The organism is Streptomyces sp. NPDC003016, from assembly GCF_053591455.1.
The window spans coordinates 115,343-158,322 of record NZ_JBSFTV010000008.1 but is presented as its reverse complement, the minus strand read 5'-3'; the positions used below and the strand labels follow the sequence as shown (position 1 = coordinate 158,322).

40 protein-coding genes, 5 tRNA genes and 1 pseudogene (1 of these 46 cut by a window edge) are annotated in these 42,980 nt (G+C 70.9%); 14 read left to right on the top strand and 32 right to left on the bottom strand.

Features of this window, described 5'->3' with window-relative positions:
• The 4 genes from ACWDZ4_RS09375 to leuC all read right to left on the bottom strand — a co-directional run.
• Positions 1-569 (bottom strand): HU family DNA-binding protein (locus ACWDZ4_RS09375; protein WP_451507810.1); only part of this gene is annotated, 569 nt, incomplete at its 3' end.
• 143 nt (positions 570-712) lie between these two features.
• On the bottom strand, positions 713-940 hold the full coding sequence (locus ACWDZ4_RS09370) for an SCO5555 family protein (RefSeq protein ID WP_451507809.1): 228 nt from the start codon (positions 938-940) through the stop codon (positions 713-715).
• Between the two features lie 192 nt (positions 941-1,132).
• Entirely contained in the window at positions 1,133-1,726 is a 594-nt protein-coding gene (leuD, locus tag ACWDZ4_RS09365; RefSeq protein ID WP_451507863.1) for a 3-isopropylmalate dehydratase small subunit, read from the bottom strand.
• Positions 1,727-1,737: 11 nt separating this feature from the next.
• Positions 1,738-3,162 carry a 3-isopropylmalate dehydratase large subunit gene (gene leuC, locus ACWDZ4_RS09360; RefSeq protein ID WP_451507808.1) on the bottom strand — a complete coding sequence of 475 codons (1,425 nt, stop codon included), beginning with the start codon at positions 3,160-3,162 and terminating at the stop codon, positions 1,738-1,740.
• Between the two features lie 173 nt (positions 3,163-3,335).
• Between leuC and ndgR the strand changes: the two genes are divergently transcribed.
• Positions 3,336-4,055 carry an IclR family transcriptional regulator NdgR gene (gene ndgR, locus ACWDZ4_RS09355; RefSeq protein WP_028813744.1) on the top strand — a complete coding sequence of 240 codons (720 nt, stop codon included), beginning with the start codon at positions 3,336-3,338 and terminating at the stop codon, positions 4,053-4,055.
• Between the two features lie 78 nt (positions 4,056-4,133).
• On the opposite strand, the gene ACWDZ4_RS09350 is transcribed toward ndgR, so the two are convergent.
• The 11 genes from ACWDZ4_RS09350 to ACWDZ4_RS09300 form a co-directional block, all read right to left on the bottom strand.
• Positions 4,134-5,105, bottom strand: a complete 972-nt coding sequence (locus ACWDZ4_RS09350) for an anti-sigma factor RsbA family regulatory protein (RefSeq protein ID WP_451507807.1) — start codon at positions 5,103-5,105, stop codon at positions 4,134-4,136.
• Positions 5,095-5,433, bottom strand: coding sequence for an STAS domain-containing protein (locus ACWDZ4_RS09345; RefSeq protein WP_451507806.1), 339 nt, complete (start codon positions 5,431-5,433; stop codon positions 5,095-5,097). The genes ACWDZ4_RS09350 and ACWDZ4_RS09345 overlap by 11 nt, the downstream gene beginning before the upstream one ends.
• A gap of 141 nt (positions 5,434-5,574) precedes the next feature.
• Positions 5,575-5,647 (bottom strand) — tRNA-Glu (locus tag ACWDZ4_RS09340).
• A gap of 23 nt (positions 5,648-5,670) precedes the next feature.
• A tRNA-Gln gene (locus tag ACWDZ4_RS09335) sits at positions 5,671-5,742 on the bottom strand.
• Between the two features lie 30 nt (positions 5,743-5,772).
• Positions 5,773-5,845, bottom strand: a tRNA-Glu gene (locus ACWDZ4_RS09330).
• Positions 5,846-5,908: 63 nt separating this feature from the next.
• A tRNA-Glu gene (locus ACWDZ4_RS09325) sits at positions 5,909-5,981 on the bottom strand.
• Positions 5,982-6,004: 23 nt separating this feature from the next.
• A tRNA-Gln gene (locus ACWDZ4_RS09320) sits at positions 6,005-6,076 on the bottom strand.
• An 89-nt stretch (positions 6,077-6,165) separates the two neighbouring features.
• Positions 6,166-6,885 (bottom strand): HAD family hydrolase, encoded by a 720-nt coding sequence (locus ACWDZ4_RS09315; RefSeq protein ID WP_451507805.1) that lies wholly within the window; start codon positions 6,883-6,885, stop codon positions 6,166-6,168.
• Positions 6,886-7,053: 168 nt separating this feature from the next.
• On the bottom strand, positions 7,054-8,529 hold the full coding sequence (gltX, locus tag ACWDZ4_RS09310) for a glutamate--tRNA ligase (protein WP_451507804.1): 1,476 nt from the start codon (positions 8,527-8,529) through the stop codon (positions 7,054-7,056).
• The gene (locus tag ACWDZ4_RS09305) at positions 8,522-9,328 is read right to left on the bottom strand and encodes a fumarylacetoacetate hydrolase family protein (RefSeq protein WP_451507803.1); all 807 of its coding nucleotides are present in this window, start codon (positions 9,326-9,328) and stop codon (positions 8,522-8,524) included. The genes gltX and ACWDZ4_RS09305 overlap by 8 nt, the downstream gene beginning before the upstream one ends.
• A gap of 98 nt (positions 9,329-9,426) precedes the next feature.
• Entirely contained in the window at positions 9,427-9,600 is a 174-nt protein-coding gene (locus tag ACWDZ4_RS09300) for a hypothetical protein (protein ID WP_451507802.1), read from the bottom strand.
• A 585-nt stretch (positions 9,601-10,185) separates the two neighbouring features.
• On the opposite strand from ACWDZ4_RS09300, the gene ACWDZ4_RS09295 reads away from it, so the two are divergent.
• The 8 genes from ACWDZ4_RS09295 (at position 10,186) to ACWDZ4_RS09260 (ending at position 20,546) form a co-directional block, all read left to right on the top strand.
• Entirely contained in the window at positions 10,186-13,887 is a 3,702-nt protein-coding gene (locus ACWDZ4_RS09295; protein WP_451507801.1) for a nitrate- and nitrite sensing domain-containing protein, read from the top strand.
• 9 nt (positions 13,888-13,896) lie between these two features.
• Positions 13,897-14,310, top strand: a complete 414-nt coding sequence (locus ACWDZ4_RS09290) for a roadblock/LC7 domain-containing protein (RefSeq protein WP_037649408.1) — start codon at positions 13,897-13,899, stop codon at positions 14,308-14,310.
• A gap of 120 nt (positions 14,311-14,430) precedes the next feature.
• Positions 14,431-14,838, top strand: a complete 408-nt coding sequence (locus ACWDZ4_RS09285) for a DUF742 domain-containing protein (RefSeq protein WP_344497308.1) — start codon at positions 14,431-14,433, stop codon at positions 14,836-14,838.
• Entirely contained in the window at positions 14,819-15,400 is a 582-nt protein-coding gene (locus ACWDZ4_RS09280) for a GTP-binding protein (protein ID WP_451507800.1), read from the top strand. Before ACWDZ4_RS09285 ends, ACWDZ4_RS09280 begins: the two co-directional genes overlap by 20 nt.
• Before the next feature lie 340 nt (positions 15,401-15,740).
• Entirely contained in the window at positions 15,741-18,902 is a 3,162-nt protein-coding gene (locus tag ACWDZ4_RS09275; protein ID WP_451507799.1) for a nitrate- and nitrite sensing domain-containing protein, read from the top strand.
• Positions 18,903-18,912: 10 nt separating this feature from the next.
• Positions 18,913-19,326: a roadblock/LC7 domain-containing protein gene (locus ACWDZ4_RS09270; RefSeq protein WP_037649449.1), complete on the top strand. Its 414-nt coding sequence runs from the start codon at positions 18,913-18,915 to the stop codon at positions 19,324-19,326.
• Between the two features lie 91 nt (positions 19,327-19,417).
• Positions 19,418-19,984 carry a DUF742 domain-containing protein gene (locus tag ACWDZ4_RS09265; protein WP_451507798.1) on the top strand — a complete coding sequence of 189 codons (567 nt, stop codon included), beginning with the start codon at positions 19,418-19,420 and terminating at the stop codon, positions 19,982-19,984.
• Positions 19,965-20,546 (top strand): GTP-binding protein, encoded by a 582-nt coding sequence (locus ACWDZ4_RS09260; RefSeq protein ID WP_028813754.1) that lies wholly within the window; start codon positions 19,965-19,967, stop codon positions 20,544-20,546. Before ACWDZ4_RS09265 ends, ACWDZ4_RS09260 begins: the two co-directional genes overlap by 20 nt.
• A 120-nt stretch (positions 20,547-20,666) precedes the next feature.
• Here the strand turns inward: ACWDZ4_RS09260 and ACWDZ4_RS09255 are convergent, their stop codons facing one another.
• The 5 genes from ACWDZ4_RS09255 to ACWDZ4_RS09235 form a co-directional block, all read right to left on the bottom strand.
• Entirely contained in the window at positions 20,667-20,861 is a 195-nt protein-coding gene (locus tag ACWDZ4_RS09255) for an acyl-CoA carboxylase subunit epsilon (RefSeq protein ID WP_093798852.1), read from the bottom strand.
• A gap of 35 nt (positions 20,862-20,896) precedes the next feature.
• Positions 20,897-22,480 (bottom strand): acyl-CoA carboxylase subunit beta, encoded by a 1,584-nt coding sequence (locus ACWDZ4_RS09250; RefSeq protein ID WP_344497313.1) that lies wholly within the window; start codon positions 22,478-22,480, stop codon positions 20,897-20,899.
• Between the two features lie 164 nt (positions 22,481-22,644).
• Positions 22,645-25,008, bottom strand: coding sequence for a polysaccharide lyase 8 family protein (locus tag ACWDZ4_RS09245; RefSeq protein WP_451507797.1), 2,364 nt, complete (start codon positions 25,006-25,008; stop codon positions 22,645-22,647).
• Between the two features lie 359 nt (positions 25,009-25,367).
• Positions 25,368-25,619: a hypothetical protein gene (locus tag ACWDZ4_RS09240; RefSeq protein WP_451507796.1), complete on the bottom strand. Its 252-nt coding sequence runs from the start codon at positions 25,617-25,619 to the stop codon at positions 25,368-25,370.
• 132 nt (positions 25,620-25,751) lie between these two features.
• Positions 25,752-26,261: a hypothetical protein gene (locus tag ACWDZ4_RS09235; RefSeq protein WP_451507795.1), complete on the bottom strand. Its 510-nt coding sequence runs from the start codon at positions 26,259-26,261 to the stop codon at positions 25,752-25,754.
• A gap of 109 nt (positions 26,262-26,370) precedes the next feature.
• Here ACWDZ4_RS09235 and ACWDZ4_RS09230 point away from each other — a divergent pair.
• Positions 26,371-26,589, top strand: a pseudogene (locus ACWDZ4_RS09230) (YceI family protein); the annotation flags it as partial.
• A 440-nt stretch (positions 26,590-27,029) separates the two neighbouring features.
• On the opposite strand, the gene ACWDZ4_RS09225 reads toward ACWDZ4_RS09230, so the two are convergent.
• The 6 genes from ACWDZ4_RS09225 to ureA all read right to left on the bottom strand — a co-directional run bounded on the left by ACWDZ4_RS09225 (position 27,030) and on the right by ureA (position 34,486).
• Positions 27,030-28,352 carry a hypothetical protein gene (locus ACWDZ4_RS09225; protein ID WP_451507794.1) on the bottom strand — a complete coding sequence of 441 codons (1,323 nt, stop codon included), beginning with the start codon at positions 28,350-28,352 and terminating at the stop codon, positions 27,030-27,032.
• A 107-nt stretch (positions 28,353-28,459) separates the two neighbouring features.
• A complete protein-coding gene (gene cimA / locus ACWDZ4_RS09220; RefSeq protein WP_451507793.1) occupies positions 28,460-30,061 on the bottom strand; it encodes a citramalate synthase in 1,602 nt (533 codons plus the stop codon).
• A gap of 288 nt (positions 30,062-30,349) precedes the next feature.
• Complete coding sequence (locus tag ACWDZ4_RS09215; protein ID WP_451507792.1) at positions 30,350-30,976, bottom strand: TetR/AcrR family transcriptional regulator; 627 nt, start codon at positions 30,974-30,976, stop codon at positions 30,350-30,352.
• A gap of 43 nt (positions 30,977-31,019) precedes the next feature.
• Positions 31,020-32,051, bottom strand: coding sequence for an agmatine deiminase family protein (locus ACWDZ4_RS09210; RefSeq protein WP_451507791.1), 1,032 nt, complete (start codon positions 32,049-32,051; stop codon positions 31,020-31,022).
• Between the two features lie 18 nt (positions 32,052-32,069).
• Positions 32,070-33,758 carry an urease subunit alpha gene (locus ACWDZ4_RS09205; RefSeq protein WP_451507790.1) on the bottom strand — a complete coding sequence of 563 codons (1,689 nt, stop codon included), beginning with the start codon at positions 33,756-33,758 and terminating at the stop codon, positions 32,070-32,072.
• Complete coding sequence (gene ureA / locus ACWDZ4_RS09200) at positions 33,755-34,486, bottom strand: urease subunit gamma (protein WP_451507789.1); 732 nt, start codon at positions 34,484-34,486, stop codon at positions 33,755-33,757. Before ureA ends, ACWDZ4_RS09205 begins: the two co-directional genes overlap by 4 nt.
• Positions 34,487-34,626: 140 nt before the next feature.
• Here ureA and ACWDZ4_RS09195 point away from each other — a divergent pair, with 140 nt between their 5' ends.
• The gene (locus ACWDZ4_RS09195) at positions 34,627-36,069 is read left to right on the top strand and encodes a cytosine permease (RefSeq protein ID WP_451507788.1); all 1,443 of its coding nucleotides are present in this window, start codon (positions 34,627-34,629) and stop codon (positions 36,067-36,069) included.
• 77 nt (positions 36,070-36,146) lie between these two features.
• Here ACWDZ4_RS09195 and ACWDZ4_RS09190 read toward each other — a convergent pair whose 3' ends face one another.
• Together ACWDZ4_RS09190 and ACWDZ4_RS09185 are read right to left on the bottom strand one after the other, a co-directional pair.
• On the bottom strand, positions 36,147-37,235 hold the full coding sequence (locus ACWDZ4_RS09190) for a branched-chain amino acid aminotransferase (protein WP_451507787.1): 1,089 nt from the start codon (positions 37,233-37,235) through the stop codon (positions 36,147-36,149).
• A gap of 225 nt (positions 37,236-37,460) precedes the next feature.
• Positions 37,461-38,537, bottom strand: a complete 1,077-nt coding sequence (locus ACWDZ4_RS09185) for a 3-isopropylmalate dehydrogenase (protein WP_451507786.1) — start codon at positions 38,535-38,537, stop codon at positions 37,461-37,463.
• A 127-nt stretch (positions 38,538-38,664) separates the two neighbouring features.
• On the opposite strand from ACWDZ4_RS09185, the gene ACWDZ4_RS09180 reads away from it, so the two are divergent.
• Complete coding sequence (locus ACWDZ4_RS09180; RefSeq protein ID WP_451507785.1) at positions 38,665-39,084, top strand: hypothetical protein; 420 nt, start codon at positions 38,665-38,667, stop codon at positions 39,082-39,084.
• Between the two features lie 30 nt (positions 39,085-39,114).
• On the opposite strand, the gene ACWDZ4_RS09175 is transcribed toward ACWDZ4_RS09180, so the two are convergent.
• Both ACWDZ4_RS09175 and ACWDZ4_RS09170 read right to left on the bottom strand, forming a co-directional pair.
• On the bottom strand, positions 39,115-39,240 hold the full coding sequence (locus ACWDZ4_RS09175; protein ID WP_093798864.1) for a hypothetical protein: 126 nt from the start codon (positions 39,238-39,240) through the stop codon (positions 39,115-39,117).
• Positions 39,241-39,515: 275 nt separating this feature from the next.
• Positions 39,516-40,088 (bottom strand): GNAT family N-acetyltransferase, encoded by a 573-nt coding sequence (locus tag ACWDZ4_RS09170; RefSeq protein WP_451507784.1) that lies wholly within the window; start codon positions 40,086-40,088, stop codon positions 39,516-39,518.
• Positions 40,089-40,363: 275 nt separating this feature from the next.
• On the opposite strand from ACWDZ4_RS09170, the gene ACWDZ4_RS09165 reads away from it, so the two are divergent.
• Positions 40,364-40,669, top strand: a complete 306-nt coding sequence (locus tag ACWDZ4_RS09165) for a hypothetical protein (RefSeq protein WP_451507783.1) — start codon at positions 40,364-40,366, stop codon at positions 40,667-40,669.
• Positions 40,670-40,675: 6 nt separating this feature from the next.
• Here the strand turns inward: ACWDZ4_RS09165 and ACWDZ4_RS09160 are convergent, their stop codons facing one another.
• Positions 40,676-41,731, bottom strand: a complete 1,056-nt coding sequence (locus ACWDZ4_RS09160) for a S1 family peptidase (protein WP_451507782.1) — start codon at positions 41,729-41,731, stop codon at positions 40,676-40,678.
• Positions 41,732-41,926: 195 nt separating this feature from the next.
• On the opposite strand from ACWDZ4_RS09160, the gene ACWDZ4_RS09155 reads away from it, so the two are divergent.
• A complete protein-coding gene (locus tag ACWDZ4_RS09155; protein ID WP_451507781.1) occupies positions 41,927-42,766 on the top strand; it encodes a DUF1206 domain-containing protein in 840 nt (279 codons plus the stop codon).
• Positions 42,767-42,874: 108 nt separating this feature from the next.
• Here the strand turns inward: ACWDZ4_RS09155 and pruA are convergent, their stop codons facing one another.
• Positions 42,875-42,980: the 3' portion of an L-glutamate gamma-semialdehyde dehydrogenase gene (pruA, locus tag ACWDZ4_RS09150; protein WP_451507780.1), read on the bottom strand. Its footprint extends 1,526 nt past the window's final position; only the last 106 of its 1,632 coding nucleotides appear in the window; the start codon falls outside the window, past its right edge; it ends in the stop codon at positions 42,875-42,877.

Genomic DNA, 42,980 nt, shown 5'->3' with positions numbered 1-42,980 from the left:
GTCTTCTTCGCGGCGCCGGTGGCCTTCTTCGCCGGGGTGGCCTTCTTCGCCGTCGCGGTGGTCTTCTTCGCGGCGCCGGTGGCCTTCTTCGCCGGGGTGGCCTTCTTCGCCGTCGCGGTGGTCTTCTTCGCGGCGCCGGTGGCCTTCTTCGCCGGGGTCGCCTTCTTCGCGGCGGCGGACGCCCTCTTGGTGGCGGCCTTCTTGGTCGCGGACTTGGCGATGGTGGGGGGAGGACCCGAGAGGCTGCCCTTGGGCGCCTTCTTGACGGCGACCTCGCCGCCCTTGGGGAGCTTCTTCGAACCGCTGACCAGGTCCTTGAAACCCTGACCTGCGCGGAAGCGCGGAACCGAGGTCTTCTTGACCCGCACCCGCTCACCCGTCTGCGGGTTGCGGGCGTAACGGGCCGGACGGTCGACCTTCTCGAACGATCCGAAGCCGGTGACCGAAACACGGTCGCCGGCGACCACTGCGCGGACGATCGCGTCGAGTACCGCGTCGACCGCGTCCGCGGCCTGCTGACGGCCGCCGACCTTGTCTGCAATCGCTTCTACGAGCTGCGCCTTGTTCACGTCTTCCCCTTCGGAGACATTGCCAGAACGAATGTGTTCAAGCTTTTTCGCACGTTAGGCAGATATATACCGCAAATCAAACACGAAACGGGCTAATCACCCTAGTGCCGCAACGAAGTAGACCTTGCGGAGTTCCGCAGGTCTCAGTCACCTTCAGGGAATCGACCCTCGTCGAGGTCCTTCATCAACCTGTCCAGGCGCCTTGCCGTACCGGCGAGATCGTGTTTCGCCGCGGCCGTTATGACCAGCAGCTTCCGGGTCAGCGCCATCCGTACGCCCTCCGGGACTTGCAGTGTGCGCACCGCTGTGTGTGCTTCTTTCAACCGGTCCGCGACCGCCTCGTAGAGCTCGAGTTGGCTGTCGCGTTCCATGCACCGATTGTGCCATCTGGGGCGAGTTGTCGCCTCCGGCGGGGGCAACTAGTGGAATCAGGGCCTCCAGAAGGCCCCGCAGCCGTGAGTCGAACCCATTCCATCTCCGGCGTCTACCACGGGAGTTGAGGCCGAAACATGCTGTTGCCCCCCGCCATGGACGGCGGGGGGCAACAGAGTGACGGGAAGGTGTCAGACCTGCACCGTGCTGGGCTTGAACGACGGCCTGCCTGCCTCGTAAGCCGCGATGTCGGGCTCGTTCTGGAGGGTGATGCTGATGTCGTCCAGACCGTTCAGCAACCTCCAGCGGGCGTTCTCGTCAAGCTCGAAATCAGCCGTAATGCCTTCGGCCCGCACCTGGCGGTCCTGAAGGTCCACGGTGATCTCGGCGGCGGGGTCCGCTTCGACGAGGTCCCAGAGCGCGTCGACGACCTTCTGGTCCAGTACGACGGTCAGCAGGCCGTTCTTGAGCGAGTTGCCGCGGAAGATGTCCGCGAACCGCGACGAGATCACGGTCTTGAAGCCGTAGTTCTGCAGGGCCCACACGGCGTGCTCGCGGGAGGAGCCGGTGCCGAAGTCGGGACCCGCCACCAGAACCGTGGCGCCTTCCCGCTCGGGGCGGTTGAGGACGAACTCCGGGTCCTTGCGCCAGGCCTCGAAGAGCCCGTCCTCGAAACCGTCGCGGGTCACCTTCTTCAGCCAGTGGGCCGGGATGATCTGGTCGGTGTCGACGTTGCTGCGGCGCAGCGGAACGGCCCGGCCGGTGTGTGCGGTGAAAGCTTCCATGGCCATGGTGATCAGGCCTCCACGAGCGTCGGAACGTCGGACAGGTCGACGGGTGCGGCCAGGTGGCCCAGCACGGCGGTGGCGGCGGCGACCTGCGGCGATACCAGGTGGGTGCGGCCGCCCTTGCCCTGCCTGCCCTCGAAGTTGCGGTTGGAGGTGGACGCGCAGCGCTCACCGGGGGCGAGCTGGTCGGGGTTCATGCCCAGGCACATGGAGCAGCCCGCGTGCCGCCATTCGGCGCCGGCGGCCGTGAACACCTTGTCCAGGCCCTCCTCGATCGCCTGGAGGGCGACCCGCACCGAGCCGGGGACGACCAGCATGCGCACGCCTTCCGCGACTTTGCGGCCGTCCATGAGCGCGGCCGCGGCCCGCAGGTCCTCGATGCGGCCGTTGGTGCACGAACCTACGAAGACGGTGTCGACCTTGATCTCGCGCAGCGGCTGCCCCGCGGTCAACCCCATGTACTCCAGGGCCTTTTCGGCGGCGAAGCGCTCCGAAGCGTCCTCGTACGAAGCAGGGTCGGGGACGCTGGCCGACAGCGGCGCGCCCTGGCCCGGGTTGGTGCCCCAGGTGACGAACGGCGCCAGTGCGGCGGCGTCGATGAAGACCTCCGCGTCGAAGACGGCGTCGTCGTCGGTGCGCAGCGTCCGCCAGTAGGCGAGGGCGGCGTCCCAGTCCTCGCCCTGCGGGGCGTGCACGCGGCCCTGCAGGTAGTCGAAGGTGGTCTGGTCGGGGGCGATCATGCCCGCCCGCGCGCCGGCCTCGATCGACATGTTGCAGATGGTCATCCGGGCTTCCATCGAGAGCTTCTCGATGGCGGAGCCGCGGTATTCGAGGACGTAGCCCTGGCCGCCACCGGTGCCGATCTTCGCGATGACGGCGAGGATCAGGTCCTTGGCGGTCACGTCGGCGGGCAGTTCGCCCTCGACCGTGATGGCCATGGTCTTCGGCGGGGCCATCGGCAGCGTCTGGGTGGCCAGCACGTGCTCGACCTGCGACGTACCGATGCCGAACGCCAGCGCGCCGAACGCGCCGTGCGTGGAGGTGTGGCTGTCGCCGCAGACCACGGTGGTGCCGGGCTGGGTCAGGCCCAGCTGCGGTCCCACCACGTGGACGACGCCCTGCTCGACGTCGCCGAGCGGGTGCAGTCGTACGCCGAACTCCGCGCAGTTCTTGCGCAGCGTCTCCAGCTGGACCCGGGAGACCGGGTCCGCGATCGGCTTGTCGATGTCGAGGGTCGGGGTGTTGTGATCCTCGGTGGCGATGGTGAGGTCGAGCCGCCGCACCCGGCGGCCGCTCTTGCGGAGGCCGTCGAAGGCCTGCGGGCTGGTCACCTCGTGCAGCAGGTGCAGATCGATGAAGAGGAGGTCCGGCTCGCCCTCGGCGTGCCTGACGACATGGTCGTCCCAGACCTTCTCCGCAAGTGTCCTACCCATCGCTTTCCCTTCGGCCGGCGTCTTCGCCGGCCCATCTAGAGATCGGATCGCCCTCGCCTCGACCCCCGTACGGGGCGGTGACTGCGGGCCGTTGTGCGGCCTCCCCCACAGATTCGCAAGTTCCCGGGAAAATTGAACTTGCGTTTCACAGAGTGAGACGCGAGTATCGACGCATGGACAACTCTAGCGGCGTCGGCGTTCTCGACAAGGCAGCTCTGGTACTGAGCGCTCTGGAGTCCGGTCCGGCCACCCTCGCCGGGCTGGTCGCGGCGACCGGGCTCGCACGACCCACGGCACACCGCCTTGCCGTGGCACTGGAACACCACCGGATGGTGGCGAGGGACATGCAGGGCCGGTTCATCCTGGGCCCGCGGCTGTCGGAACTGTCCGCCGCGGCGGGCGAGGACCGGCTGCTGGCCACGGCGGGACCCGTCCTCACGCACCTGCGCGACGTGACCGGCGAGAGCGCGCAGCTCTACCGCCGCCAGGGCGACATGCGCATCTGCGTCGCGGCGGCCGAGCGGCTGTCCGGACTGCGGGACACCGTCCCGGTGGGCTCCACACTCACCATGAAGGCGGGCTCGTCCGCCCAGATCCTGATGGCCTGGGAGGAGCCGGAGCGCCTGCACCGCGGCCTCCAGGGCGCCCGCTTCACGGCGACCGCCCTGTCCGGTGTACGCCGCCGGGGCTGGGCCCAGTCGATCGGCGAGCGCGAGCCGGGCGTGGCGTCGGTGTCGGCGCCGGTGCGCGGCCCGTCCAACCGCGTGGTCGCGGCCGTCTCGGTCTCCGGACCGATCGAGCGGCTGACCCGCCACCCGGGGCGGATGCACGCCCAGGCGGTCATCGACTCGGCGGCCCGCCTCTCGGAGGCGCTGCGCCGCTCGGGCGGCTGAGGGCGGAGAGCGGCCGGGGGCGGCCGGCGGAGACCGAGGGCGGTTCCGGCCTGTGAGCGGACCGGAGCGCCGCCCCGCTCAGATGCGCTCGGCGTTGTTCTTTCCGGAGTACCTGAGCCGCAGCCGCAGCCTGGCGTCCACCCTGCGGATCTCCACCGACTCGCAGAGGCTGCGCATCAGCCACAGCCCGTCGAACGGCCCGGCCCGCACACCGGGGGGCGCGAACCCCGCCCAGGCCGCCGGAACCGAGGTCGCCGGTCCGGTGGCGGACAGATCCCAGGCGACGATGCCGGGCTCCTCCCAGGCGCACACCTGCGCACCTGTCGCCCCGTGGTCGAACAGGCAGGCCAGCGCCTCGTTGGCGACGATCTCGGCCATCGCCAGACGCGCCCCCGCGAGGCCGGCCGCCGCGGCGCTGCCGCGCACGAAGGCGCGTACGGCGGCAGGTGTGGCCGGTCCGTCCAGCCGGTCCGCGCCCGGGGGCGGCGGGGGCAGCGGGGCGTCCGCCGCCGCCGCGTACGCGTCCGGATCGACGTACGCCGCACAGGGCAGGATCTCCGCCCCGGTCACGTGTCCCGGGTGGGTGGCGCGGGCGGCCGCCGCGACGTCCTCGGGGACCGTCCGGGTGTCGTACGGACAGATCATCCAGAGGTCGGCGTCCGCGAGCAGCACATTCAGTCCGGACTCCATGTGCTTCCACTCCGCGATCTGACGGGCGGACCTGCCCGCCCAGAGGGGCTCGGCGATGATCCGCGTCCGCCGGCCCGGCACCCCGCGTCGGTTGACGTAGCGCAGGAACGAGGAGACGCGCTCCACGAGTCTGCGGCCGAAGTAGGCCGTCTCCGCCGTGTCGAGGCCGTGGGCCCGCGCGCCGAGGGCGTCGCGGAGCAGTTCTATGTTGGCGGGCGTGGTCGCGGCGAGCACCGGCTCGCCCGCCTCCAGCCCCTCCTCGGCGAAGGGGAGGGCCGTCGCGAGGAACGCCTCGTCGCTGTCGTACAGGGAGGCGTGGTGGACGAAGCCCGCGCCGCTCGCACCACTGTCAGTTGCCATGGTCGCCTCCCAGGCGCAGGCCGGGGGTCTCGTCCCAGCCCACCAGCGAGATCACTTCACGCAGATGCGGAGCGAGACCCACCAGCTCCACCTGGCTTCCCGCAGCACGTGACCGGGCGAACGCCACCAGCAGCCGCAGCCCGCCGAGATCGAGGAACTCCAGCCGGGACAGGTCGAGTTGGATGTCTCCGTCGACCTGCTCGACCACCTCCAGGGCGGCACGGAGGTGCTGGTGGCCCTGTGCGTCCACGACACCTTCGACGCGGAGTCCGTCGGGCCGACGGGTCCGGACGACGCATAACTCCGCGGTGCGTACGAGGGGTTCCAACGCCGGCGCTCCTCGGGGGGGCGGGTGCGGAGACTGCGGTGCGCGGCACAGCGTAGTGCTGGGCACGGGCCCGGTCCGCCCGTGCGGGCAGCCGATATGCGAGAAGGCCCCCCGCGCAGTGCGGGAGGCCTTCTTCGTACGTACCCCCGACCGGATTCGAACCGGCGCTACCGCCTTGAGAGGGCGGCGTGCTAGGCCGCTACACAACGGGGGCCTTGCAGAAACGAGCTCTGCGAGCTGGGCTACCAGGACTCGAACCTAGACTAAGGGAACCAGAAACCCTCGTGCTGCCAATTACACCATAGCCCATGGTGGTTTAGACCAATGTGGTTTAAACAGTACCCCCGACCGGATTCGAACCGGCGCTACCGCCTTGAGAGGGCGGCGTGCTAGGCCGCTACACAACGGGGGCCCTAGCGATCCTTGCGTCATCGCATCCGGGAGCGACCCGAAGGCGATGGAAAGAAAGGATCTGTACCCCCGACCGGATTCGAACCGGCGCTACCGCCTTGAGAGGGCGGCGTGCTAGGCCGCTACACAACGGGGGCCTTGCAGAAACGAGCTCTGCGAGCTGGGCTACCAGGACTCGAACCTAGACTAAGGGAACCAGAAACCCTCGTGCTGCCAATTACACCATAGCCCACCAAAACTCAACCCCCTGGTGGGGGGTTTGTTTGGTCTGCGCTTCCCGTGCCGGACCTTTCGGCCCTCTCGGGCGGCGCAGAAAGAACATTACCCGAAGGTGGACGGCGCTCCAAAACGGGTATCGCCCCGCAACAGGCCAGGTAGCTGCTCAAGGCCGGTGATCCGGACGAGCTCCGGCCGGCCGCCGACTCCGCCGCGGTCGAGCCAGATGCCCGCCAGGCCGGCGGCGTCGGCGCCCCGGGCGTCGATGTCGGGCTGGTCGCCGACGTACGCCACCTCGTGCGGGGGCAGGCCGAGCGCGTCGCAGGCCGCGTGGAACGCCTCGGCCGCGGGCTTGGAAAAGCCCAGCTCCGCGGCGCACAGCAGCGCCTCGAAGCGGTCGCGCACACCGAGGATCCGCAGCTTGCGGTCCTGGTTGTGGACGCTGGAATTGGACAACACGGCGTGGCGGTAGTCCTCCGCCAGGACGTCCAGCGCCGGGACGGTGTCGGGGAACAGCTTCCAGGCGGCCTCGTAGTGGGCGACGTACCGCAGGAACCACTCGTCCGCCGCGTCGTCGCTCAGCGGCGTGCCGAGGAAGGACCGGACGCGGTCGCGCCGCTGCTCCTCGAAGCCGGCCTCGCCGGCGGCGAACCGCGCCCAGTGCACCTCGGTGAGCTCGCGCCAGCGGTCGAGGGCCTGGTCGACGGAGTCGTACCCGTTCAGCAGGCCCTCGGCCGCGAGGTGATCGCGCATGCCCGTGGTGTCGGCGCTCGCGTAGTCGAAGATCGTGTCGTCGATGTCCCAGACGACGGCGCGGATCGGCATGCTCCGACGGTACCCGCACCGCCCGCTCCCGGCTGGGGGCTCGGGGGTCACTCCCGAAGAACACCGTCTCGATGCCCCGGACCACGGCGCGGATCGGCACGCTCCGACGGTACGGGAAGGGCCCGGAAGCCGGTGCGGCTTCCGGGCCCTTCGTACGTACGGGCGTGACTAGGCGGTGAGCTTGGCCAGGGCCGCGTCGACACGGGCGAGCGTCTTCTCCTTGCCCAGGATCTCCAGGGACTCGAAGAGCGGCAGGCCCACCGTGCGGCCGGTGACCGCGACGCGGACCGGGGCCTGGGCCTTGCCGAGCTTCAGGCCGTGGGCCTCGCCGGCGGCCAGGACGGCCTCCTTGAGGGACTCGGGGCTGGTCCAGTCGGCCGCTTCGAGGTTGGCGCGGGCGGTGGTGAGGAGCGGGACCGGCTCGCCCTTCATCGCCTTCGCCCAGGACGCCTCGTCCTCGACCGGCTCGTCGAGGAAGAGGAAGTCGACGTTGGCCGTGATGTCGGACAGGACCGTCACGCGGGTCTGGGCGTGCGGGGCGATCCGCTCGAAGGCCGCGCGGTCGAAGGACTCGGGCTTCCAGTTGGCGTACGGCGCCTTCAGCCACGGCTCGCAGGCCGCGGTGAACTCCTCCACCGGGAGCTTGCGCAGGTGCTCGGCGTTGATGTGCTCGCACTTCTTCAGGTCGAAGCGCGCCGGGTTGGCGTTGACGTCCGCGATGTCGAAGGCGGCGACCATCTCCTCGATCGTGAAGATGTCGCGGTCCTCGGCGATGGACCAGCCGAGGAGGGAGAGGTAGTTCAGCAGGCCCGCGGGGAGGAAGCCGCGCTCGCGGTAGAGGTTGAGGGATGCCTCGGGGTCGCGCTTGGAGAGCTTCTTGTTGCCCTCGCCCATGACGTACGGGAGGTGCCCGAACCGCGGGATCTCCTTGGCGATGCCCAGCTCGATCAGCGCCTTGTACAGCGCGATCTGGCGCGGGGTGGAGGACAGCAGGTCCTCGCCGCGCAGGACGTGGGTGATCTCCATCAGCGCGTCGTCGACGGGGTTGACGAGCGTGTAGAGGGGGGCGCCGTTGGCGCGGACGATGCCGTAGTCCGGGACGTTGTCCGGGTTGAAGGTCAGCTCGCCGCGGACCAGGTCCGTGAAGGTGATCGGCTCGTCGGGCATGCGGAAGCGCACGATGGCCTCGCGGCCCTCGGCCTTGTAGCGGGCGATGCGGTCGGCGCTCAGGTTGCGGCAGGTGCCGTCGTAACCCGAGGGCTTGCCGGCGGCGCGGGCCGCGTCGCGGCGTACCTCCAGCTCCAGGGCGGTGCAGAAGCACTCGTACGCGTAACCGCCCGCCATCAGCTTCTGGGCGACGTCCTTGTAGAGGTCCATCCGCTGCGACTGGCGGTACGGGGCGTGCGGGCCGCCCACCTCGGGACCCTCGTCCCAGTCGAGGCCCAGCCAGCGCAGCGAGTCGAGCAGCTGGTGGTACGACTCCTCGGAGTCGCGGGCGGCGTCGGTGTCCTCGATGCGGAAGACCATCGTGCCGCCGTTGTGCCGGGCGAACGCCCAGTTGAACAGGGCGGTGCGGACCAGGCCCACGTGGGGGTTGCCGGTCGGCGAGGGACAGAAACGTACACGTACGGGTGCGCTAGCCACGCTTGATCACCTTGTTGGTGAGAGTGCCGATGCCTTCGATGGTGACGGCGACTTCGTCGCCGACGTTCAGGGGCCCGACTCCGGCCGGGGTCCCTGTGAGGATGACGTCGCCCGGGAGCAGCGTCATGGCCTCGGAGATGTGCACGATCAGGTCCTCGACGGAGCGGATCATGTCGCTCGTGCGCCCCAGCTGGCGCTGCTGCCCGTTGACCGTGCACTGGATGGCGAGGTCGGCGGGGTCGAGGTCGGTCTCCACCCAGGGGCCGAGCGGGCACGAGGTGTCGAAGCCCTTGGCCCTGGCCCACTGCTTCTCGCGCTGCTGGACGTCGCGTGCGGTGACGTCGTTGGCGCAGGTGTAGCCGAGGACGACGTCCTTGACGCGCTCGCGCGGGACCTCACGGCACATGCGGCCGATGACCACGGCCAGTTCGGCCTCGTGGTGCAGCTCGCTGGAGAAGGAGGGGTACGCGATGTCGTCACCCGGGCCGGTCACCGACGTGGACGGCTTGAAGAAGGTGAGGGGCGCGTCCGGACGGCCTTGATCGTCGAAGACGGTGTTGCCCAGCTCCGCCGCGTGCTCCGCGTAGTTGCGGCCGACGGCCACGACCTTGCTGGGGAGCACGGGCGGCAGGAGCCGGACCTTGCTCAGCGGGACCTTGACGCCGGAGAGCTCGAAGTCGGCGTACGGGATGCCCTTGATGATGTCGAGGACGAGGTCTGCCTCTGCGCCGGGGGCGCTGGGACCCTCAACCGCGCCGAAGGCGACATTGCCGTCGATGGAGAACCTGGCGATGCGCACGGGATGCTGCCGCCCCTTACTTGCTGGCTGGCCGGAGACTGACGCTCCAGGCTAACGCGGCCGAGGGGTCCCACCTCCCGTAACGCCGCCGCGTCCGCCTAGGCGGCGGGGGCTTCCATGAGGACGGTCCGGCGCGGGTTGGCGGTCTCGGCGGGGAGCTCGACGGGGTGTTCCGGCCGCTCGGCCGTCTGCAGGTCCGTGGCGTCCTCGAGGTGCGCCAGCGTGGTGCGGCGCGGGTTGGCGGTGCTGCGGAACATCGTCGTGGCGTTCATCTGTTGTTCAAGCCTTGTCGGTAGGGGCGCCCGTCGGCCGGGCGCGGTGATTGCCGGATTCGCCATCCCTGTAAAGCGTCAGGCTAAACACCCGTTTCCCCGTCAAAGATGTGAAGCAGACGGGAACAGTGTGTGAGTTTCCTCACGAGATGGCAGGCATATCGATCATTTCGGGCGGAGTTTGGTGGCCGGAGAAACGGACATTGCCCCACTGAAGCCATCATTCCGCTCCTGATCATCAGGACTGGGACACCCCCCACCCCTAAGCGACTCATTCGCTTTTGCCCCTTTTGCCCCTGAACTGTTTCTACAACTTGTCACACGCCCCTCACGCCGTGTCACGCCGGTCACGGCCCGACACGCGGGCCTTGTTGGAGATCCGGCACTGTGCTGGAATTCCCCGGACCGCCGCGAGATTCCAGCCGGCGCGCAGGGCGCAACGCAGCAACGCAGCGCCGAGTGGCGGCGGGAAGGGGAGAAGCGCCGGTCACTCACGACCACCCATGGGGCCGCTCGGTGCCCCACGACTCGACACCGTTCCGCCGTTCGCGCGGAGGAACGCCTGGTCCAGAGGTTGCGACGCTAGTGCAGGGACGTTTCAAGAGGGATGGCAGCGCTGCGGCGGAGCAGGAGCCGCGCGGGACCGACCGCGGATCCTCGCCCCAGCACGCCCAGAAGCACGCTCGGGCCGCGGTCGGCGACGGTGGCGGCGATCGTGCCGTGCGCACCGGGCCCAAGGGCGGCGGCGAGCAGGCGGCTCCCGTGAGAGCCGGCGAGCCCATTTCCACGGGCTCGCGAATAGCCCTGCGCAACTGGCGCATCAGCACCCGTCTGGTCTCCCTGCTGGCCCTGCCGGTGGTCGCGGCGACCACGCTCGGCGGTCTGCGTATCAACGAGTCCATGAACGACATGGAGCAGCTGGAGCACATGCAGCTGCTGACCGAGATGACCAAGCAGGCGACCGAGCTCGCCACCGCGCTCCAGGAGGAGCGCGACAAGTCGGCCGGTCCGCTCGCCAACGGCACCAGCCCCGCCGACTTCAAGGTGAAGGGCCCCCGGGACAGGACCGACCGGGCCAGGGACGCGTTCATCGCCGGTACGAACAGCGTCGAGACGGAAGGCGACGAGAGCCTCCGGAGCATCCGCGTCAGCCTCCGGGACATCGCCGGCCGGCTGAACTCCATCCGCCAGATCCGCGAGGACGCGTACCAGGAGACGTCCAACTCGCAGACGGTCAACAACTACAGCCAGCTGATCACCTCGCTGCTGAGCCTCTCCCAGGACATGGCGCAGGCCACCTCCAACCCGGAGATGATCAAGCGGACGCGCGCCCTGGCGGCCTTCTCCTCCGCCAAGGAGTACGCCTCCATCCAGCGCGCGATCATCGCCGCGGCGCTGCCGGCCAACAACCGGGAGACGGGCAAGCTCAACGAGAGCGACCGGCTCTTCGCCAAGTCCGCGATGGAGAACGAGGACGCGGCGCGCAATTCGTTCGCCTCCGTCTACGTGGGCGACGCCGAGAAGCTGACCGAGTCGCTGGACACCGGCAAGCCCGAGATCGAGGCCGCCGACAAGTACGCGCACCGGATTCTGCAGACGTCGGGCGGGCTCAGGCGTGAGCTCCCGCGTTCGTACATGGACTGGACGGACGCGGACTCCAACAAGATCCTGGCCATGAAGCGGATCGAGGCCACGCTCCTCAACGAGATGGAGCAGAAGGCTCGTGAGCTGCGCGAGGAGTCGCAGCAGGACGCCATCCTCAACGGTGCGCTGATCCTGCTCGTCCTCGGTGTCTCGCTCGTCGGCGCGTTCGTCGTGGCCCGCTCCATGATCCGCTCGCTGCGCCGGCTCCAGGACACCGCCACCCGGGTCGCCCAGGACCGTCTCCCCGAGCTCGTCAAGCAGCTCTCCGAGGCCGACCCGCAGGACGTCGACACGTCCGTGGAGTCCGTCGGTGTGCACTCGCGCGACGAGATCGGCAAGGTGGCCGCGGCCTTCGACGACGTGCACCGCGAGGCGGTCCGCCTCGCCGCCGAGCAGGCGCTGCTGCGAGGCAACGTCAACGCGATGTTCACCAACCTGTCGAGGCGTTCGCAGGGTCTCATCCAGCGTCAGCTCTCGCTCATCTCCGAGCTGGAGTCGCGCGAGGCCGACCCCGACCAGCTGTCCTCGCTCTTCAAGCTCGACCACCTCGCGACCCGCATGCGCCGCAACGGCGAGAACCTGCTCGTTCTCGCCGGTGAAGAGCCCGGCCGCCGCTGGACCCGGCCCGTGCCGCTCGTCGACGTCCTGCGTGCCGCCGCCTCCGAGGTGGAGCAGTACGAGCGCATCGAGCTGTCCTCGGTGCCGGGCACCGAGGTCGCGGGACGCGTCGTCAACGACCTCGTGCACCTCCTCGCCGAGCTGCTGGAGAACGCCACGTCGTTCTCCTCTCCGCAGACCAAGGTCCGCGTCACCGGTCACGCGCTGCCCGACGGGCGGGTGCTCGTCGAGATCCACGACACGGGTATCGGCCTGTCGCCGGAGGACCTCGCGGCGATCAACGAGCGGCTCGCCTCGCCGCCCACCGTGGACGTCTCGGTCTCGCGCCGCATGGGCCTGTTCGTGGTCGGCCGCCTGTCCCTGCGACACGGCATCCGCATCCAGCTGCGCCCCTCCGACTCCGGCGGCACGACCGCGCTGGTCATGCTGCCCGTCGATGTCGCCCAGGGCGGCAAGCAGGCTCCGGCCAAGACCGGCGCGGCGGCCCAGCCGCAGGTGCCCTCCGGCCCCGGCGGCCGCGGGCCGGCCGGCGGCGCCCCGGCGGGACGGCTGCCCGCCGGTTCCGGCGGCGCGCGCGGCCAGGTCGCGGGCTCCGGTCCGCGTGCGGCGCTGCCCGGGCGCGACGGGGGCCAGGGTCCCGGCCAGGGCCAGCAGCCCGGTTCCGCTCCGGGCCGGCCCGGCCAGGGCGGCCAGGCCGGCGGTCTTTCCGGTGCCTTCGGCGGCAGCCGGCAGGCCGGCAACCGTGAGCAGCGTCCCGGCGTACGCCAGAACGCCTTCCAGAAGAGCGACCCCGCCCAGGGCACCCAGGCCGGCCAGGGCGGCGGTGCGCAGCAGCAGCCCCGTGGCGGCCGGCGTGCCGAACTGCCCGGCTCCGCCGCCCCGCAGCGTCCGGCGCGTCCGCAGGCCACCAGCTGGGGCGCCGACCAGCCGCGCGGTCACGAAGAGGCCGCGGACCGGCAGGGCCCCGGCTCGACCGCCGAGTTCCAGCGGCCGGACTTCGACGGGCCGCCGCCCGCGTCCGCGGGCCTGTTCGAGCGTTCCGACGTGCGCGGTCCCGTGGACCAGCAGACGACCGGACCGTACGAGCGTCCCGGCGCCCGCGGTGCGCAGGACCCCGCGTCCACGGGCCAGTTCGCCGGGCCCGAGGCGCACGCCCCGCAGGGCAGCGGCTCGGCCGGCCCGTACCAGCGGCCCGAGCTCCAGGCTCCGCAGGATGCCGCGTCCACCGCGCAGTTCGCCGGGCCGGACTTCGGCGCCCCGCAGCAGGCCGGCCCGGTGGGCGCCTACGGCGGCCAGGCCCAGCCGCACGGGCAGGGGCAGCGCCCGGACCAGGGCCGTCCCCAGGGCGGGCCCCAGGACCTCGGTCCCGTGGCACCGCGCCGGCACGGCCGCGAGAACGCGGGGAACGCCGCGAACCCCGGCGCCGCGCCGCGTCCGCCCGTCGCGAGCCTGCCTCCGCAGCAGCCGCAGCACGAGCTGCCGCCCGCCCCCGGTCCCGGTGACGGGCGTACGCCGCTCTTCGACACGCTCGAGTCGAACTGGTTCCAGCAGGGCGAGCATCAGGTCCCCGGCGTACCCCAGCAGCCCCAGCAGCAGTCCGGGCGGCCGGTGCAGCAGTCCTCTGCCGCGCACGCCGCCACCCCTCCGATGCCGCAGCGCGCCCAGGCGCGCGACACGGGTGCCGCGAGCAGCACCACCCACGGTACGAACGCCACCAACGGCGCCGCCTGGCGCACCTCGCCGAACGACGAACTCGTAAAGCAGGCCGAGCGGGTCAAGAAGCCCGCAGCCGGCGGTGTCACGACCTCGGGTCTGCCGCGACGCGTCCCGCGCGCCAATCTGGTGCCGGGTACCGCGCAGCAGCAGAACCACCAGACCGGTCCGCAGGTCTCGCGTGCGCCTGACGACGTACGCGGCCGGCTGACCAATCTTCGTCGGGGTATCCAGCAGGGTCGCCAGGCCGGCAGCAACGGCTCGACGACCGGCAGCTTCACCATTGACCCCACTCACCAGCAGGAGCGTTAGTTGAGTCCGATGAGCCAGGCGGCCCAGAACCTGAACTGGTTGATCACCAACTTCGTGGACAACACCCCAGGGGTGTCCCACACCGTGGTGGTCTCCGCCGACGGACTCCTTCTGGCGATGTCCGAAGGCTTCCCTCGCGACCGTGCCGACCAGCTGGCGGCCGTGGCCTCCGGCCTGACCTCGCTGACCGCGGGGGCGTCCCGGATCTTCGAGGGCGGGGCTGTGACCCAGACCGTCGTCGAGATGGAGCGCGGCTTCCTCTTCCTCATGTCCGTGTCCGACGGCTCCTCGCTGGCCGTGCTCGCCCACCCCGACTGCGACATCGGCCTGGTCGGCTACGAGATGGCGCTGCTGGTCGACCGGGCCGGCAGCGTTCTCACCCCGGACCTCCGTGCGGAGCTTCAGGGCAGTCTTCTCCACTAGGCCGCGCACCGCACCGCAGGTATTGCCGAGAACAAACCGTAAAGGCCGCGCACAGCCCCCCACCCCGGCCCCGTCAGACGGCAGGCCCATCCCCTGTTGTCATGCCCGGAGGATCGATCCATGACCCCGCCCCCCGCTTCTCGTGATCCGTACGGGACGCGTTACGACGCGTCGTACGACCACGAGGGCGACCAGCCGCTGGTACGTCCGTACGCGATGACCGGCGGCCGGACCCGGCCGCGCTACCAACTCGCCATCGAGGCGCTGGTCAGCACCACCGCCGATCCCGCACACCTGTCCACGCTGCTCCCCGAGCACCAGCGGATCTGCCACCTGTGCCGCGAGGTCAAGTCGGTGGCGGAGGTGTCGGCGCTGCTGTCGATGCCGCTCGGTGTCGCACGGATCCTCGTCGCCGACCTGGCGGAGGCCGGCATGGTGGCCATCCACCAGCCGGGCAATGGAGAGGCCGGCGGCACGCCGGACGTCACGCTGCTGGAAAGGGTGCTCAGTGGACTTCGCCAGCTCTAGCGGCGGGACGGCCCGCTCCACGACCTCCGCGAAGATCGTGGTGGCGGGCGGCTTCGGCGTGGGCAAGACCACGTTCGTCGGAGCCGTCTCGGAGATCGACCCGCTGCGCACCGAGGCCGTGATGACCAGCGCGAGCGCCGGCATCGACGACCTCACGCACACCGGTGGCAAGACCACCACCACGGTGGCCATGGACTTCGGCCGCATCACCCTGGACCAGGACCTGATCCTGTACCTCTTCGGTACGCCCGGTCAGGACCGCTTCTGGTTCATGTGGGACGACCTGGTGCGCGGTGCGATCGGCGCCGTCGTCCTGGTCGACACCCGCCGTCTCGCCGACTGCTTCCCCGCGGTCGACTACTTCGAGAACAGCGGGCTGCCGTTCGTCATCGCCCTCAACGGCTTCGAGGGGCACCAGCCGTACACGCCCGACGAGGTGCGCGAGGCGCTCCAGATCGGTCCGGGCACCCCGATCCTCACCACCGACGCCCGTCACCGCGCGGACGCCAAGAGCGCGCTGATCACCCTCGTGGAGCACGCCCTGATGGCACGACTCAAGTAGTCCGTGCCACACGGCAGTTGTCATAACGGCGCCAGGGGCGGACTGTGTCCTTCGACACTCTCCGCCCCGGTGTTCATAACGTTTCGAAAGAGAATTGCTCCGCCACGGCCACCCCGCGCGTTCGTGCGGTGCCGCTGCGCTCACATTGCCCCCGCCATTTGACGCCGCTCGCTCTTTTTGACCGTTTTATCTGAGGCTTACACCACTCGGAATGGCCGGTTCCTGCTGTTTGGAAGGCAGCCGCTTGCCGTGCTGGAATTCGTCGAACTCCCGAGTAGTACGGCCCTGAACGAGAAAAACGGCACAGCGTAGGTGTCGGCGCCGAGAGGTTGTTGGTCGAGTGAGGCGTAGCAAGACGAGCTCCGCACAGCAGCAGGCGCGGGGCAACTTCACCCCGCCGCCGCGAACAGCGACGTCGCCCGCGACCTCGCCCACTGTCCCTGGCGCCCCCGCGAGCAGTGACAGCAGCGGCCGGTTTTCGCCGCGCAACTGGCGCGTGCCCACCAAGCTGAACGCGATCCTGCTCATACCCGTGCTGGTCGGTCTCGTCATGGGCGGTTTCCAGGTCAAGGGGTCGATCGACACCTGGCAGGAAGCCCAGGACGCCGAGAAGACCGCGCTCCTGGTACGCGCCGCCTCCGAGTACGGCCAGGCACTGCTCAACGAGCGCGACCTGACCGCGGCCCCGCTCCTCCAGGGCAAGCGCACCAGCTCCGAGGTCACCGAGATCCGCGCCGAGACCGACGCGGCCGCGAAGAAGTTCCACGCGGCCACCAAGGACCTTCCCGACGGGCAGGGCCTCGAACGCCGTCTCGACCTCTTCGCGAAGGAGGAGCCCAAGCTCCCCGCGCTGCGCAAGGCCGCGTACACCCAGGCCTTCGACCCGGTGAAGACCGAAGAGGGCTACACCGCCGTCCAGCACTCCCTGATGGAGCTGTCGAACGAGCTCGGCCTGGGCACCGGCAACATCACCGCCTACGGCCGTACGGTCTACGCCATCCAGCTCGCCAAGGCCGCCGAGTCGCTCCAGCGCTCCATCGGCATGCACCTCCTGGTCCGCCCGAGCGGCGACCCGGAGAAGTTCGCGCAGCAGACGGTCGCCTTCAACTCGTACAGCTACCTGGAGCAGATCGCCCTCGGCGAGTACGTCTCCGGCGGTACGCAGGAGGACACCGACAAGCTCAAGCAGGTCATGAAGGAGAAGGCGGAGGACGGCGCCAAGAAGCTCGCCGACGCCAAGCACCAGGCCGACCAGGCCGGTGTCCCCTTCAAGGCCCCGCCGAGCAAGGACGGTTCCGTCTTCGACGGCATGGTCGAGCAGATCGGCAAGGGCAAGCCGGCCGGTCTGCAGCAGAAGGGCGTCACGCCCGAGTTCTGGATGGCCGCCGCCACCGCCAAGTTCGAGGGCTACAGGGAGATCGAGACCGACCTCGTCGACAAGGCCGTGAACGAGGCCGCCACGATCTCGTCCGACGCCAGGACCGACGCCATCGTCAACGGTCTCGTCGTGATCATCGCGCTGCTCGCCTCGGTCCTCCTGGCCGGCATGATGGCCCGTCAGATGAGCAGTGCGATGAGCCGGCTGCGGACCGCCGCCTTCGGCATCGCCGAGCAGCGCCTGCCGTCGCTGGTCGACCAGCTCTCCCGTACGGAGCCCGGCCGCGTCGACACCCGCGTGGAGCCGATCCCGATCACCACGCGCGACGAGATCGGCGAGGTCGCCCGCGCCTTCGACCAGGTGCACCGCGAGGCCGTCCGGCTCGCCGCCGAGCAGGCCATGCTGCGGGGCAACGTCAACGCGATCTTCACCAACCTCTCGCAGCGCAACCAGTCCCTGATCGAGGGCCAGCTGACCCTGATCACGCACCTGGAGAACAACGAGGCCGACCCGGACCAGCTGGAGAACCTCTTCAAGCTGGACCACCTCGCGACCCGTATGCGCCGCAACGGCGAGAACCTCCTCATCCTCGCGGGCGAGGAGCCCGGCCGCCGCTGGAACCAGCCGGTCCCGCTGGTCGACGTGCTCCGCGCCGCCTCCTCCGAGGTGGAGATGTACGAGCGCATCGAGCTCAGCGGCGTACCGGACTCGGAGATCCACGGCCAGGCCGTGACCGACCTCGTGCACCTGCTCGCGGAGCTGCTGGAGAACGCCACCACCTTCTCGTCGCCGCAGACGAAGGTGCGCGTCACCGCGACCCGGCTGCCCGACGGCCGCGTCATGATCGAGATCCACGACAAGGGCATCGGCCTCACCGCCGAGGACTTCGCGGACATCAACCACAAGCTGGCGAACCCGCCGACCGTGGACGCCACCGTCTCGCAGCGCATGGGTCTGTTCGTGGTCGGCCGCCTCGCGGACCGGCACAGCATCCGCGTCCAGCTGCGCCCCTCGGGAGAGCAGGCCGGCACCACGTCGCTGGTCATGCTGCCGGACGCCATCACCCACGGTGGCGGTGGCGACGCGCTGCCGCAGGACGACTTCACGGTCTCCTCGATCATTCCCGAGCAGCAGCAGCCCGCTTTCGAGAGCGCCCCGCTGCGCACCGCGGCCGAACTCGGCTTCGACGACTCGCGCTACGGCTCCGAGGAGCCCGACGAGGCACAGCTGGACCCGGTGGGCCGCTCGCTGATCCGCGAGGAGCGGCGTGCCCAGCTGGGGGCGCAGGTCACCGGCGACCGTCCGCTCTTCCGTGACGAGGTACCGCAGCAGGCGTCGTACGAGGACCCGCAGCAGTACGAGCAGCAGCCCCAGCAGTCGGCGTACGACCAGCGGGGGTATGACGACTATCCGGCCTACCCGGCGTATCCGGAGGCCGGGCACCAGGAGCCCGCAGCACCGCAGGCAACGTACGAAAGTACATACGATTCTGCCCCCCACCAGGGGAACTGGCCGAATCAGGACTCCTACAACGGTACGTACGAGCAGGGGTTCGGGACGGAACCGGAATCTGCGCAGGACGTTCCCGCGAACGGCCCGGAACGCGTAGGCTTCGACCGTCCGGGTACCGCCCCGGTCCCCTCCCACGAGTTGACCGACGCGGGCCTTCCGCGGCGCGGCGGCCAGCAGCACTGGCAGCCCTCCGGGGAGCCGGTCGGGCAGCCCACCGGACAGGAAGCCGCCCAGCAGCAGGCCGTCGCCCGGCAGCCGCAGCAGAACGCGCGGCAGCAGGGTGAGGACGGGAAGGGCGGCACCGACGACTGGCGTTCGTCGAACGACGAGCGCTGGCAGCGGGCGGAGAAGCTCCGTGAGCCCAAGGCGGGCGGAGTCACCTCCTCCGGTCTCCCCCGGCGGGTGCCCAAGGCCAATCTGGTCGAGGGAACCGCGGAGCAGAGCCCGCAGGGCGGCCCCCAGGTCTCCCGCGCTCCCGAGGACGTACGGGGCAGGTTGAGCAACCTGCGCCGCGGCGTCCAGCAGGGACGCAACGCGGGGACGGACACGAACACAGCGGCCACTTACGATCAGCACGGTGGCCATGGCAACACCTACAACCAGGAGCGTTAGTGTGAGCCCGATGAGCCAGGCGGCGCAGAATCTGAACTGGTTGATCACCAACTTCGTGGACAACACCCCCGGGGTGTCGCACACGGTGGTGGTCTCCGCCGACGGACTCCTGCTGGCAATGTCCGAGGGCTTCCCCCGGGACCGCGCCGACCAGCTGGCGGCCGTGGCCTCCGGCCTGACGTCGCTGACGGCGGGTGCCTCCCGGATCTTCGAGGGCGGCGCGGTCAACCAGACCGTGGTGGAGATGGAGCGCGGCTTCCTCTTCCTGATGTCGATCTCGGACGGTTCCTCGCTGGCCGTACTGGCCCACCCGGAGGCCGACATCGGCCTCGTGGGCTACGAGATGGCTCTCCTGGTGGACCGGGCCGGCAGCGTCCTCACCCCGGACCTCCGTGCCGAGCTGCAAGGAAGTCTTCTCAACTAACAGACAGACAGTGCGCTGTGGCGGCCCCGGGCTTTAGGGTGCGGGGATGTGGCTCCACAGCAACGGATGCCCGGCAGTCGGAGGAGGAAACGTGGCAACACCCCCAGACGGCTCTTCGGCCAACTGGCCTTACGGCCAGGGCCAGGGCCAGAATCAGGGTGACACCTCGCAGAACAGGTTCAACTTCCCCTCCGCGCCGAGCCGGGCCCAGCCGTACGAGCCGCCGCAGGCGCCGCAGCCTCCGCAGCAGCGACAGCCTCGCACCCAGCCGGCGCAGTCGCGGCGGGCCCCCGCGCCCGCCGTCACCCAGGCGAACCACAATCCACTGGTTCGCCCGTACGCCATGACCGGCGGCCGCACCAGGCCGCGCTACCAGCTCGCCATCGAGGCACTGGTCAGCACCACGGCGGACCCGTCACGTCTGCAAGGGCAGTTGCCCGAGCACCAGCGGATCTGCCATCTGTGCCGGGAGATCAAGTCGGTTGCCGAGATCTCGGCGCTTCTCACCATCCCCCTCGGGGTTGCCCGGATCCTCGTCGCCGACCTGGCAGAGGCCGGACTTGTAGCCATTCACCAGCCCGGCGGCGACGAGTCCGCCGGCGGTCAGCCAGACGTGACACTGCTCGAAAGGGTGCTCAGTGGACTTCGCAAGCTCTAGCAGCGGAGCAGCCCGCTCCACAACCTCCGCGAAGATCGTGGTGGCGGGCGGTTTCGGCGTGGGCAAGACCACGTTCGTCGGAGCCGTCTCGGAGATCAACCCGCTGCGCACCGAGGCCGTCATGACGTCCGCATCGGCGGGCATCGACGACCTCACGCACACCGGAGACAAGACCACCACCACGGTGGCCATGGACTTCGGCCGCATCACCCTGGACCAGGACCTGATCCTGTACCTCTTCGGTACGCCCGGTCAGGACCGCTTCTGGTTCATGTGGGACGACCTGGTGCGCGGTGCGATCGGCGCCGTCGTCCTGGTCGACACCCGCCGTCTCGCCGACTGCTTCCCCGCCGTCGACTACTTCGAGAACAGCGGGCTGCCGTTCGTCATCGCCCTCAACGGCTTCGACGGTCACCAGCCGTACAACCCCGACGAGGTGCGCGAGGCGCTCCAGATCGGCCCCGACACCCCGATCCTCACCACCGACGCCCGCCACCGCGCGGACGCCAAGAGCGCGCTGATCACCCTCGTCGAGCACGCCCTGATGGCGCGGCTCCGGTAGGAGGCCGGACACGGCGTACGCGTCGTGTGCGGCGTACCGGCGCGCGTACGGGAAAGGCCCCCGCCACTCCGAGGAGTGGACGGGGGCCTTCGTCGTACGCGCCGGGAACAGCGGGGCTGCTCAGCCCTGCCAGCTGTGCGGGGCGCGGAAGCCCGGGGTGCGCTCCAGGCGCCGCCAGCCGGCCGTGGAGCGGCCGTGGTGGACCGGGGCCGCTTCGGAGCGGCCCGCGGCGCGGGCCATCAGGATCGCGGTGATCGCGGCCAGCTCCTCGGGCTCGGCGTGGCCCTTCTCGACGCGCAGCAGGGATTCGTTCATGGAGGCGCTCCGTCTTCTTCGGGTTCTTCGCAGGGTCACTGCGGGGGGTTGCCGTGCTTGCGCGACGGCAGGTCGGCGTGCTTGTTGCGGAGCATCGCGAGGGAGGCGATCAGCACCTCGCGGGTCTCGGCCGGGTCGATCACGTCGTCGACCAGGCCGCGCTCGGCGGCGTAGTACGGGTGCATCAGCTCCGCCTTGTACTCCTTGACCATGCGGGCGCGCATGGCCTCGGGGTCCTCGGCCTCGGCGATCTGCTTGCGGAAGATGACGTTGGCGGCGCCCTCCGCGCCCATCACCGCGATCTCGTTGGTGGGCCAGGCGTAGGTGAGGTCGGCACCGATGGACTGGGAATCCATGACGATGTACGCACCTCCGTAGGCCTTGCGCAGGATCAGCGAGATCCTCGGCACCGTGGCGTTGCAGTACGCGTAGAGCAGCTTCGCGCCGTGGCGGATGATCCCACCGTGCTCCTGGTCGACGCCCGGCAGGAAGCCGGGTACGTCCAACAGGGTGACGATCGGGATGTTGAAGGCGTCGCACATCTGCACGAAGCGCGCGGCCTTCTCGCTGGCCTCGATGTCCAGGACACCGGCCAGGGACTGCGGCTGGTTGGCGACGATGCCGACGACCTGGCCGTCCAGGCGGGCCAGCGCGCAGAGGATGTTGGTGGCCCAGCGCTCGTGGATCTCCAGGAAGTCGCCGTCGTCGACGAGCTCCTCGATGACCTTGCGCATGTCGTACGGGCGGTTGCCGTCGGCCGGGACCAGGTCCAGGAGCACGTCGGAGCGGCGGTCCGCCGGGTCCTGGGACTCGACGGTGGGCGGGTTCTCGCGGTTGTTGGAGGGCAGCATCGAGATCAGGTAGCGGACCTCGGCGATGCAGGTCTCCTCGTCGTCGTACGCGAAGTGCGCGACGCCCGAGGTCTCGGCGTGCACGTCGGCGCCGCCGAGGCCGTTCTGGGTGATCTCCTCGCCGGTCACCGCGCGGACCACGTCCGGGCCGGTGATGAACATCTGCGAGGTCTCGCGGACCATGAAGACGAAGTCGGTCAGGGCCGGGCTGTAGGCCGCGCCGCCCGCGCACGGGCCGAGCATCACCGAGATCTGCGGGATGACACCGGAGGCGCGGGTGTTGCGCTGGAAGATGCCGCCGTAGCCGGCGAGCGCCGAGACACCCTCCTGGATACGGGCGCCGGCGCCGTCGTTGAGGGAGACCAGGGGGGCGCCGGCCGAGATGGCCATGTCCATGATCTTGTGGATCTTGGTGGCGTGGGCCTCGCCCAGCGCGCCGCCGAAGATGCGGAAGTCGTGGGCGTAGACGAAGACCGTGCGGCCCTCGACCGTGCCCCAGCCGGTGATGACACCGTCGGTGTACGGCTTCTTGGCCTCCAGGCCGAACCCGGTCGCCCGGTGCCGGCGCAACTGCTCGACCTCCTTGAACGTGCCGGGGTCGAGCAGCAGCTCGATGCGCTCACGGGCGGTCAGCTTGCCCTTGGCGTGCTGGGCTTCGGTCGCCCGTTCACTGGGCCCGCGGCGGGCCTGCTCGCGCAGCGCGAGCAGCTCGGCCACCCGGCCACGGGCGTCGGTGGGCTCGCGCGGCGTCTCGTCCAAAACGGTCATGTACTGACCCTACGAAGGCGCACAAGGAAAACAGGCCGTCGACTCTTCACAGTCTCCGGCCCGTTCTCCTGTCACCACTGGACAGAACCATCCACCCATGCAGCCTAAGTACCAGCCCAGAGCCGTCGCGGATTGTGGAGGTCCGACAAGGGCCTCCCCCGCCGTCAGCTGAGAGACACCTCACAGCGGTGGGTCGCTCCGGCCGTGCCGGGCGTGATGCGGAGCTTCAGCGTACGGCCGGTGGACAGCACTTCGACGCCGGGGTCCTTCGTGACGACACGGACACCGCGGACGCCGGGGTGCTCCCAGGCGATCTCCAGCGGCCGTCCGGTGCGCGTCGGTTCGCTGACCGCGAGCGTGGCGGTGCGCCGCTCGCGCCGCACGAGCACGCTCGCCGGGGCCGTCGCCGTCAGCCGTTCCACCGTCCCCGGCTGCCAGAAGTTGGCGGCCGTGACGGCCAGGGAGCGGACGGCCACCGCCTGGACGGCGCGGGTGTTGGCGAGCACCTTCAGCCAGTCGCGGTCGGCCGAGCGGGCGGCGACGGTGCGGCGGGAGGCTCCCGGCATCAGGAGGTAGGCGTACGACGCGTCCACCGGGTCGGTGCCGTGGTCGAGCCAGAGGGTCTGGTAGCGGCGGGTCCGGCGCTCGGTGGTGCTGGTGGTGTTGATGTCGCTCCAGGAGCCGGTGCGGTCCTCGCGCAGGGTCTTCAGGTCCGCGCCGCCGGGGAAGACCCAGCCGCCGTGTCCTTCGAGGTGGGCCCAGCGAGGAGTGGCGTGGCCGGTGTCGACCGTGAGCGGGTGCGTACCGCCTTCGCCGAGCATGCGGTTGTCGACGATCGTCTCGGCGGGTATGCCGTCGGTGGAGGTGATGCCGGCGCCGAGGCACACGACCGTGTCGGCCAGGCAGAACCACGACTTGCGGGCTTCGAGGGTGGAGCCGAGGCCCTTGAGGTGCTGGCCGACGGCGGCGAACTCGCCGTCGGTGGTACCGCCGACCCATGAGACGGCGGGCCTCGGGGCGCCCCATTCGCCGCCCGCCCGGTCGGCGAGCCGCTTGGTGGACACGGTGGTTCCGGGGAGGCGGTAGAAGTCGACGGTGGGCCAGAACCAGTCGGTGTACTGGTCGTTGGCCCTCTCCCCCGGCCACCAGTAGAGCATTCCGGCACCGGTGTGCCAGCCACGCGGGTTCTCGCCGTTGCCGCACTCGTAGTACGAGATCCGCTCCGAGGCCATCGTGATGCCGGCCGCCCAGCCGGGGCGCCGGTGCACGGCCCGGTCCATGGAGGCGAAGAGCTTGTGCGCGACGGGCTCGGGCGCGGCGGCCACGGGAGAGGCGGCGACGGCGTGCAGCCGGGAGAGGTCGGCGACGTCGAACTGCGGTGCGGTGAGGAGCGGCGTCGTACGGTCGCGCTCGATCCAGCCCTTGACCATCGCGGTCCAGCGCTCGCGCTCGGCGGGGGAGGCGCCGCCCGCGAGGAGCGGGATGGCCGCGATCAGGCCCTGGCCGTGGAAGTGGTCGCTGCGCATGACCTTGCGGTCGTCGCTCTTGAGGTAACCCCGGCTTGTCGCGCGGCCGTTGACGCTGTCCATCATCAGGCCGTTGTAGATGAGCGGCGCGTAGGCGTTCTCGACGGAGTCGAGGATGATCTGGCGGTTCGGGTCGGTGACGGCCCAGGTGGAGCCGGCGAGGAGGGTGAAGAGGCGGCCGAGACCGTCGAGCATGACCTGGCCGTACGTTCCGGAGTAGGCGACCCAGGTGTGCTGGACGAAGGAGCCGTCGGCGTACAGGCCGTCGCCCTTGGTCACGTACGGGAAGACGGGCGAGAGGGCGTCGCGGGCGAGGGCGATCTTCGCCGGGCTGCGGCCGATGACGCCGCGCAGGGCGACGGAGCGGCAGAGGTCGACGCGGTTGGCGCCGGTGCTCGTGCCGGAGTAGTTCTTCAGCATCGCCTCGGGGACGAAGTGGTCGACGGCGGCGCAGGCGGCCTGGCGCCGGTCGTCGCCGAGCTCGTCGTGGAGGGCGGCGACGATGTCCATGAGGAGGCGGGGGCTGCCGATCTGCCACTCCCACCAGTTGCCGTAACGGGTGGTGGAGGGGTTGTAGATGGTGGTGGAGAGGTGGTCGAGACCCTTGATGACGTCGGCGAGGAGGGCGGCGTCGGCGGTGAGGCCGGTGCCGGGCTGGAGGTATGCCTGGGTCATGGTCCACAGACGGCTGTAGCTCTGGGTGATGCCGGCCGGCGGGTCGAAGGTGTGGCCGGGCCACAGGGAGTCGCCGGCCGGAGCCATGGCGGCGCGGAAACCGGCGGCGAGACGGCCGGTCTCCTTCAGGCGCGAGGCGTACGGCTCGGTGGCCGGGTCGAATCCGGTGCCGAGCGAGAGTTCGGCCCAGCGCAGGCGGAGCGTCTCGTACTCGTCGGCGCTGCCCGCCGCTCGCGCGGGGGCGTGGCCGGCGAGGGCCAGGCCGAGTGCGGTGGCGGAGGTGGTGGCGAGGAAGACACGGCGGGACCAGGCGGGCGGGAGCGGCACGGGGGCCTCCGGAGCTGGAGTGGTGTAGACCTGTGCCCGCTGGTGTAGCACGGCGCTCCGGGAGCAATCAATGGTCGTGCGAGCATTGGGGGAAAGCGCTTGCCCCCGGGCGGGTGCGGAGCCGGAGCCGTGGGTGCGGTGCGGGTTTCCCGCGGCGTTTCCCGCCGCGCCGCGGTGCGGCTCCGCCCCGGGCCCCGCTCCTCGATCGCCGGAGGGGCTCCGTGCGGGCCTGTCCGGCGATCGAGGACGCGCGCGTTCCGGGGGCCGGCCGGGTCGGCCCGCGCAGAGGAAGCGGGCGTCGCCCCGGTCCGCGTGGCCCGACTGGTGGCCGAACTCGACGCGGTAGCTGCGCCCCTCCTTCAGCGGGACGGCGCCGGGGCCGGTCCGGCAGATGGGCCGGTGATCTCCTCGGCGTACGCCTTGCCGTCGGGCGTCACGCCGGTGACCGGTTCCGCACTGCCGAGGAACCGGGCGCCGCCCGCCCGGTCCGTGCAGGAGAGGACCCGCGGGAAGTCCTCGGCCGCGGCGACCGAGAGCTGCGCGGAGCCGATGACGGCGCCGGCGGACGAGGCGGCTGCGAGAGCGCACGCCGCCCCGAGTCTTCGTGACATGAGGGACACGAGGGACACGAGGACTGAGTAGCCCTGGGGCCTCGGCAGCGTCAGCGTCAGCGTCAGCGTCAGCGAAGTGGAACGCTCCGGGCGGCGGCAGTCCAAGAACCGCCGCCCGGAAGTCCAAGTGACTCAGCAGCCACCGCAGTTGTAGTACGTCACGTCCCAGTGGTTGCCCTCATCGGCGTAGATGTTCCCGGACCCGGACTTCCACTGCGGGGCCCCGTCGCCACGGACACCGATGTAGGTGAAGGTGTTCTTGATGTAGTTCCCGACGCACGTGTACTTGGAGTAGTCGAGCTTGTAGCCGTTCCAGTGGGAGTACGTGCCGCCGGCGTGCCCGGTCTCGGTGCCGCCGGTGATGTTGAGCGCGCAGCCGCTGGCGCTCCTGAGGGTCTGCGCGCCCTGCGCGGACGCGAGGTTGAGCTGCTCGAACGACGTACAGGTCGGGTTGTTGCGGTCCGAGCAGCCGCCGGACGACGACCAGGTGATTCCGGACGAGCGGAACATCGAGGTCGCGGTGGAGTGGCTGATCCTGGTGGCGGCGTGCGCGTCGGTCGCACCGCCGACGACGCCGAAGCCGGGCGCGAAGAGCGCGCCGAGTACGAGGGCGAACACGCTGAGGACGGAGCGGATTCTCACGAGGTTTCCTCCTGCTGGATGACCGTGGTGGACCTGAGGTCGTACGGGACGGCTGTGCAGGTGGAGCAAGGAGATGGTGCCCGAGTCCTCCGCGCGTTCGCCAGAGGGCGTCACCAGGCCGCTCGCCGTCGACCTGGAGTTCAACGGCTCCGCCACGGACGTGTACGGCAACGAGCGCGTCGGCTTCGAGGGCGGCGCGGAGATCCTGCGCTCCCACTGGGGCCTGACCTGGAACGCGGCGCTGGAGGCGGGCGGCGTGATGGTCAGCGACAAGGTCAAGCTGACCTTCGACATCTCCGCGATCAAGAACGCGGCACCGCAGTCCTGATCCGGCCGTCAGAAAACCGGCCGCCGGAGTCAGAGAAGACGGGCAACTTCTTGACTCAGGCGAAATCGTGAGGAAAATTCTTAATACACCAGGAAACCGGAGCGAGCCGCACGGTCGACGGAGACGTTCGTCGACATGCGTGACGACCCACTCGCAGGCTCTGGCCAGGCCCCCGGCAGATCCTCCCGGGTGCCGGAGTTCTCAGCGACGGCTGGAACTCACGGCAACGGGACGGACTACCGGGGACTGCATGTGTTCAGGCCCTCAGCGCGTTCAGCCCCTTCGCACCCTTCGCACTTCGACGGCGTCCAACACCGGCGCGATCCGGACGGCGCGGGCGAACTGCGCGGCGGACCGCCGCGGGTGAGCCGTCCCCCGCGGCGGCCGATGCCGAGACCGGCCGCCGAGCGCCTTGCCGTCAGAAGCCCAGCCCGGAAGTCTCAGAAGCCTCCGCCGCCGAAGTCGCCTCCGCCGCCGAAGCCACCACCGAAGTCGCCTCCGCCGCCGAAGTCATCGGCGTTGAAGTCGCCGCCCGAGAAGTCGCCTCCCTCGTAACCGCCGAAGCCCGAGTCGGCGTACGCGGGGGTGGAGAGCATCGAGCCGAGCATCGTGCCCATCAGCAGGCCGGGCAGGAGGCCGCCGCCGTAGTAGCCGCCTATCCACGGGGTGTACGCCGGACCCGCCTCCCAGTACGGGCGGCGGCCGTCCGCCGTCTCGACCATGCGCGACATCGGGTCCTGACCCTCGGCCAGCCGGGTCGCGTCCGCCGCGCAGACCGGCACCCTGCGGGTGACGCCGCCGGCCGGGGCCCAGTCGGCGTCGGCCGTGGAGGGGCCGTGACGCGGGTCGAAGAAGCAGGGCGGGCGGCGTTCGGGAAGCGGCCTGCCCTCGCGGCGCGCGGTGAGCACGGCGAGCGAGAAGCGGCCGTCCTCCAGCGCCTCGGTGACGCCGCGGACGTCCTCGGCCCGCGCCGCCTTCGCCATGATCGACTTGGCCTTCTCGTACGCGTCCAGGGCGCGCTCGTAGTCGGCGCGCATCGCGTCGTCCGCGCCGGGCTCGGCGGGATGGAAGTCGAGGCGGTCGAGCGTCTCGCCGAACGCGGTGATGTCCTCGTCGACGACCACCCGCACCTTCTCCAGCGCGGCCCGCTCCCGCGCCGCCCGCCGCTGGCGATTGCGCCGCGACAGCAGCATCACACCGGCGCAGCCGGCGACGAGCACCAGGCCGAACGTCACCAGACCGACGACGGACGACGGCCCCGCGGCGCCGTCCCAGGTGTCGGGGGCACCGCCCCTGGCCTGTTCAATGGCGTCGTCGACGAAGGTGTTCAGCTGGGTGACGGCGTCGATGCCGCCCGCCGGTTCGACGGAGGCGGTGAGGTTGGCGACCGCCTGGCGCGACATCACGGCGCGGTCGGCGCCCGCGTCGAAGGCGTCGCCGAGCCTGACGGCGTAGACCCCGGTGATCCCGGTCCTGGTCCGCAGGTCCGCCAGCAGACCGTCCTCCGGGAACTCCGCGCTCGGCGGAAGTACGGCGACGAAGACCGGCTTTCCGGCCTCGAGGATCTTCTCCTCCAGCGCTTCGGCCTCACGGGGCGGCAGCTGGTCTCTGGCGCGCTGATCGACGTACACGGGCGACGCGCGCAGCGAATCCGCCACGGCGTCCAGCCCCGTGGCGGCCTGCGCGCCCGGCGCCACGGCGAGTACGGCGGCCGCCACGGAGAGCAGCAGCCCGGACAAGGTGGAGAACAGTCGTGTCCTCATGCTTAAAATCTACCCGAATGGGTGGTTTTTAAGATAGATGCGTCGGGCCGCGGGTGACTTCTCGTGGAGCCACCCGCACGTTCGCACCTCCGCCCGCCCCGGACTCCCTACTCGGCCGGCTCGACGCCCGCCTTCAGGAGGCCGTACGTGTACGCGTCCTCCAGGGCCTGCCAGGACGCCGCGATCACGTTCTCGCCGACGCCGACCGTGGACCAGTCGCCGTCACCGTCGCCCGTGGTGATCAGCACGCGGGTCGTGGACTCCGTGCCGTGCTTGCCCTCCAGGATGCGGACCTTGTAGTCGACCAGCTCCAGCTTGGCGAGCTGCGGGTAGATCCGCTCCAGGCCGACGCGCAGGGCGCGGTCGAGGGCGTTGACCGGGCCGTTGCCCTCCGCCGTGGCGACGATGCGCTCGCCCTTGGCCCACAGCTTCACCGTGGCCTCGTTGGCGTGGGTGCCGTCGGGGCGGTCCTCGACGATGGCCCGCCACGACTCCGTACGGAAGTAGCTGACGGCGCGGCCCTGGACCTCCTCGCGCAGGAGGAGCTCGAAGGAGGCGTCGGCCGCTTCGTAGGTGTAGCCCTTGAGCTCGCGCTCCTTGACGCGCGCGACGACGCGGCCGACCAGTTCGCGGTCGCCGCCCAGGTCGACGCCGAGCTCCTTGCCCTTGAGCTCGATGGAGGCACGGCCCGCCATGTCGGAGACGAGCATCCGGATGTGGTTGCCGACCAGGCCCGGGTCGATGTGCTGGTAGAGGTCGGGGTCGACCTTGATGGCGGAGGCGTGCAGGCCCGCCTTGTGGGCGAAGGCGGAGACGCCGACGTACGGCTGGTGGGTGGAGGGCGTGAGGTTGACGACCTCGGCGATGGCGTGCGAGATGCGGGTCATCTCGGCGAGCGCGCCGGGCGGGAGCACCTGCTTGCCGTACTTCAGTTCAAGGGCCGCGACCACGGGGAAGAGGTTGGCGTTGCCGACGCGCTCGCCGTAGCCGTTGGCGGTGCACTGGACGTGGGTGGCGCCCGCGTCGACGGCGGCGAGGGTGTTGGCGACGGCGCAGCCCGTGTCGTCCTGGGCGTGGATGCCCAGGCGTGCGCCGGTGTCGGCGAGGACGGTGGCGACGACGGCCTGGATCTGGGCGGGGAGCATGCCGCCGTTGGTGTCGCAGAGGATGACGACGTCGGCACCGGCCTCCGAGGCCGCCCGTACGACCGACTTGGCGTACTCGGGGTTGGCGCGGTAGCCGTCGAAGAAGTGCTCGCAGTCGACGAAGACGCGGCGGCCCTGGGCACGGAGGTACGCGACGGTGTCGCGGACCATCGCGATGTTCTCGTCGAGCGTGGTGCGCAGGGCGAGTTCGACGTGGCGGTCGTGGGACTTGGCGACCAGGGTGACGACCGGGGCGCCGGAGTCCAGGAGGGCCGCGACCTGCGGGTCGTCCTCGGCCCGGGCGCCGGGACGGCGGGTCGAGCCGAAGGCCACGAGCTGCGCGTTCCTGAAGGTGATCTCTGCCTTGGCGCGGGCGAAGAACTCGGTGTCGCGCGGGTTGGCGCCGGGCCAGCCGCCCTCGATGAAGCCCACGCCGAAGTCGTCCAGGTGCCGGGCGATGGTCAGCTTGTCGGCGACCGTCAGGTTGATTCCTTCGCGCTGGGCGCCGTCGCGCAGCGTGGTGTCGAAGACGTGGAAACTGTCGTCGGGGCCTGAGGTGGTCATGACTGTCTGGACTCCTGTCGAGTGGAAGGACTGGCTCCACTTGCCCCCATCATCGCGCGCGCCTCGCCCCGGCCGTGATGGGGCCGGGAAACGAAAAAACCTCTCGCGGGTGCGAGAGGTCTGCGCGCGGGTCTGGGGCACGGTGGCCGCGCCGTACGGGGTGGTACGGGAGCGGTCACTGGGGACCGGCGCGCCTGCTGCCCATAATCATGGCGAACGAGAACACGAGGGCAGTTTGGCACGTTGGGGGCGGCGTGGTATTCCCGTCTCACGATGCGGGCGCCTGATTCAGCGGAGCGTCTCGTCGAGGAACTCGCCGATCTGGGCGAGGACCTGGGACCGCTCCGAACCCGGCAGCCCCATCGCCACATGCGTGCTGAAGCCGTCGAGCAGCGCCCGTATCCGGGTCGCGAAACGGTCGGCGTCGACGACCGTGCGCAGTTCGCCGCGCGAGGCGCCCTCGACGAGCAGGGCCACCAGGTCCCGGTGCCAGGACAGCTCGATGTCGAGAAGGCGGGCGCGGGCCTCCTCGTCGACGGCGTGCGAACGGTTCCAGAGTTCGAGCCACAGCGCCCAGTGCGGATCGCGGGGCCCCGACGGCACGTACAGATCGACGTACGCGTCGAGGCGCTCGCGCACCGGGACCTGCCGGGCGAGCGCGGCCCTGCGGTCCATGCCGAGCTGCTCCTCGCTCCATTCGAGCGTCTGGAGGAGCAGCTCGTCCTTGCTGCGGAAGTAGTAGAGGAGGTGCCCGCTGCTCATCCCCACCTCACGGCCGAGTCCGGCCATGGTCAGCCGCTCCAGCCCGTGCTCGGCGATGCTCGCCATGGCGGCGGCGAGCATCGTCTCGCGGGGCGGGGCGGAGTTGCGCCGACGGGACGGCGGCTTGGCGGAACCGGACGCGGACCCGGTCATGAGGCGTGGACGTTCACATGGGGCACTCGTATGTTCTACCCGATCAGCTGCCCGCCGCGGGCTGCTGCTGGGTGATGCAGTGGATGCCGCCCCCGCCCGCGAAGATCTCGCGGGCGTCGACGAGCGTGACCGTACGGTCGGGGAAGAGGCCGCGGAAGATCTCGGCCGCCTCCTCGTCGCGCGGGTCGTCGAAGGCGCACAGGACGACGCCGCCGTTGCAGAGGTAGTGGTTGATGTACGAGTAGTCGACCCACTCGCCGTCCACCTGGACCTTGGCCGGGGCGGGCACCTCGATCACCTTGAGCGGGCGGCCCTTGGCGTCCGTCTGCGCGCGGAGGAGTTCGACGTTCGCCTTGCAGGGCTCGTGGTCGGGGTGGGACGGGTCCGGCTGGGTGTGGACGAGGACGACACCGGGCGCGGCGAACGCGGCGACGATGTCGATGTGGCCGAGGGTGCCGTAACCGTGCGGCGGGTAGTCCGTGGTCAGGCCGCGCGGCAGCCAGATCGCCTTGGTGGTGCCGAGCTTGGCGTGGATCTCCGCCTCGACCTGCTCGCGCGTCCACTGGGGGTTGCGCTCGGGGCCGAGCTGGACGGTCTCGGTGAGCAGGACCGTGCCCTCGCCGTCGACGTGGATGCCGCCGCCCTCGTTGACGAGCGGGGAGGAGAGCGTGGGCACGCCCGTGAGATCGGCGACTATGCCGGCGATCTTCGCGTCGTGCTCCCAGGTCGCCCAGTCCTGGGCGCCCCAGCCGTTGAACACCCAGTCCACGGCGGCCAGTTCACCGCTCTCGTCGTCCTTGACGAAGGTCGGGCCGATGTCGCGCATCCAGGCGTCGTCGAGTTCGTGCTCGACGATCTCGATGTCCGGGCCGAGCAGCTCGCGGGCGCCGGCCGCCTGGCCGGGGCCGACGACCATGGTGACCGGCTCGTAGGTACGTACGGCGCGGGCGACGCCCGCCCACGCCTCACGGGAGGCGGCGAGTTCCGCCTCGTCGGAGAAGGTGACGTTGGGGCCGGGCCACGCCATCCAGGTGCGCTCGTGCGGGGCCCACTCGGCGGGCATACGGAAAGCCATGGGGGGTCCTTACCGGAATCAGAGGAAGTAGAGGCGGTTGAGGGAGACGGAGTCGGCGGGTTCCGAGCGGAGCGGGTCGCCGTCGAGCGTGACGAGTCCGCTGTGCCCGTCCACCCCGACCTCTCCGATACGGGAGTTCAGGCGCAGGTCGGCGGGGCCGATGCCGCGCGTGCCGCGCACGGCGACGCGGCGCCGGCGGGTCGGCATCAGGTCGTTGCCCTGGTCGAGGGCGGCCTGCGCGACGAAGGCCACCGACAGGTCGGCGGGGGTCGTGCCGTGCGCGCCGAAGAGGGGGCCCAGGACGAGCGGCTCGCAGGTGTCGGTCGCCGCGTTCGGGTCGCCCGTGACGCCGTACGCCGGGAAGCCCGACTTCAGGACCATCTGCGGCTTCGCACCGAAGTACTGGGGCCGCCACAGCACGATGTCGGCCATCTTGCCGACCTCGATCGAGCCGATCTCGTGGGCGAGGCCGTGGGCGATGGCGGGGTTGATGGTGAGCTTGGCCATGTAGCGCAGGACGCGCGCGTTGTCGTCGTCCGGACCGTCGCCCTCCATCGGGCCCAGCTCGGCCTTCATCTTCCCGGCCATCTGGAACGTACGGCGCACGGTCTCGCCCGCGCGCCCCATCCCCTGCGCGTCGGACGAGGTGATGCCGATCGCGCCCAGGTCGTGCAGCACGTCCTCGGCGCCCATCGTCCCGGCGCGGATGCGGTCGCGCGCCATGGCGGCGTCGCCGGGCAGGTCGGTCTTGAGGTCGTGTACGGAGACGATCATCCCGTAGTGCTCGGCGACCGCGTCCCGTCCGAAGGGGAGGGTGGGGTTGGTGGACGAGCCGATGACGTTCCGCACGCCGGCCATCTTGAGGACGTTGGGGACGTGCCCGCCGCCGCAGCCCTCGATGTGGAAGGCGTGGATCGTCCGGCCTTCGAGGACGGAGAGGGTGTCCTCGACCGACAGGCACTCGTTCAGGCCGTCGCTGTGCAGGGCGACCTGTACGTCGTGGTCCTCGGCGACGCGCAGCGCGGTGTCCAGGGCGCGGGTGTGCGCGCCCATGTCCTCGTGCACCTTGAAGCCGGACGCCCCGCCCTCGGCGAGCGCCTCGACGAGCGGGGCCGCGTCGGAGGACGAGCCGCGCGCGAGGAAGCCGATGTTGACGGGCCAGGCGTCGAAGGCGCCGAAGGCGTGGCGCAGGGCCCACGGCGAGTTCACGCCGACGCCCCAGACCGGGCCGAACTCCTGGCCGATGATCGTCGTCACGCCGGAGGCGAGCGAGGCCTCCATGATGCGCGGCGAGAGCAGGTGGACGTGCGTGTCGACCGACCCCGCCGTCGCGATCAGGCCCTCGCCCGAGACGATCGACGTACCGGTGCCGACGACGACGTCCACGCCGTCGAGGGTGTCCGGGTTGCCGGCCCGCCCGATGGCGTGGATGCGGCCTTCCCTGATGCCGATCGACACCTTGCGGATGCCCTGGGCCACGTCGATGACCAGCACGTTGCTGATGACGACGTCGCAGGTCTCGCGCACGGCGGCGGCCTTGAGGTGCAGCCCGTCGCGGGCGGTCTTGCCGAAGCCCGCGAGGAACTCCTCACCCGGCTTCTGCGCGTCCGACTCGACGCGCACGGTCAGCCCGGAGTCGCCGAGCCTGACCCGGTCCCCGGCGCGGGGGCCGTGCACGGCGGCGTACTCATGCGGATCGATGCTCATGCCTCAGCTCCTCCTTCGGGCCCTTCGGGCTGTGCTCCCCCTGGTGCCTGCGCTCCCAGATAGCCGCAGGCCGCCGCCGCGCGCAGGGCCTCCTCCTTGGCGCCGGGCGCGTCCAGCGGACCGTCGACCAGGCCCGCGAAACCGATCGCGATCCGGTCGCCGCCGATCGGGACCAGGCCGACCTCGGCCCCGCCGCCCGGATCGAAGCGGACGGAGGACCCGGCCGGTACGCACAGCCGCATGCCGTACGCCGCCGCGCGGTCGAAGTCGAGGCGCGGGTTGGCCTCGAAGAAGTGGAAGTGGGAGGTGACGCTGACGGGGACGGCCGCGGTGTTGCGCACGGTCAGCCGCACCGCCGGCTCCGGCTCCGGGTCGGCGGGGCCGGGCAGGACCGCGCCCGGGGCGTCGTCGCCCAGGGTCGCGCCGCCGCCGATCGGGGACGACACCACCGCGAGCCGGGAGCCGTCGTCGAAGACGGCCTCCACATGCACCTCGGTCACCACATCGGCGACGCCCGGCAGCACGTCGTCGGGGCCGAGCACGGACCGCGCCGCCTCGATCGCCTCCGCCAGCCGCCGCCCGTCGCGGGCCGCCTCGCACACCGTGTCCGCGATGAGCGCGGTCGCCTCCGGCACATTGAGCCGCAGGCCGCGCGCCCGGCGCGCCCGCGCCAGCTCGGCGGCTCCGAACAGCAGCAGCCGGTCGCGTTCCGTCGGGGTCAGTCGCACGCCGCCACACCTCCCAGAAGATTAGAACTTCACTCTAACCATCAGGTTCATACGTCAGAAACATTGACGCACCACCTTGAGCTAAGTCACATTGAACAGCACTCAAAACTTTGTTGTCCGGCGGACCGGGAGACCCAGCCATGCCGATAGAACAGCGCGGAGTCGACACCATCCCCGACGAGGAGCGCACCAGCGGGCCGCGCGACCTCGTCTCCCTCCTCCTCGGCTCGAATCTGTGCCTGGGCGTCATCGTCTTCGGCTGGCTGCCGCCGTCCTTCGGCCTGGGCCTGTGGCCGTCGGTGACCTCGATCATCGTCGGCACCCTGGTCGGCATCGCGGTCACCGCACCGCTGGCGCTGATCTCACTGCGCACGGCGACGAACCTCTCCACCTCCAGCGGCGCCCAGTTCGGCGTACGCGGCCGTCTCGTCGGCTCGGTCGTCGGCCTGCTGCTCTCCCTCGGCTACACGGCGCTCACGCTGTGGATCGGCGGCGACGTGATGGTCGGGACGCTGTCCCGGCTGACCGGCCTGCCCGACAGCGGGTCGTCCCGCGCCCTGATGTACACCGTGCTGGCGGCCGCCACGGTCGTGGCGGCGGTGTACGGCTACAAGCTGCTGCTGAGCCTCAGCAAGGTGCTGTCCGTCGGCATGGTCGTCCTTCTCCTGCTCGGCGTCCTCGCCTACGCGGGCGACTTCACCACGGCCGCTCCCCCCGACACCCCGTACCTGCTCGGCTCCTTCTGGCCCACCTGGCTGCTCGCGGCCGTCGCCGCCGGACTGAGCGGCCCGGTCGCCTTCATCACGCTGCTCGGTGACTACACGCGTTACATCTCGCCGCGCCGCCACAGCCCCCGCAAGGTCCTCGGAGCCACCTGTCTGGGCCTGCTCCTGGGCCTGCTCGTCCCGCAGCTGTTCGGTACGTACACCGCGCTGGCCGCCCGCGCCGGCCTCGACTACGCCGGACCGCTCGTCGACGCCGCACCCGTCTGGTACCTGGCCCCGCTGCTGCTGGCGGCCTCGGCCGGGTCCGTCGGCAACGCCGGCCTGATGCTGTACTCGATGGGCCTGGACCTGGACGCGATCGTGCCGAGGGCCACCCGCACCCGGGCCACCGTGATCGCCGCCGCCGTCGCGACCGCGTTCGTGTTCGTGGGCTCCTTCGCCTGGTCGGTGCAGTCCGCGATGACGTCCTTCGTCCTGCTGCTGACGGCCATCGGCACCCCCTGGGCGGTCATCTCCCTCATCGGGTACGTGCGCTGCGGCGGCCAGTACGACGCGGACGCCCTCCAGGTCTTCAACCGCCGCGCCAAGGGCGGCGTCTACTGGTACCGGTCGGGCTGGAACGTCCGGGCCACGGCCTCCTGGGCACTGGGCGCGGCGGTCGGCCTGGCGGCGGTCTCGACGACGGCCTACGAGGGCCCGCTGCTGGCCCTCACCGGCGGCGTGGACTGCAGCTTCATCCTCTCGGGGCTGGTGGGCGGCGTCGCGTACACGGCACTGACGGCGAGGGGGCGGGCGACCGTACGCACCGGAGCGGAACCCGTGGCCGAGGTCGAGAGCGAGACCGCCGCTCCCGCGTGAGGAGCGGCGGTACGCGTGAGGCCGCGCCCGGCAGGGATGCCGGGCGCGGCCTCACGTACGTACCAGCGCGGGCGGTGTCAGCCCAGTTCGTGCGTCCAGCCGTGGGTGTCCTCGGCCCTGCCCGTCTGGATGGCGAGCAGCGCCTCGCGCAGCTCCATCGTCACCCTGCCCGGCTGCCCGTCCCCCTGGACCCACTCCGCGCCCTCGGACTTCACCGAGCCGACCGGCGTGATGGCCGCGGCGGTGCCGCAGGCGAAGACCTCGGTGAGGGTGCCGTTCTCGGTGTCGCGCTTCCAGTCCTCCGTGGAGATCCGGCCCTCCTCGGACTCGTAGCCGAGGTCGCGGGCGAGCTGGAGCAGTGAGTCGCGGGTGATGCCGGCGAGGAGCGAGCCGGTGAGCTCCGGGGTGACGATCTTGTTCCCGTACACGAAGTACAGGTTCATGCCGCCCATCTCCTCGACCCACTTGTGCTCCAGCGCGTCCAGCCAGACCACCTGCTCGCAGCCCTTCTCGGCCGCCTCGGCGAAGGCGAGGAGCGAGGCCGCGTAGTTGCCGCCGGTCTTGGCGAAGCCCATGCCGCCGGGGACGGCGCGGACGTAGTTCTCGGAGAGCCAGACCGAGACCGGCTTCACGCCGCCGGGGAAGTAGGCGCCGGCCGGCGACGCGATGACGATGAAGAGGTACTCGTTGGCCGGGCGCACACCGAGCCCGACCTCATTGGCGATCATGAACGGGCGCAGGTAGAGGGATGCCTCGCCGCCGTGCGCCGGAACCCACGCCTTGTCCTGCTGGACCAGCGCGTCACAGGCCGCGATGAACGTCTCGACGGGCAGCTCCGGCATCGCCAGCCGGCGCGCGGAGATCTGGAAGCGCTCGGCGTTCGCGTCGGGGCGGAAGGTGGCGACCGTGCCGTCGGGCCGGCGGAAGGCCTTCAGGCCCTCGAAGATCTCCTGCGCGTAGTGCAGGGTCATGTTGGCCGGGTCGATCGACAGCGGCGCGTACGGCGTGAGCTGCGCGTCGTGCCAGCCACGGCCCGCGGTCCACCGGATGGTGACCATGTGGTCGGTGAAGTGGCGGCCGAATCCGGGGTCGGCCAGGATCGCCTCGCGCTCCGCGTCGGACAGCGGGTGCGAGGAGGGCTTGAGCTCGATCGTGGGCGTCGTCATGAGTGCGTGTCCTTCACCGGTTGTGTGTGGTGGACCGCGCTCACGCCTCTAGTAGGACGTCCGAGCTTCCCCTCATACCGCGGCCCCGCGTTCGATTATCGCCCGTGGGAGTGCGTGCATGAAACGGCGTGCAGTGCGGCCCGGGATCGATGGTCCCACCCGGCCGCGGCAAAGCACAGCCGCCGGGTGTCTGTGACCCGGCGGCTGTGGGAGGAGTCCGTCGGGTCAGCCCGCTACGCGTACCGCGAGCGCGTCGCCGATTTCGTCGGTCGTGCGTGTGGTGGTGCCGGCGGGGGTCCCCTCCATGCCCCTGGGGCTGTGGGGGCGCTCCGCGAGGTCGGCGGAGACGGCTTCCTCGATACGGACGGCCTCGGCCTCGAAGCCGAGGTGGCGCAGGAGGAGGGCGACGGAGAGGACCGCGGCCGTCGGGTCGGCCTTGCCCTGGCCCGCGATGTCGGGCGCGGAGCCGTGGACGGGCTCGAACATCGACGGGAAGGCACCCGTCGGATTGATGTTGCCGGAGGCCGCCAGGCCGATGCCGCCGGTCACGGCGGCGGCGAGGTCGGTGAGGATGTCGCCGAAGAGGTTGTCGGTGACGATGACGTCGAAGCGCTCCGGCTGGGTGACGAAGAAGATCGTCGCGGCGTCGACGTGCAGGTAGTCGGTGGTGACCTCGGGGTACTCCCGGCCGACCTTGTCGAAGATGTTCTTCCACATGTGGCCGGCGTACACGAGGACGTTGTTCTTGTGGACCAGCGTCAGCTTCTTGCGCGGACGCGCGTCGGCCCGCTCGTACGCGTCACGGACGACGCGCTCGACGCCGTACGCCGTGTTCAGGCTGACCTCGGTCGCGACCTCGTGCTCCGTACCGGTGCGGATCGAGCCGCCGTTTCCGGTGTACGGGCCCTCGGTGCCCTCGCGCACGACGACGAAGTCGATCTCGGGGCGGCCGGCCAGCGGCGTCGCGGTGTTCGGGAACAGCTTCGACGGGCGCAGGTTGATGAAGTGGTCGAAGGCGAACCGCAGCTTCAGCAGCAGCCCGCGCTCCAGGACGCCGGACGGCACGGACGGGTCGCCGATCGCGCCGAGCAGGATGGCGTCGTGCTGCTTGAGGGAGTCGAGCTCCGCGTCCGGGAGGGTCTCTCCGGTGCGGTGCCAGCGCTGCGCGCCGAGGTCGTACTCCTTGGTCTGCAGCTTCACGTCCTGCGGAAGGACGGCATTGAGGACCTTGAGCCCTTGGGCCACGACCTCCTGGCCGATGCCGTCACCAGGGACCACTGCGAGATTGAGGCTGCGAGACATGTCGGCACCCTACTCCCGCGTCCCACCCGCTGACACCGAGTGTCCGCCATTCGGACTCATCGCCTCGTCGGACTCCGTTCGCCCTCCCTGGCGGCCGGAGTTGGCCGCCCCGGGGAAGTTCTCCCGCATGGCCGATCTCCCCGTGGCGGGGAGATTCCCGCCGACCGGGGGCGTCAAGGGCGGCGAGCCGGTCCCGGCCGGAGCCTCGACCGACCCGACGCGGGGCGGGATCGCGTACGTCACGGCGGGCGGCGCGGGCAAGGACCTGCACGGGTTCGGGCCGGGCGTACACGAGCGTCACGAGAGCAACGACCGTAACCACGACCACGACCACATCGCGAGCCCCCACCGGACGAGGGCGCGGCTTCCGGCCCCGGGCACGGTGGAGTGGAGTGGTCGCGGGTGCGGTGCACCGGCTTCTCGTTCCTCGCGGTGGAGGCGGGGCCGGTACGTCGCCGAAGCCGGTACGTCGCCGAAGCCGAAGGTCTCCGCGCTCGCCGCATCGGGCGAGCGCGTCGACTGCTTCGAGATCCGGCGCGGCCGCTGAGCCGGGTCGCCCGCGGCGCGCGCCGGTGGCTCAGTGGCCGGTGGCGCCGCCGTTGTCGCGGCGGTCGAGGGCGCGCTGGAGGGCGGCGGCGGCCTGCTTGCGGTCGGTCTCGTTCGAGCGGGGGGTGTGGCGGACGCGGTGGACGGTCTCGGCCATGATGATCGACTCCTTGAGATCAGAATGATTTCAGGGCGCCGGAATGGGCGGGGAGCAGATGCCGCAGGGGTTACCTGCATGGGGCACGGGCTCGCGACCGCCGTTCGCTGATGGAGCGAGACGTTCGGCTTCCTCCAAGCTAAGCGAGACCGGACTGTCTGTCTCCACAATTACTCGGACTTCCTACTATCTGAGACGCGATCATGGCGGCAGCGCTCTGAGCTCGGCACATCGCCGGTACCGGCCCGGAGCCTGTGAAGCCGGCCCCCGAAGCCCTACAGCAGGTCGCCGTCGCGCCAGTCGAAGAACAGCGCGCCGGCGGGTTCGGGGAGCCCGGCCCCGGCCGCCGGCCGCACATAGAGCGAGCCCTCCTCATCCGGCAGCGGTACGACGCCGTCCGGGCCCAGCGCGGCGATCCGGCCGGACCACACCTGCCACCCGCGCGCCGCGTACAGCGCCGCGCCGTCGTCGGACGCGCAGAGCGCGCCGAGTACGTACGCCCGGTCGATCACCCCCTCCAGCGCCCCCATCACCGCGTCCCCCAGCCCCTGCCTGCGGCGGTCGGCCCGCACCGCCACCCCTTCGACGTAACCGGTCCGCAGGGAGCGGCCGCGGTGCAGGACCCGGCGCTGGACGACGCTTCCGTGGGCGGCGAGGCCCTGCTCGTCATGGACGAAGGCGTGTACGCCGCCGACGGTGTGGTCCCAGTCGTCCTCGCCGAAGTCACCGTCGAAAGCGGCGTCCAGGAGTGCGCGGGCCGCGTGGAGCGTGGCGGGCGCGAGATCGGCGGTGTGGGCGGTACGGACCCGGACGGGACGCGTCCGGGCGGTGGACATCGGCTCAACCATGCACCGCACTCTCGCAGGTCCCGCCCGTACCGGGTACTCAGTCCTCTTTTGAGTACCCGCGCCGTGTCGTACGGGCCCCCCGCGCGGAGGAGTTGGCCCCGTGAACGGCCTCTGCGCTCTCAAGCCCCGGTACGCGGCCCGCCTCCGCGGCGTCCGCGGCGCGCTCGCCCGCCGCGAGGTGTCGCCCGACATCCTCACCGCGGCCGGCATGGTCTGCGCGGCGGGCGCGGCGGCGGCCCTGGCTGCCGGCACAGGTCGCCACCCTGCCGGTCGCGGTGCTGCTCGTGGCGCGGCTCGGCTGCGCCGACCTGGACGGGGCGCCGGCCCGCGACACGGGGCGTACGACACGGCGCGGGGCGCTGCTCAACGGACTCGGCGACCGCGCGGCCGGCTTGGTGGCGCCGGCCGGTTCCCTGACGCTCGCCCCGCTGTGGCTGGTGGCCGTCGCGGCGCTCGCCGCGGCCCTGCCGTCCTGGGTGCCGCCGGCCGGCGCGGGGCGTTGTCCCCGAACCGGGGCAAAGCCCGGTTCCGGGAAGGGGCGGGGTGGGGGACGAGCCCCGCGGGACCCGTCCCCCCCCTGAGCGCCGTCAGTACACGTTCACGCCGTACGCCGACAGGGCTTCCCTCACCGGCTGGTGAATGGCGGAGCCACTGGTCCCCGTACAGCCGGAACTCCCCGAGTGGATCCCCAGAGCCACCCCGCCGGCGAAGTGCGCGCCGCCGCTGTCGCCGCCGGCCGAGCAGGCGGTGGTGCGGACCATGCCGTAGACGGGGCCGTCGCCGTAGTTGACGGTGACGTTGACGGCGGTGACGGTGCCGCTGGTCACCTTGGTGGTGGAGCCGCTCTTCTTGAGGGCCTGGCCCACGACGGCGTTCGCGGCGGACGTGATGTCCTGGCGACTGCCGTTGTAGAGGTTGACGTCGCCCGCCGGAGCCGAGCCGTCCGTGTACCGCACGATGCCGTAGTCGTTGGTCGGGAAACTGGTGCCCTCACGGACGCCGACCACCGGACCGCCGGAGGCCGCCGACCAGTTGGCGGTGATGTTGGTGCAGTGGCCCGCTGTCACGAAGTAACGCGTGGTGCCCTTGGAGACGTTGAAGGCGGCCGAGCAGCGCGATCCGCCGCCGTAGATCGCGTCGCCGCCCGCCACCTCGCGCTTGAAGGTCCCCGGTACGCGCGACACGCGCACGGCACCGTCCTGCGCGTCCGCGACCTTCTTCAGCCGGGCCATCTCCCGCGCGGACACGGACCGGTCGGCCTCGACGCTGACCTGGTTGGTCCGGGGGTCGATGCCCCACGACGTACCGGTGATCTTCGCTCCGGTCTCCAGGGCGGCCATGGCCGCCTCCAGCCGCGCGGCGCTTCGCTCCACGCGCTTCGCCGCGGCACCGGCCGCGCGGACCTGCTCGGCGGCGCGGTCACTGGTGACGGTGACGGTGAGTTCGCCGGTGCGGCGGTCGATGTAGCTGCCCGCGGTGTCGTCGCCGAGCCGCTGGGAGAGCTCGGAGTCCAGGGCGTACGTCGCCGGGCCCGCGGCGGCTTCGGCGGCGGACCCGGCGCCGGCCGGGGCCGCGCCGAGGCCGAGGGCGCCGGCGGCCATTAATGCGGTCAGGGCTGTGCGCGCACGGAGGGTGCGTCTCATGGGGGGGTCTCCTCGGTCAGGTCTCCGTGGGGAACGGAAACACCGTTGAGGAATTTGACATGCTCATTGCCAATCCACAAGACCGCGTCACCGCCCGACGGCCGCCGGTCACCGCCCGACGGCCGCCCGCACGCACCCCCACCGGTTCCGCCGCCCGCTTCGGGGCACACGCACTGCGACGAAGGAGGCGAAGTCATGGGCGCATGGGCACTCACCCGTCGCGGCAGGCGCACGGCCCGCCGCGCGTCGGACAGTTCGGCCCTGGAGGCCGCCGCGCGCTGGGGATTCACGGCGCGCGGGGTGCTCTACGTACTGGTCGGTGTGCTGGCGCTCCGGATCGCGTTCGGCCAGGGCACGCAGGAGGCCGACCGGGGGGGCGCGCTCTCCGAGGTGGCCGGCCGGCCGCTGGGCTCGTTCCTGCTCTGGGCGCTGGGCATCGGGCTGGTCGGCATGGCGCTGTGGCGGCTCTCCGAAGCCTTCTTCGGCGCGGCGGGACCCGACGGCCACAAGCCCCGCAAGCGCCTGCTGTCCCTGGCGCGTTTCTTCTTCTACGGCTTCGTGGCGTACACCGTGCTGTCGTTCGCGGCGGGCTCCCGGGGCAGCGGCAGCGGATCGAGCGACCAGCAGTCGGAGGACGTCACCGCCAGGGTGATGGAACTCCCGGCCGGCCGGTGGATCGTGGGCGTCGGCGGCCTGGCCATCGCGGTCACGGGCGTGTGGATCGCGGCCCGCGCCGCCCTGCGCAAGTACCACAAGCACCTGAAGATGGGCGAGCTGCGGGGCCGCACCCGCCAGGCCGTGGACGTCGCCGGTGTGGCGGGCGGCATCGCACGGGGCGCGGTCTTCGCCGTGCTCGGCGGCTTCGCGGTCAAGGCGGCGGTCGACTACGAACCCGACAAGGCCAAGGGCATCGACGACACCCTCCGCTCCTTCGCCGACACCCCGGCGGGGCCGTGGCTGCTGGCCCTGATAGCCGTGGGCCTGGCCCTGTTCGGCGTCTTCTCCTTCGCGATGGCCCGCTGGCGCAAGATCTGACCCCCGGCTCCACCCGGCTCCACACGAAGCCGCCCCCGTCCGGCGTGGGCGCCGGGACGGGGGCGGGGTCTCGCGGCGCGGGCGGCCGGGGGCCGCGCGCCGGGGCGGTCAGCCCTGGTGCGGGTAGGTGTAGTCGGTCGGCGGGACCAGGGTCTCCTTGATGGCCCGGGTCAGGGTCCAGCGCTGGAGGTTCTGGGGCGCGCCCGCCTTGTCG

What these genes read in the sequence shown, in the direction of transcription:
- ACWDZ4_RS09240 (WP_451507796.1), bottom strand. Translation starts at nt 25,619, where the DNA reads ATGTCACGAAGACTCGGGGCGGCGTGCGCTCTCGCAGCCGCCTCGTCC.
- ACWDZ4_RS09195 (WP_451507788.1), top strand. Translation starts at nt 34,627, where the DNA reads ATGCCGATAGAACAGCGCGGAGTCGACACCATCCCCGACGAGGAGCGC.
- ACWDZ4_RS09350 (WP_451507807.1), bottom strand. Translation starts at nt 5,105, where the DNA reads ATGGCAACTGACAGTGGTGCGAGCGGCGCGGGCTTCGTCCACCACGCC.
- ACWDZ4_RS09250 (WP_344497313.1), bottom strand. Translation starts at nt 22,480, where the DNA reads ATGACCGTTTTGGACGAGACGCCGCGCGAGCCCACCGACGCCCGTGGC.
- ACWDZ4_RS09225 (WP_451507794.1), bottom strand. Translation starts at nt 28,352, where the DNA reads ATGAGGACACGACTGTTCTCCACCTTGTCCGGGCTGCTGCTCTCCGTG.
- leuD (WP_451507863.1), bottom strand. Translation starts at nt 1,726, where the DNA reads ATGGAAGCTTTCACCGCACACACCGGCCGGGCCGTTCCGCTGCGCCGC.
- ACWDZ4_RS09180 (WP_451507785.1), top strand. Translation starts at nt 38,665, where the DNA reads ATGGCCGATCTCCCCGTGGCGGGGAGATTCCCGCCGACCGGGGGCGTC.
- cimA (WP_451507793.1), bottom strand. Translation starts at nt 30,061, where the DNA reads ATGACCACCTCAGGCCCCGACGACAGTTTCCACGTCTTCGACACCACG.
- ACWDZ4_RS09190 (WP_451507787.1), bottom strand. Translation starts at nt 37,235, where the DNA reads ATGACGACGCCCACGATCGAGCTCAAGCCCTCCTCGCACCCGCTGTCC.
- ACWDZ4_RS09170 (WP_451507784.1), bottom strand. Translation starts at nt 40,088, where the DNA reads ATGGTTGAGCCGATGTCCACCGCCCGGACGCGTCCCGTCCGGGTCCGT.
- ACWDZ4_RS09175 (WP_093798864.1), bottom strand. Translation starts at nt 39,240, where the DNA reads ATGGCCGAGACCGTCCACCGCGTCCGCCACACCCCCCGCTCGAACGAG.
- ACWDZ4_RS09370 (WP_451507809.1), bottom strand. Translation starts at nt 940, where the DNA reads ATGGAACGCGACAGCCAACTCGAGCTCTACGAGGCGGTCGCGGACCGG.
- ACWDZ4_RS09215 (WP_451507792.1), bottom strand. Translation starts at nt 30,976, where the DNA reads ATGACCGGGTCCGCGTCCGGTTCCGCCAAGCCGCCGTCCCGTCGGCGC.
- ACWDZ4_RS09210 (WP_451507791.1), bottom strand. Translation starts at nt 32,051, where the DNA reads ATGGCTTTCCGTATGCCCGCCGAGTGGGCCCCGCACGAGCGCACCTGG.
- ACWDZ4_RS09290 (WP_037649408.1), top strand. Translation starts at nt 13,897, where the DNA reads ATGAGCCAGGCGGCCCAGAACCTGAACTGGTTGATCACCAACTTCGTG.
- ACWDZ4_RS09205 (WP_451507790.1), bottom strand. Translation starts at nt 33,758, where the DNA reads ATGAGCATCGATCCGCATGAGTACGCCGCCGTGCACGGCCCCCGCGCC.
- ACWDZ4_RS09160 (WP_451507782.1), bottom strand. Translation starts at nt 41,731, where the DNA reads ATGAGACGCACCCTCCGTGCGCGCACAGCCCTGACCGCATTAATGGCC.
- ACWDZ4_RS09315 (WP_451507805.1), bottom strand. Translation starts at nt 6,885, where the DNA reads ATGCCGATCCGCGCCGTCGTCTGGGACATCGACGACACGATCTTCGAC.
- ndgR (WP_028813744.1), top strand. Translation starts at nt 3,336, where the DNA reads ATGGACAACTCTAGCGGCGTCGGCGTTCTCGACAAGGCAGCTCTGGTA.
- ACWDZ4_RS09285 (WP_344497308.1), top strand. Translation starts at nt 14,431, where the DNA reads ATGACCCCGCCCCCCGCTTCTCGTGATCCGTACGGGACGCGTTACGAC.
- leuC (WP_451507808.1), bottom strand. Translation starts at nt 3,162, where the DNA reads ATGGGTAGGACACTTGCGGAGAAGGTCTGGGACGACCATGTCGTCAGG.
- ACWDZ4_RS09255 (WP_093798852.1), bottom strand. Translation starts at nt 20,861, where the DNA reads ATGAACGAATCCCTGCTGCGCGTCGAGAAGGGCCACGCCGAGCCCGAG.
- ACWDZ4_RS09270 (WP_037649449.1), top strand. Translation starts at nt 18,913, where the DNA reads ATGAGCCAGGCGGCGCAGAATCTGAACTGGTTGATCACCAACTTCGTG.
- ACWDZ4_RS09185 (WP_451507786.1), bottom strand. Translation starts at nt 38,537, where the DNA reads ATGTCTCGCAGCCTCAATCTCGCAGTGGTCCCTGGTGACGGCATCGGC.
- ACWDZ4_RS09300 (WP_451507802.1), bottom strand. Translation starts at nt 9,600, where the DNA reads ATGAACGCCACGACGATGTTCCGCAGCACCGCCAACCCGCGCCGCACC.
- ACWDZ4_RS09155 (WP_451507781.1), top strand. Translation starts at nt 41,927, where the DNA reads ATGGGCGCATGGGCACTCACCCGTCGCGGCAGGCGCACGGCCCGCCGC.